At 67.8% G+C, this 57671-nt stretch carries 45 protein-coding genes and 1 tRNA gene (1 of these 46 running past the window's edge); 3 read left to right on the top strand and 43 right to left on the bottom strand.

The window, feature by feature from the left end:
- Positions 1-550: 550 nt before the first annotated feature.
- The 21 genes from QME70_11355 to QME70_11455 all read right to left on the bottom strand — a co-directional run bounded on the left by QME70_11355 (position 551) and on the right by QME70_11455 (position 24241).
- Entirely contained in the window at positions 551-1507 is a 957-nt protein-coding gene (locus QME70_11355) for an ABC transporter permease (protein MDI6895172.1), read from the bottom strand.
- Entirely contained in the window at positions 1498-2424 is a 927-nt protein-coding gene (locus tag QME70_11360; protein ID MDI6895173.1) for an ABC transporter permease, read from the bottom strand. The genes QME70_11355 and QME70_11360 overlap by 10 nt, the downstream gene beginning before the upstream one ends.
- Positions 2417-3523, bottom strand: a complete 1107-nt coding sequence (locus tag QME70_11365) for an ABC transporter ATP-binding protein (GenBank protein MDI6895174.1) — start codon at positions 3521-3523, stop codon at positions 2417-2419. Before QME70_11365 ends, QME70_11360 begins: the two co-directional genes overlap by 8 nt.
- Before the next feature lie 299 nt (positions 3524-3822).
- Positions 3823-4452: a hypothetical protein gene (locus QME70_11370; protein ID MDI6895175.1), complete on the bottom strand. Its 630-nt coding sequence runs from the start codon at positions 4450-4452 to the stop codon at positions 3823-3825.
- Entirely contained in the window at positions 4449-4976 is a 528-nt protein-coding gene (locus tag QME70_11375) for a PilN domain-containing protein (GenBank protein MDI6895176.1), read from the bottom strand. The genes QME70_11370 and QME70_11375 overlap by 4 nt, the downstream gene beginning before the upstream one ends.
- Positions 4973-6430, bottom strand: coding sequence for a type IV pilus assembly protein PilM (pilM, locus tag QME70_11380; GenBank protein MDI6895177.1), 1458 nt, complete (start codon positions 6428-6430; stop codon positions 4973-4975). Before pilM ends, QME70_11375 begins: the two co-directional genes overlap by 4 nt.
- 417 nt (positions 6431-6847) lie before the next feature.
- A complete protein-coding gene (locus QME70_11385) occupies positions 6848-7354 on the bottom strand; it encodes a prepilin-type N-terminal cleavage/methylation domain-containing protein (protein MDI6895178.1) in 507 nt (168 codons plus the stop codon).
- Positions 7355-7356: 2 nt separating this feature from the next.
- Positions 7357-7803, bottom strand: coding sequence for a prepilin-type N-terminal cleavage/methylation domain-containing protein (locus tag QME70_11390; protein ID MDI6895179.1), 447 nt, complete (start codon positions 7801-7803; stop codon positions 7357-7359).
- The gene (locus QME70_11395; protein ID MDI6895180.1) at positions 7767-9008 is read right to left on the bottom strand and encodes a hypothetical protein; all 1242 of its coding nucleotides are present in this window, start codon (positions 9006-9008) and stop codon (positions 7767-7769) included. Before QME70_11395 ends, QME70_11390 begins: the two co-directional genes overlap by 37 nt.
- Before the next feature lie 53 nt (positions 9009-9061).
- Positions 9062-9463, bottom strand: coding sequence for a prepilin-type N-terminal cleavage/methylation domain-containing protein (locus QME70_11400; GenBank protein MDI6895181.1), 402 nt, complete (start codon positions 9461-9463; stop codon positions 9062-9064).
- 108 nt (positions 9464-9571) lie between these two features.
- Entirely contained in the window at positions 9572-11506 is a 1935-nt protein-coding gene (locus QME70_11405) for an O-antigen ligase family protein (GenBank protein ID MDI6895182.1), read from the bottom strand.
- A gap of 44 nt (positions 11507-11550) precedes the next feature.
- On the bottom strand, positions 11551-12768 hold the full coding sequence (locus QME70_11410) for a type II secretion system F family protein (GenBank protein MDI6895183.1): 1218 nt from the start codon (positions 12766-12768) through the stop codon (positions 11551-11553).
- Positions 12749-13804: a type IV pilus twitching motility protein PilT gene (locus QME70_11415; GenBank protein MDI6895184.1), complete on the bottom strand. Its 1056-nt coding sequence runs from the start codon at positions 13802-13804 to the stop codon at positions 12749-12751. Before QME70_11415 ends, QME70_11410 begins: the two co-directional genes overlap by 20 nt.
- A gap of 18 nt (positions 13805-13822) precedes the next feature.
- Complete coding sequence (locus QME70_11420; protein ID MDI6895185.1) at positions 13823-15358, bottom strand: GspE/PulE family protein; 1536 nt, start codon at positions 15356-15358, stop codon at positions 13823-13825.
- 172 nt (positions 15359-15530) lie between these two features.
- A complete protein-coding gene (gene coaE, locus QME70_11425; GenBank protein ID MDI6895186.1) occupies positions 15531-16127 on the bottom strand; it encodes a dephospho-CoA kinase in 597 nt (198 codons plus the stop codon).
- A gap of 54 nt (positions 16128-16181) precedes the next feature.
- A complete protein-coding gene (locus QME70_11430) occupies positions 16182-17801 on the bottom strand; it encodes a peptide ABC transporter substrate-binding protein (protein MDI6895187.1) in 1620 nt (539 codons plus the stop codon).
- A gap of 16 nt (positions 17802-17817) precedes the next feature.
- Positions 17818-18633 (bottom strand): bifunctional DNA-formamidopyrimidine glycosylase/DNA-(apurinic or apyrimidinic site) lyase, encoded by an 816-nt coding sequence (mutM, locus tag QME70_11435; GenBank protein MDI6895188.1) that lies wholly within the window; start codon positions 18631-18633, stop codon positions 17818-17820.
- Between the two features lie 4 nt (positions 18634-18637).
- Positions 18638-21499 carry a DNA polymerase I gene (polA, locus tag QME70_11440; protein ID MDI6895189.1) on the bottom strand — a complete coding sequence of 954 codons (2862 nt, stop codon included), beginning with the start codon at positions 21497-21499 and terminating at the stop codon, positions 18638-18640.
- A 135-nt stretch (positions 21500-21634) separates the two neighbouring features.
- A complete protein-coding gene (locus QME70_11445) occupies positions 21635-22897 on the bottom strand; it encodes a DUF4349 domain-containing protein (GenBank protein MDI6895190.1) in 1263 nt (420 codons plus the stop codon).
- Positions 22894-23529, bottom strand: coding sequence for a sigma-70 family RNA polymerase sigma factor (locus QME70_11450; protein MDI6895191.1), 636 nt, complete (start codon positions 23527-23529; stop codon positions 22894-22896). Before QME70_11450 ends, QME70_11445 begins: the two co-directional genes overlap by 4 nt.
- A gap of 16 nt (positions 23530-23545) precedes the next feature.
- Complete coding sequence (locus tag QME70_11455; GenBank protein ID MDI6895192.1) at positions 23546-24241, bottom strand: L,D-transpeptidase; 696 nt, start codon at positions 24239-24241, stop codon at positions 23546-23548.
- 268 nt (positions 24242-24509) lie between these two features.
- Here QME70_11455 and QME70_11460 point away from each other — a divergent pair.
- Positions 24510-24597 (top strand) — tRNA-Leu (locus tag QME70_11460).
- A gap of 465 nt (positions 24598-25062) precedes the next feature.
- On the opposite strand, the gene pyk is transcribed toward QME70_11460, so the two are convergent.
- The 9 genes from pyk to QME70_11505 form a co-directional block, all read right to left on the bottom strand.
- Entirely contained in the window at positions 25063-26871 is a 1809-nt protein-coding gene (pyk, locus tag QME70_11465) for a pyruvate kinase (protein MDI6895193.1), read from the bottom strand.
- Between the two features lie 86 nt (positions 26872-26957).
- On the bottom strand, positions 26958-27917 hold the full coding sequence (pfkA, locus tag QME70_11470) for a 6-phosphofructokinase (GenBank protein MDI6895194.1): 960 nt from the start codon (positions 27915-27917) through the stop codon (positions 26958-26960).
- A 56-nt stretch (positions 27918-27973) separates the two neighbouring features.
- Entirely contained in the window at positions 27974-28219 is a 246-nt protein-coding gene (locus QME70_11475) for a glutamate decarboxylase (protein MDI6895195.1), read from the bottom strand.
- Between the two features lie 73 nt (positions 28220-28292).
- Positions 28293-31727, bottom strand: coding sequence for a DNA polymerase III subunit alpha (locus QME70_11480; GenBank protein ID MDI6895196.1), 3435 nt, complete (start codon positions 31725-31727; stop codon positions 28293-28295).
- A 173-nt stretch (positions 31728-31900) separates the two neighbouring features.
- The gene (nth, locus tag QME70_11485; protein ID MDI6895197.1) at positions 31901-32650 is read right to left on the bottom strand and encodes an endonuclease III; all 750 of its coding nucleotides are present in this window, start codon (positions 32648-32650) and stop codon (positions 31901-31903) included.
- Positions 32647-34089: a UDP-N-acetylmuramoyl-L-alanine--D-glutamate ligase gene (murD, locus tag QME70_11490; protein ID MDI6895198.1), complete on the bottom strand. Its 1443-nt coding sequence runs from the start codon at positions 34087-34089 to the stop codon at positions 32647-32649. Before murD ends, nth begins: the two co-directional genes overlap by 4 nt.
- Positions 34090-34093: 4 nt before the next feature.
- Positions 34094-36088: a tetratricopeptide repeat protein gene (locus QME70_11495; GenBank protein ID MDI6895199.1), complete on the bottom strand. Its 1995-nt coding sequence runs from the start codon at positions 36086-36088 to the stop codon at positions 34094-34096.
- A gap of 209 nt (positions 36089-36297) precedes the next feature.
- Positions 36298-37038 (bottom strand): MBL fold metallo-hydrolase, encoded by a 741-nt coding sequence (locus QME70_11500; protein ID MDI6895200.1) that lies wholly within the window; start codon positions 37036-37038, stop codon positions 36298-36300.
- A gap of 52 nt (positions 37039-37090) precedes the next feature.
- The gene (locus tag QME70_11505) at positions 37091-39070 is read right to left on the bottom strand and encodes an arginine--tRNA ligase (GenBank protein ID MDI6895201.1); all 1980 of its coding nucleotides are present in this window, start codon (positions 39068-39070) and stop codon (positions 37091-37093) included.
- Positions 39071-39446: 376 nt separating this feature from the next.
- Between QME70_11505 and QME70_11510 the strand changes: the two genes are divergently transcribed.
- On the top strand, positions 39447-40463 hold the full coding sequence (locus QME70_11510; GenBank protein ID MDI6895202.1) for a DUF1646 family protein: 1017 nt from the start codon (positions 39447-39449) through the stop codon (positions 40461-40463).
- A 418-nt stretch (positions 40464-40881) separates the two neighbouring features.
- On the opposite strand, the gene QME70_11515 is transcribed toward QME70_11510, so the two are convergent.
- From QME70_11515 to QME70_11570, 12 genes are all read right to left on the bottom strand, one after another.
- Positions 40882-42678 (bottom strand): ABC transporter ATP-binding protein, encoded by a 1797-nt coding sequence (locus tag QME70_11515; GenBank protein MDI6895203.1) that lies wholly within the window; start codon positions 42676-42678, stop codon positions 40882-40884.
- Complete coding sequence (locus QME70_11520; protein ID MDI6895204.1) at positions 42659-44419, bottom strand: ABC transporter ATP-binding protein; 1761 nt, start codon at positions 44417-44419, stop codon at positions 42659-42661. Before QME70_11520 ends, QME70_11515 begins: the two co-directional genes overlap by 20 nt.
- Positions 44416-44754 carry an AbrB/MazE/SpoVT family DNA-binding domain-containing protein gene (locus QME70_11525; GenBank protein ID MDI6895205.1) on the bottom strand — a complete coding sequence of 113 codons (339 nt, stop codon included), beginning with the start codon at positions 44752-44754 and terminating at the stop codon, positions 44416-44418. Before QME70_11525 ends, QME70_11520 begins: the two co-directional genes overlap by 4 nt.
- Before the next feature lie 157 nt (positions 44755-44911).
- Positions 44912-46294 (bottom strand): hypothetical protein, encoded by a 1383-nt coding sequence (locus QME70_11530; GenBank protein ID MDI6895206.1) that lies wholly within the window; start codon positions 46292-46294, stop codon positions 44912-44914.
- 74 nt (positions 46295-46368) lie between these two features.
- Positions 46369-46944, bottom strand: a complete 576-nt coding sequence (locus QME70_11535; protein ID MDI6895207.1) for a sigma-70 family RNA polymerase sigma factor — start codon at positions 46942-46944, stop codon at positions 46369-46371.
- 276 nt (positions 46945-47220) lie between these two features.
- A complete protein-coding gene (locus QME70_11540; GenBank protein MDI6895208.1) occupies positions 47221-48651 on the bottom strand; it encodes a radical SAM protein in 1431 nt (476 codons plus the stop codon).
- Positions 48652-48784: 133 nt separating this feature from the next.
- Positions 48785-51529 carry a vitamin B12-dependent ribonucleotide reductase gene (locus QME70_11545; GenBank protein ID MDI6895209.1) on the bottom strand — a complete coding sequence of 915 codons (2745 nt, stop codon included), beginning with the start codon at positions 51527-51529 and terminating at the stop codon, positions 48785-48787.
- Between the two features lie 15 nt (positions 51530-51544).
- Positions 51545-52039 carry a transcriptional regulator NrdR gene (gene nrdR, locus QME70_11550; GenBank protein MDI6895210.1) on the bottom strand — a complete coding sequence of 165 codons (495 nt, stop codon included), beginning with the start codon at positions 52037-52039 and terminating at the stop codon, positions 51545-51547.
- Between the two features lie 216 nt (positions 52040-52255).
- Positions 52256-52564 (bottom strand): DUF6504 family protein, encoded by a 309-nt coding sequence (locus QME70_11555; GenBank protein MDI6895211.1) that lies wholly within the window; start codon positions 52562-52564, stop codon positions 52256-52258.
- A gap of 78 nt (positions 52565-52642) precedes the next feature.
- Positions 52643-53395 (bottom strand): hypothetical protein, encoded by a 753-nt coding sequence (locus QME70_11560; GenBank protein MDI6895212.1) that lies wholly within the window; start codon positions 53393-53395, stop codon positions 52643-52645.
- A gap of 398 nt (positions 53396-53793) precedes the next feature.
- Entirely contained in the window at positions 53794-54228 is a 435-nt protein-coding gene (locus tag QME70_11565) for a hypothetical protein (protein ID MDI6895213.1), read from the bottom strand.
- Between the two features lie 45 nt (positions 54229-54273).
- The gene (locus tag QME70_11570) at positions 54274-54867 is read right to left on the bottom strand and encodes a flavin reductase family protein (protein ID MDI6895214.1); all 594 of its coding nucleotides are present in this window, start codon (positions 54865-54867) and stop codon (positions 54274-54276) included.
- A 110-nt stretch (positions 54868-54977) separates the two neighbouring features.
- Between QME70_11570 and QME70_11575 the strand changes: the two genes are divergently transcribed.
- Positions 54978-57368, top strand: a complete 2391-nt coding sequence (locus QME70_11575) for a BadF/BadG/BcrA/BcrD ATPase family protein (GenBank protein MDI6895215.1) — start codon at positions 54978-54980, stop codon at positions 57366-57368.
- 59 nt (positions 57369-57427) lie between these two features.
- Here the strand turns inward: QME70_11575 and QME70_11580 are convergent, their stop codons facing one another.
- Positions 57428-57671: the final stretch of an aldehyde ferredoxin oxidoreductase family protein gene (locus tag QME70_11580; GenBank protein MDI6895216.1), read on the bottom strand. Its footprint extends 1592 nt past the window's final position; only the last 244 of its 1836 coding nucleotides appear in the window; the start codon falls outside the window, past its right edge; the stop codon is at positions 57428-57430.

Genomic DNA, 57671 nt, shown 5'->3' on the forward strand with positions numbered 1-57671 from the left:
CCCTCAGCTAATCACAACATCCATGCCTATCCTGGCAACTTTCAATTTCTCTGACGCCGGCACAGCGCTGACGCACGGACTTGGCCAGGGCCGCCGGCAAGCCAACAGCACGGCCGCTGACAGCGCCGCAAGCGGCGACCCGCAGGCGGAGTGCAGCGTTCACACCTTTCATGATCGGGGGCGTCCATCACCTTTCATGAGGGGGGGCGTCCATCATTTTTCGTCGGACGGCGTCCGTGGTTTTTTGAAGGACGGTCATCCGCGGAGGCACCGCGGCGCCCTTCATCGGGCCGCGGCCATGCAGGTGGCGGGCAATTGACGATCTACTACCTGCAGTTACCAGCATTAGATAGTTAATTGCTCAGCCAAGCCAGCCGTATTCAGAGCTCATATGCCGGTTACGCCTCGCTGGGCTTTCGCGCTGCCCCCGTACCTCAGTTTTTGCGGTACGTCGTACCGTGATTTTTGTACGACTCCCCATTCCGGCGGCGGTGCACCCGGGTGGGGTCAGGTGGCCACGTCCAGGAGACGGCGGCGCACCCGCGCGGGATCAGTGGAAGGTGGCCACGTCCAGGAGGCCACGCTGCCTGGCCACCCTCTCACAACCCACCAGGACGGCCAGGCACACCAGCACCAGCAGCACGGCCGTGCCCAGCAGTATTGCCAGGATCATGCCATCTGACGCCCAGGCCAGGGAAGCCGCCATGCCGTGGCCCAGGCAGGCCCGCCGCAGGCCCTCGACCCACCAGGTGAGCGGAAGCACACGGGAGACAGGCTGCACCCATGCGGGCAGGATGTCTATGGGATAGACCACGCCCGCCAGGACGTAGAACAGTCCCGCCACCGCCTCCGAGTACGCCCCACCGTGCCGGGCGCTGATCAGGTATACGCCGGCCAGGGCCATCCCCATGGCCGCGCACGCCACCACCCCCAGCAGCAGCACGGGCAGGAAATACGGCCAGTTGACCCGGGCCAGGTGCAGGGGCAGCCCCAGGAACAGGCGGCCGAAGACGAGCAGGATCACCACGGAGAGCGCGCCGATGGCGGCGCCCGCCGCCGCGCGGCCCGTGATGTACCACTGCAGGCGTCCGGGCAGGATGTAGATGTAGCGGAAGGTGCGGAAGAACTCCCGGTCCTCCAGGATACACCAGCTCACCCCCATCATGACCTGCCCCACGAAGGCGAAGAAGGCGTTGCCCAGGTACACGTGGGCGAACATGGGCGATGAAAGGGCGTCCCGGGAGATCACCAGGTACATGAAGACCAGGATCAGCCCCTGTGCCACCGGCCGGAAGATGGAATACACTGCGAACAGGAAGGGGTCGGTCCAGTTGGAGCCGATCTGCCAGCCCAGCCAGGCCCCCGTGCGCAGCACGTGCCACCCTCCCGCCTGGCGCAGCACGTGCCACCCTCCCGCCCCGCGCAGCAGGTGGCTGTCCGACGCGCGCCGGCCGTCCCGGCTGCCCGCCCCGGAGGAGGGGGAGCTGCCGGTCGTCTTCACTGCCATCGCATGGTCAGCCTCCCTTCTCGCTTGGCGATCCGCTCCATGTGGGCCAGGGCCAGCGCGGCACCCACCAGGTACAGCACGGCCAGCCCGGCGTTGATGGCCACCTCCACCCCCGCCGGCAGGAGCCCCATGCCGGCATCGGCAAAGGCCAGCTGGCGGAGGGCGTCCAGCCCCAGGGTCAGGGGGACGACGCCCGCCAATGCCGCCGCCCAGAAGCCCAGGGCCCTGACCGGGAAGTAGAACCCGCACAGGAGGAATATGGGTTCCTGGAGGAGGTTGGACAGGTGCCAGGCCTCCCGCCCGTGCAGCAGGAAGAGAGAGGCAAACACCATCCCAAGTCCGTACAGGGCAATGAGGGTAACGAGGAACCCCACCACCAGGAGGCCCAAGGCATCCGTACGGTACTTTACCCCGAAGGCGAGGCTGCCCAGTATCAGGGCCCCGGCCGCCCGCACCGTGGTCTGCACCATGCCTCCGAAGGCCATGCCCCCCAGAATGGCCATCCGGGAGATGGGAGCGACGAAGAACAGCTCCAGTTGCCCGCTCTGCTTGTCAAAGTAGAAGGTCGACCCCATCCCCCACAGCACGTGCAGCCAGTAGGCCGAGATGGCACCCCCCAGGATGACGTAGCCGACGAACACCTCGGGAGCCTTTATGGAGCGGTAGATGTACACGTAGGCGACCACACCCAGTACGGGCAGGACGGTGTCGAAGAACAACCAGGAGAGCTCCCGGTTCGTCCCTACCACGCGGACGTAGGCACGTCCCCACAGTGCCCGTAGGTTGTCAACCAGGTACGAGCCCGCCGAGTGCCCTCCCCCGCGGCGCATGGAGTGTGCTGCGGTCCCGCCCGGCGCCGCCCCGGTGGGGTACGCCTCGGCACTCTCGGGAATCCCGCGGGGAGACGATTCAGGCATGGTTGTCACCTGCGCCTTCCTCCAGCCCCCTGCCCACCAGGGACACGAAGACGTCCTCCAGGGTGGGTTCCTCCTTGCGGAAGGCCTTCACGCGGATGCCCGCCTCATCCATGCGTCCCATCACGGGGACGATGGCCGCCTCCTCGTGCAGGATCAGGCTCAGCTCGCACGCGCCGCTGCCGGGCACCACCCGCCGGCTCGAGGACTTCACCCCCGGCCAGCCTCCCACGGTGCCGGCCAAGCGCTCGTCCGCCGCCGCCCCGCCGTCGACCTCCAGGCGGATCACCACCTCCCGGCCCAGCGACCGCTTGAGGGCTGAAGGCGCACCGCAGGCCAGGATGCGCCCCCGGTCGATGATGGCCACCCGGTCGCACAGCTCGTCGGCCTCGGCCATGTAGTGCGTGGTCAGGAGCACGGTGCGGCCGGCCCGCTCGCCGATCCACTCCCGGATGAAGCCGCGGATGGCGCGGGCGGCATTCACGTCAAGGCCCACCGTGGGTTCGTCCAGGAATATCACGGCCGGGTCGGAGATGAAACCGCGGGCGAAGTTCATCTTCTGCTTCTGGCCGGTGGACAGCCGGTTGATGCGGGAGTTGGCCTTCTCCCCCAGGCCCAGCCTCTCGATGAGACCGTCGACGCGCCGCATGGCCTCGCGCGAGGGGATGCCGTAGAACTGGGCGAACATCCACAGGTTCTCCCGCACGGTGAGGATGTCGTATCCCACCGATTCCCCGCCGGAAACCATGTTGATGATGCGCTTCACCGCCATGGGATCCTTCACCACGTCGTGGCCCCCCACCAGGGCCCGGCCCGACGTGGGGTAAAGGAGCGTGGCCAGGATCTTGATGAGGGTGGTCTTGCCTGCCCCGTTGGGGCCCAGCAGGCCGAACAGCTCCCCTTCCCGCACCTCCATGTCCACCCCACCCAGGGCGGTTACCTGCCGCACCACCCGGTCCCGCCGCCGCCGCAGCCAGCCCCCGCGCCCACCGCCCACGCCGGCATCTGGCTGCTCCGGGCCGGCGGCGGACCGCCCCCTGTTCTTCTTCTCACCACGGACGGAGAAGGTACGGGTGAGCTTCTCCACCTCTATCGCCAGCATCTGAATCCTCCCATCAAAAGAGAGCCGGGTTGCCCCGGCTCTCCCGCAGAAAAACGAAGACCCACCGGCTGGAGCCAGGGCAAGAAAGCCCTTGCCGCTCCGGCCAGGGGCCCGGACAGCCTCACCTGGACCGGGCGGTTTCAGGTTGCGCCGCTTACCTCACGGATGCGCACCACCGCACCTCCTCCCATCTCGACCCACGCGAGAATACCACACGCCTGCCACGCATGTCAATAACAGCCAACCGGACCGGGCGCCGGTGGCACTGCGGGGCCGGCGGCGACGAGCCGGCTGCTCCATCAGCGGACGGGGCCAAACGGGTTCTCCCGTCCTTCCGATGGCGGTGGCAGCGGGGGAACCTGCAGCCTTACGGTCGGCCGAGGGGCAGTGGGACCCGTGACCGGAACAACCGGATTCAACTGGAAACCGATCTCCAGGTCAAACCGCACTGCCGCTCCCGCGGGCCGCAGCGACGCCAGGCTGATGCTGGCGGTATGCGGGAACCACCGCAGGGCCTGCAGGAACTCGGAAACCGGGCCGTATCCTCCTGTCCCACTTACGCGGACCGTGAACAGGCCCTTGTCGCCAGCGCCGAAGGTCAGCTGCTCCCAGGACAATCCCCAGATGTCCTGAGCAGCTTGCAGGAGCATGAGCACTTCCGAAGGACCAAAGGGAGCGCTCACATCCCGCCCCTCACGGGTAACTGCTTCACGCAACTCCTGCAGTCGATCGTCGAGAGCGGCCTCCTGGCCCTCCAGGTCACGCAGGCGGGATACCAGCTGCTCACCCTCGGTCACTTCCACCTTCAGCGCCCACAGGTGGCTCAGGGCGGGTAAGAGCATAGCGGCGGTCAAACCGCCGAGGACGAGGAGGCTCGCTGCCGCCGCCATGAGTAGCTTTTCTCTCTGCGTGAGCCCCCTCAGCTTCATCTGCTCCCCTTCCAGGCGGCGGTGACGGTAAACACCAGAAGACCTTTCTGCTCGCCCCGCGTCACCTGGGCCAGAGCAACCCGGTCGAGGTAGGGGCACCCTTCGAGAGCCCGTACCAGGGCGGCAGTTGCCACCAGGTCAGCAGCCTGACCCGACAGATGCAGCGTCGTACCGTCCCAGCGCAACTCCCGCAATACGACCTGCGGAGGGGTGACACTCGCCAGAAACCAGAGGAGCTCGCCCCAGGGAGGAATCACGGCTCCGGTCGGAGTCCTCGCCTGGCCCAGCAACTGCTCCAGGCGGGCGACTTCCGCCTTCTTCTCGGCCACCCGGTCCAGCCGTGCCCTTTCGGCCTCCACCCGAGCCAATCTACCTTCCCATGCTTCCACCTGGTGGATCAATTCCATCCGTGCCCCTACCAGGCCGGCTATCAGCACGCCGGCAACCATGGCCAGGACCAACCGCACCCGGCGCCTGCGGGTGCGCTCTTTGATCTCTCGCGGCAGCAGGTCAATGGTGGTCACCTCGTGTTCCCCCGCAATGACAACCCCAGGGCGAGGAAGTGCTCCGGCCCGAAGGCCAGTGGGTCACAGGCCCATCTGACCCGGTCCTCGGGAAGTCGGGCGAGCCCGATCCACCGGGGACCGACGGGAAGCCGACCCCACCGGGCCAGGGCCTGCTCCAACCACGAGGCCAGCACCTCGCAGAAACCTTGCAGCCTGGCCCCTCCCCCCGTCAGGAGAATTCGGGGCGCGACACCACGCTCACTCTGGTCCAGGTAGTACTCCACCGTCTTGCTGATCTCACCGGCCAGACGGTCCGCCAAAGGCCTCAGTTCGGAGATCTCCAGTCCGCGTTCCCTCTTGTAGGCCTCGGCAGCATCCTCCCCCACGCCGAGCTCCCGCTCGAGGACCTCCGTGAAGTGTTGTCCCCCCACCGGCAGTACCCGCGCGAGCAAGGGAGCGCCCTGCCGGCCGGCGAAAACCAGCGTCCCCATGGCCCCCGCATGCACACCTATGGTCAATACCGGCTGGGGATCCGGGCCCCGGTCCATGCTCCCCGCCAGCTCGAGCGCCCGCGCCAGTGCCACGCTATCGGTTTCCAGGGCAAGGGGTACCAGACCTCCCATTTCCACGACCTGTGCCAGTCCCCGCACCGTCCCAGAATGAGCAGCCACAAGCAATACCTTCATCTGACGCTCGCTCCGGCCGAGGACGGTAAAGTCCATCTCGGCCTCACTCCAGGGGAGAGGCAGGTAATGCTCCCCTTGCAGCCTGAACATGGCTTCCAACTCACGTCGCCCCATGGGGGGCAACTCTACCTGCCTGGTGATGACCCTCTGTCCGTCAACGGCGCTCACACAATGGCGACCCCGGAAGATGTTTCTCGCCTCCCTCAGGAGAGAGGCAACCCGGGCGAGATCCTGGATCTGTCCTCCCACAACCGCCCCCTCCGGCACCGGCCAGGTCCCGTAGCGCCAGATGGTGAGCATACCTCCGGACATTTCGGCCTGCACCACTTTCAGCCACCGGGAACCAATGTCGACGCCCAGGATTCCCCTTGCCCGGCCTGTCCCGGGCGCGAGGCCGGAAGACACATCCCGCCCGGCTGCAATACTCTCCGTGGCCTCTGCGGGTTCCTCCAGCTCCGCGGCTACCGCAGCCTCCTCGACCTCCCCGACCTCCGCCACCTCACAGATCATCTCGTCGCCGACTCTGCCCTCGACGGATCCCGCAGTTCCTGCGCTCTCGTCGTCGACTCCGGCCTCCACGGGTCCCGCGGCCCCCGCGCTCTCGCCGGGGACGCCGCCCTCCACCGACCCTGCTGCCACCGTGCCGGCGTCGTCGACGCGGCTCCCCGCGGCAACGGCCTCCCGGCCGGCATCGGGGGGTACCACCGCCTGTGCCCCGCCAGGCGGCGATGTCGCCTCAGGCGAGCCTCCCACGGCCGGGGGCGTCTCTGCGGGAGCAGCACCCACCGGGAGAGTCCTCCCGGACAAATCCTCATCTGCCGCGGGCGTGACAATGGGGGGGACGGCGTCGTCAACTGGTGCAGTGCAGGGCGAACGTCCGTGAGCGCGCCATCCGGGGCGGGAAAAGAGAGAGACAGCAGCACGCAGGGGAGATCGTCCGCCATCCCGCGGGGCGTTGCGCCCTATGGTCCCGTCGATGGACAGCCGGGCGGGGAGAGGCGCGTATCGGGTCGGAGAAAGCGCAGGGAGCGGCCAGGCCTTACCGCTGGGCCGCTTCACCGCCGGCCCTGGCGCGAGCGGCAGAGGTCCCATCAAGCCCCGTACCTCAGGTTCCGTGATGCCATCAGCGACAACGGGGTGACGCGTTTTCCCCGGTCGCTCTCTCTTTACGGACATGGCCCTCTCCCGCCCGGGCACACCCGGTCAGCGCGGCGCATTGCGCGCCTGGACACCGGTTACCAGAGCTATGCCGGGCTCCCCCTGCAAACTTAGTGTTATGCGGTACAGACCACCGCTCTCCGAGTTGATCGAAAAAGCAGATACTCCCGTTAAGGCAACCGATCCGCCCGTCCACTCCGGCCACCCGTCGTACCAGTCCCGGGCGGACCGGTACACCTCCGACCCGACCAGGTAGTATTCCACGACTCTCCGCTCCCCACCTGCCCTTCTCACCGCGTAAGCGATACCATCGCCGCCGGATGCCGTGCGGACCTCGCATGCTGCCCTGAGCCCCGGTTCGTCGCCGGCCCCGTCCACCAGTTCCCTCAATACGGCCACGGCCCGCTCCTGACGGTACGCCTGTTCCGTCGTGCGTCCGTAACCAGCGGCGAACAGCACCCAGGCCTGGTCGATCGCCAGCACCGCGATCCCGAGCACGGCCACGGTCACCACTACCTCCACCAGAGTAAGACCCTTGTGCCCGTGGCGCAAGCTCACACCTCCGGGCGGTACCAGCGGTACCACAGGAATACAGCTTCGACTACGTTACGATCGCCCAATGCCAGCGACAAGCGCACGCGCACCATTCGCTCGGTCCCATGCCCCACAGGCTCGAGGGTCCGCGTGAGAACAAACTCAGTTCCGCCGTAATGCTCAAACGTCTGGGTGACGGGCGCAGACGGCTCCCCGATGGTCCCTCCTTCCAGGCCGGTCCTGGTTTCCTCGGCGGCGAGCACCAGCAACTCCAGCGCCTCCAGGCGGTAGCGGCTCAAGCTGACGCCGCGGGAGGCCGTAGCCAGACACGAAAGAAAGGGAAGCAGGGCTACGACCAGGATCGCGAGCCCCACCACCAGTTCGAGAAGGCTTACCCCCCTCTGTTCTCTTCGCCAGCGGCCCAGCCTCCTCATGGTGCGCACCACGTACCCGCGGTAACCTGCCACCAACCCGCCAGCGGTTCCCACGGGAGGCCACCCCCGAGTTCTGCGATGGCTGGATTCCACTCACAGGCAGCCTGCTTCTCCTGAGTGAGAGAATGACAGACCAGCGCCCCTTGAAGATGGGAATCCTTACCCATGGTCACATCCACATCAGGGGCGTACACCATAGCGACACACGCGGTTTTGTCCCCCAGCTCAAGGACCTCGGTGCTGTTGCCGGGCGCAAGTACCACCAGCACACGGGGCGCCTGGTCGTCAGCCGGCTGTGAACCCAGGACCGCTTTCCGATCAGCTACCAACCTGCCTCTGATATTGAGAGTCACAGGGGCGTCCGCCGACTCCTGGGTCCACAGGGCATCCTTGCCCAGCAGGGTGGGCCCGTCAATGGTCCACGCGGACGGCCCCTCACTGTGCACCTTTCCGACCTTCCCCACGGACAACACCCAACCGTCCGAATCCGCCGGATCACCGTATACGTAGAACCGCACCTGCCCCGGCCCCACACACTGCAAGGTGGCCTTCTCGCCGAGGCGCACGTACCCCTTGACGTATACCCCCACCGGACCGTCCGCCTGGATTAGCAGGCTCTCGTTGTTTTTCACATCGATGCGATCGAAGACATGGGTTCCGGCCGACAGGGACGTCCGGTAATCCCACTGGGACACAGGTGAGGGCAAAGCCGGCATCTCGAAGTCGATGGGTGGAGGAGAGAAATCGGGGCCGTAACGCGGATCTGCCGGATCGGTAGCGATAACACCATCCCGCTTGGGACCCGCCGAGAAGACGGAGCCAGGAACCAGCGGCTGCTGGCCTGCCTCCACGGTGACGAGCCGGGCAGCAACTCCGGCCCGCCCCGTGGCACGCACGAGCAGCCGCCGAGCCTCGTCGTTCCCCGCACGGGAGACCACAACCTGGTAGGAACCCAGCGCCCAATCCAGCGATGCCCCGGAGGAGAACTCCTTTTCACCTCCCGGGGCCGGAACATCCAGCGTACCCGAGTTCAGCTGATGCAGTGCGTCGGAAACTCCCGACTCCGCCAGATAGAGGGCCTGGGCACGGGCGATTTCCACCGCCGCCCGCCTGGACCCACTGGCCGCCCATCCCAACAGCGACAGGCTTAGCACCGACAGGGCCGCAACGAACACCACCGCCAGCAACAGCACCGACCCTGCCTCAGCCGGCCGATCCTCGCCCCGGATGCTGCTCACCAGCGCAGCCCCCGTACAGCCCTGTCTCCCGGGGTCAGTCTGCCTTCCCGTGCTCAGGGCCCGATAATGTCATCCTGGTATATTGTGATGGAGCTGGTGTCGCTGTCCCTGGCTTTGATCAGCGCGTAGAACCCGTGCGTAGCGTCAGTGGCGTAGCTCTGGAACGTGAAATTTGCCCTGCTCTCCTCGGCCGGCAGAGAGACATAGTCCAATATGCACGTGCGCAGCGCATCGTAACCGGCAATGCCACTCGGATATGCATTGTTTTCCGACCTGTACATGAGCAGGGCGGTCTGGATGTTCTTGGCGTCGGCCTTGGCGGCCTTCTTCTTGGCGTTGTCCACGTACCCGCCGACGGACGGAATGGCCACGGCCGCGAGCACACCCAGGATGGTGATGACTACGACCAGCTCGATGAGAGTGAAGCCCCGACGGTCCCTCCTCAGACCCTTCATGATTCCATCCGCTCCCTTCGCTACCGGGCATCCCGCCCGTTAACTGAGGACATGTTCGCCATTTGTGGTAAAAATCCTCCCGACTACCACATTATCGGTAAATGCTGGTCAAGGCCCATATCCACCGGGTGGGCCGGTCAGCGATACCAGGAGCCGGGTCGCCTCCCGGAATACCGCCTCCAGTTCCGCCGCCGGGGCGCCCACAGCCTTCTGGAATTCAGAACGGTGAGAAAGCATTAAGGCCAGCTCTTCCACCGCCCGTCGTTTCTGCCCGGCAGCCTCATATGCCAGGGCCAGGTGCAAGCGGATGCGCGGCTCCCAGCGGAAGAGGGTGACCGCCCGTTCCAGGTGCGCCAGGGCAGCAGGTACGTTTCCGGCTTCCACGTACAGGCTGCCAGCGAGGTCCTGGAGGTAAGGATCGTAAGGGTTGATCCGGGCACCCGCCAGAGCGGCATCAACGGCCCGCGCCCGCCAGTATGTGCGATCCCGCGCACCGCTCTCGCGGGCCTCCATCTCCCGGAGGATGTGGGCCAGCAACATGGCGGTACGGGGATGCCCGGGCATGACGGCCCGGGCCACCTCGGCCCGGCGCAGAGCAAGGGGCAGGCTTCCCTCCTCCAGGGCATCCTGGGCCCGCTGGCGGGCTACCAGGGCGCCATATGGTCTCACTCCCAGAACCACCGCCACCAGGAGCAGGAGGGGCAGAAGCGTGGGTAGGGCGCGCGGCAACCATCTTCTCAGTGCGGTTGGAACAGAAACCCGATAGACAACCGCCGCCGATGGTGCCACCCTTACCATCACCCCCAGAAGGGTGAACAGGAGCAGCACGACGGCCGGAAACTGCAGGTCCAGATCAACCAGGCTGTGGGCCAGGATAGCGGAGACTCCCGCCGCGCTACCCGCGCCCACCCCGGCGCAAGTCATGACAGGATTGACGCCACGCCCGGTCCCGGTGGCGTCCTCCCCAGGGGGAGCTACGCGGGCACGAGCCCGGTGGCCCAACCGGCGCGCCCCCTGGACAGTGCCCGCCAGGGCGGCCACCACCGCTCCACCCCCCACCAAACCTAGCTCCGCCAGGAACTGCAGATAATCACTATGCAGGTAGCTGGCAAACAATTCCGGGGTGAGCTGGTAGGCCGTGGCTACCTGATGATACGATCTCGCTCCCAGGCCTACCCAGGGACTGGCCAGGAAGGCCCGCACACCGGAGCGCCAGAACTCCAGCCGCCCGGCCCAGGAAGCACTACCCCCCACCGTTATCACCCGCTCCCCCGCCAGGCTGAGGCTCCGGGCATGAGCCGAAACGGGCAGGCCCCGGCCGGCAGGTTGGAGCAGGAGGAGGGCCACGAAGATGAGGGCACCGCCCAGCACCGACAGGACCAGGCACCGGGCAGCGCGCCGGCGGTCGGGAGCCAGCCACAGGAACACGGCCAGCGCCAGGGGAACGGTCAGCAACGCTCCCCGGGAACCGGTGTACACAATGGAGGCGACCAGTGACGACGCGCACACGAGCCCGAGCGCGTACCACCTGCCCGCCGCCCCCGCAGCCAGCCCCAGGGTGACGGAGGCCAGTGCCAGCAGGTAGGCACCATAGCTGTTGGGATATGTGAAGGGACCGCTCATCCTGGCTGCGGGAAAGGATGAGGGGAAGTTCCAGTACTCATAAAGGGTGTATGTTGCCAGGGCGCCCCCGAGCAAGGTGAGCACACGGACCAGGCGAACCACGACCCCGTCATCCATCAGGCGAGAGATGCACACGTACAGCAGGGCGGCAGCGGACCAAAAGAGGGCCTGCTCGTAAGAATCCGAAGGAGCCACCGACCAGGACAGGCTCAGCGCCATGACCAGAGGCAGGGCAACCCACAAGTCCGGACCGTAAAAGTCCAGCCGGGCGGCAGCAGACTCGATACCGGGACGCAGCAGGAGGTACGCGGCGAACACCACCAAAAGGTAGATGAGAGTGCGGGGGCCCGTGTACCACGAACCCAGCGGCCACGGCGAGACCAGAAGCGCTATTATCACCAGCCGGGCCGCCCAGGTCATACGCCCCACCTTCGCCCCGAGCGAAACGGTCCCCGCAGAGTTCCTCAGCCCACGTAGCGCAGGACGGAGAACATGGGGAGGAAGAGGGAAATCATGATGCCACCCACCACCACTCCCAGCAGGACGATGACCACTGGCTCAATCAAAGCTGTCATGCGGGCCGACAGTCGCTCGGCTTCCGTCTCGAAGGCCTCTGCCACCCTTACGAACATGCGGTCCAGGTTGCCGCTTTCCTCGCCCACCGCCACCATCTGACTCACCATGGGAGGGACGAAGGGCCCGGGAACCAGACCACCGGAGAGGCCCCTTCCCTGCTGCACACTGGTCTCAGTCCGTTCCAGGACGTCGCGCAATACCAGGTTGGCTGCGGCCCGGCGCGCCACGGCCAGGGCGACGGGGAGGGGAACCCCGGCGTCCAGCATGGCGGCCAGGGTGCGGGCGGTACGTGACCACGCTTGATCCACCAGCAGATCGCCCATCATGGGCAGCCGGAGCAGGAACCGCTCGTACCCCTCTCTCATTCCCCGCCGCCCCCGCAAAAGATGCCAGACAACCACCAGGGTGGCGATGCCGAGTGCCACCACGTACCAGAAGCGCCGCAAGAAGAAGCTCAGCCAGGCCAGCACCCGCGTGGGCAGCGGAAGCGGCGCCCCCAGCGTTTCGAACAGGGAAAGGAACCTGGGGACCACGAAGAACATCAGGAAAAGCACCGCCGCACAGGCCACGACCAGCACGAGGGCAGGGTAAGTGAGGGAGGATTTGACTTTGGCCATAGCGGCGTCCTCGCGCTGAAAGTGATCGGCCAGTCGATTCAGCACATCTTCCAGGTTGCCCCCCACCTCACCCGCGGCCACCATGTTGGAAATGACTTCCGGAAACACCCGCCCCTGGGCGTACAGGGAAGCGCTGAAGGTATCGCCCGCCTCCAGCCTGGCGATGACCCGCCCCAGCACGGCGCCCAGGCGGGTCCCCCGATTCTGGCGCTGGAGCACGCGCAGAGAGGTGACGAGGGAGATGCCGGCCGCCAGCATAGTGGCAAGCTGGCGGCACAAGCGAGCGAGCTCGGTTCGGCTCAACGGCCGACCGGGGACCGTCAGTTCTCGCCGGACAGCCCGGGCTACATCCCGGTCTACCTCCAGGTTTGTCACGAGCAGGCCCCGAGACCTCAACTGGGCCAGGGCGGCCTGGCGGTCAGGCGCCTCCAGGCGTCCCCGGGCCACGCGCCCGTCCTGGTCTCGTGCCCTATACAGCCAGGCCGGCATACCCCGCCCCCCCGCCCGCCAGCTTCACCCGCCGGACGCATTCCTCTTCGGAAATCAGCCCGGTATCGCGAAGGCGCTGGAGGGACTGGCGCATGGTGACCATACCGAGCGCGCTCCCCGTCTCCAGCACCGTTCCTAACTGGTGGAGCTTGCCTTCGCGGATCAGATTGGCGGCAGCCGGAGTGCACAGCAGCAGCTCGAACGCCGCCACCCGTCCCTGCCCGTCCGCCCGCGGGATCAACTGCTGCGCCGCCACCGCCACCAGCGCCCCGGCGAGCTGAACGCGCACCTGGTTCTGCTGGCCGGCCGGAAAGGCGTCCACGATGCGCGCCACCGTCTGCGCGGCATCGATGGTGTGCAGCGTGGCCATGACCAGGTGTCCCGTTTCCGCCGCTGTGATGGCAGTGGCCATGGTCTCCAGGTCGCGCATTTCCCCGATCATAACCACATCCGGGTCCTGGCGCAAAGCCGACCGCAGCCCGGCGGCGAAGCTGGAGGTATCGGTACCCACCTCCCGCTGGTGGACCACGCTGCGCCGGTGGCGATGGAGGTATTCAATGGGGTCTTCCAGGGTAATGATGTGCCGCTCCGAATTGCGGTTGACGGTGTCTATGAGAGCTGCCAGGGTGGTCGACTTGCCGCTCCCCGCCGGACCGGTCACCAGAACCAGGCCCTTGGGGGCAAACGCCGCCACCACCAGGGCCGGGGGAATCCCCAGTTCGTCTAGGGAAGGTACCTCGGTCGGGATGACCCTGGCCGCGAAAGCTATGGTCCCCCGCTGGCGGAACACGCTGATGCGGAACCGGCCCAGGCCCGCCACCCCGTACGAGAAGTCGACCTGGCCGTCTCTCTCCAAATCCCCGCGTTGATCGGGGGTGGTCACCTCGTGAAGGAACTCGTTCATCTGGTCGGCACTCACTGCCGGCAGGGGGGTGCGTTCCAGTCGCCCGTCTACCCGGAGCACGGGAGGAAGACCCACACCCAGATGCAGGTCAGAGGCACCCCGGTGCACAGCATTCCCGAGCAAATCGCGCATGGTGACGGACAGATTCGCTCACTCTCCTCCGAACGCAACCCGCCTGGCTTCTTCCAGCGAGATCTGGCCCAATAACGCCTTTTCGATGGCATCCTGTTCCAGGGTACGCATGCCTGCCCCCACCGCGTATTCGTGGATAGCCACCGCCGGCTGCCGGGCCAGGATGAGGTCGCGCACCCCCTGATCGACGCGCAGCAGTTCGAATATGCCCACGCGCCCCTGAAAACCCAGCCCCTCACAGCGGGGGCAACCGGAAGTCCGCTTCAACTCCAGCGGGCCGGGGGGCAGCGCTAGGGCAGCCCGTTCGGGAGCATCCTCCGGGAGCACGTGGGTCTGGGCACAATGGGGACACAGGCGCCTGGCCAGCCGTTGCGCCAGGACGGCCCGCAACGACGAAGCCACCAGGAACGGTTCCAGGCCCATCTCCAGCAATCGGCTCACGCTTTGGGCGGCCCTGCCGGTATGAAGGGTGCTGAGGACGAGGTGCCCGGTCAAGGCGGCCCGTATGGCAATCTCTGCCGTCTCGGGATCGCGTATCTCACCCACCATGATGATGTCCGGGTCCTGCCGCAGGATGGCACGCAGGGCCACTGCAAAGGTGAGGCCGGCCTTCTCGTTGATCTGCACCTGGCTGACCCCGGGGATGTGGTACTCCACGGGGTCCTCGACGGTTACCAGGTTCAGCCCGGGATCGTTCAGCCAGACCAGGGAGGCGTGAAGGGTGGTGGTCTTGCCCGAACCGGTGGGCCCGGTGACCAGTACCATGCCCCGGGCCTGGCGCAGGATTTCCCGGTAGGCATCTTGAACGTCGGGCAGAAATCCCAGATCCTCCAGGCGGGTGATGGCCTGAGCCCGGTCCAGCACCCTGATGCTCACTTTCTCGCCGTGCGCGGTAGGCAATGTGGCCACGCGCAGGTCCACCGACCGGCCCTGGTACTCAGCCCGAAAAGCCCCGTCTTGCGGCAACCGCCTTACCGAGATATCCATGCCCGCCATCAGCTTGACCCGGGAAATGGCGGGGGCCTGGGCCCCCCGGGGCACATCCAGCGCCTCCCGCAGGATGCCGTCCACCCGGAACCTCACCCGAGCTCCGCGTTCGTGCGGTTCGATGTGGATGTCGGATGCCCGCGCGGAAAGAGCCTGCTCGATGATACCGGTCACCAGCCTGACGACAGGGGCCTGCTCCACGAGCTCTCGCAGCCTGAAGATCTCGATCTCCTGAGGTTCCTCGGGGGCCAGGGTTTCCTCCAGGAGTCCCATCTGGTACACGCGCCGGAGGGCATCCTCCAGCGCCCGACCGGGCACCACCACCGGCTGTACGGTGAGCCCCGTGAGCAGGCCCACGTCCTCCTGAGCAAGTAAGTCCAGGGGGTTGGCCATGGCCAGTTCCAGGACCTTTCCTCGCCGGGCCAGAGGAAGCACCCGGTGCCGCCTGGCCACCTGCTCGGGGACGAGCTTCACTACCTCGCGCTCCGGGTTGACCGTGGAAGAAAAGCGGAATCCCAACTGCTCGGCGAGGGACCTGGCCAGCTCCTCCTCGCTGATCACCCCCATTTTGACCAGTGTTTCCCCCAGTTTCGTTCCCGACTGCCGGGCCTGTTCGAGGGCCTGTTCGAGCTGGGGAGCACTTATGCATCCTGATTCAACCAGGATCTCCCCCAGGCGCCTGGGTGGAATGCCAACCGCCCCCTTTACAGGTTTCGACTTCTCGTTCGCTCTGCAAGCGCTAAATCCTGCTCCGGTTGAGTTCCTGCCAGAGACGCCTGACGCGGGCACGCAGGTCGTCCGGAGAGCCTTCGTTGGGGATGACGCGGTCGGCCAGGCGGGCCTTTTCCGCGAGGGGCATTTGCGCCCGCACGCGCTCCTCCGCTTCCCGCGGGGACATACCGGTGCGCCGGCAAAGGCGCTCAACTTGCTGCCTGGGGGTGCAGGTCACCACCCACACCTCGTCCACCATGCCCGGCATGCCAGCTTCCAGCAGCAACGGTGCGTCTATCACCAGAACCCGCACACCCTGGCGCCGGGCCTGCTCAATGGACCCGCGAATGATCTCGATGATGGGGGGATGGGTGATGGCGTTCAGGTCGGCGAGAGCCTCCGGGTCATTGAAGACGACGTCCGCCAGGCGCTTGCGGTCGAGCGACCCGTCCGCACGCATGATCTCACGCCCGAACCGCTCTGCCACCCGCGCGAGCACCGGGCTCCCCGGCGCCAGCACCTCCCGCGCTACCTCGTCGGCGTCCACCACCCGGGCACCCAGATCGCGCAGGATGGCCGCCACCGTGCTCTTGCCGCAGGCAATCCCGCCCGTCAGCCCTATCACCAGCAACGCCGCACTCCCTCCATCCCACGATCGGCGCGCACCAGCAGGCGCCGGTTAGGGGGATTGCCACCACCAGTCGTGGACGTTCCAGCACCAGCCGTAGGGCGACGCCACCGGACCCGTCAGCCCCGGTCTCACGGCCAGGAACACCCTCTCCGTCCACAAAGGCAAGAGGGGCACCTCCCGGCACACCAGGTCCGTCACCTGCTGGACCAGGGATTTCCTCGTGGCGGGGTCCAGCTCCTGCCGCAGCCGGTCGAGGAGCGCATCCAGGGCGGGCTGGCGGTAGGTGAACACGTTCCCACCCCTCCCTCCCGCGGGAATCTGCCCCGAATGCAGGAGGGGGGTAAGGTCTGGATTGGCGGGGAAGGGTTCGGGGATCAGTGCCAGGTCGTATTCGAAGGGCGGAAGCAGCCGGGCCACGAAAGCGTCCGGGTCTTCCTCCCGCACCGTGGCGCGTACGCCCACCGTCCCCATATACGCAGAGACGAGCCGGGCGGCCCGAGCCCGCAGGGGATCGTCTCGTGGCACCATCAGGTCGAGAGAAGGGGGTTCCCCCAGCTTCTGGACCAGCCTGCCGGCCGCACCCGGGTCGTACGTCCCCCACGCCACCTCGGGGGGATATGCCCAGGAGATGAGCGGCAGGGGGTGGGGGACCTCACGCACGCCCAGGGTTGACGCGAGCGTAGGGCGGTCGATGGCGTGGACAATAGCCCGGCGCAGGTCGGCCGGGACGCGCTGGCAGTTGAAAGCCAGGGCTATGTAGAAAGACTGATGGGTCTCGATCACCCGCCATCCCGCGGCCCGCGCTCGCTCCGCATCGCCGGGGAGCACGGGCCCGAAATCGACTTCTCCGCGCAGGACAGCGCGGCTGGCCTCCGCCAGGGAGGGATAGATGCGCACCACCAGACCGTCGAGATGAGGCCGCCCCCGGTGATACCGGAGGTGGGGGAGCAAGGCTATCTCCCGCGGCTCCCCGCCTGGCGACGCCGTCCCCCCTTGCCCTGGCTCCAGGCGGAAGGGACCCGTTCCCACCGGCTGGTGGGCTGCACCCGCCCCGTCGGTCAGCAGGTGGGCAGGCAGGATGGGCACCGTAGCCAGCCAGTAAGGGAAGCCGGCGTCGGGATGGCTCAGGAAGAATCGCACCGTGCGGCTGTCCACCCTCTGCCAGGTGAGCCCGGGAAGGGGATCCCGATGAGAACGGAGGGTGAACAGCACGTCATCGGACGTCACCTGTTGCCCATCGTGCCACACGGCATCGGGGCGAATCCGCACCGTCCAGTAGGCGCCGCCCCGTCCTCCCGCCCAGCCCACCGCCAGATCGGGGAACACCTCCCCCCGGCCGTCCACGCCCGCCAGGGCAGAGAAGAGCAACCCCGCCATGATTCGCTCCGCCGGGGTGCGCGCCTCCCGGGGATCCAGGGATGCCACTTCGCCCGGCAGGGCCACCCGCACTGTTCCTCCCTGCCGCACCTGGGTGGTGGGCACGCTGGCGCGCGGTTGCCGCCGGCATCCCCCCGCCCCCACTCCCGGGAGCACGAGCAGCAGCGCGAGCAGCACCACGTACAATGACACTGCGGCCCGGCCGCCGGCGCCCGCCGGCGCCAGCATCCCCTGCCGGCCTCCCCCGCCGCCGGGCGGTCCCGGGCGGGCTTGAGGATCGAACCTCTCCACGTGATTCCTCCCGGCCCTATCTTTGGCAGCGGGGGCAAAAGCATGTGCTGCGACCGCCCAGCCGCTGCCTGGCCACCGGTGCGCCGCAGCGCGGGCAGGGCTCCCCTTCCCTCCCGTACACCCGCAGCCGGAACACGAATTCACCGGGCTGGCCATCGCCGTCCCGGTAGTCGGAAAAGGTGGTTCCCCGGGCGCTGATGGCCTCCGCGAGTACCTCTTGCAGGGCATCCCTCAGGGCCCCCACCTCGGCCCGGCTCAGTTCCCCGGCCGGGCGCAGGGGATGCACCCCGGCGCGGTGCAGGGCCTCATCCGCGTATATATTCCCGACCCCGGCCAGTATGTGCTGGTCGAGCAACACCGCCTTCACCGGGGCCCTGCGCCCGGAAAGCATGCCGGCGAGCACCGTGGCCGTGAAATCCCCGTCCAGCGGCTCCGGCCCCAACCGCAACCGGGGATGGGCATCCACGGCATCGGCCGCCAGCAGCTCCAGGTAACCGAAGCGGCGCTGATCCTGGTAGTACAGGTCCCCCCGGTCCAGGGAGAACACGGCGTGGACGTGCCGGCCAGGGCCCGGTTCCCCGGGCGGCACGAAGATGAGCCGGCCCGTCATCCCCAGGTGCGTGTGCAGCACCATCGGCCGCGCGTCGCCCAGGAAGATCAAGAGATGCTTGCCGCGCCTGTCCAGGGCGGTGATGCGCTGGCCGGCCGCGGCGCCGGGCTCCTCACCCCGCCACACCGAAGGAGTGAGCAGATCCACCCGCCCCACCACCTGCCCGAGCAGGTGGGGCTCGAGGGTGCGCCGGATGGTTTCCACCTCGGGCAACTCCGGCATGGCGTCACAGGGGCGAGAGGTCGTACCAGGTGGGACCCGCGCTCAGATCCACCACCAGAGGCACGGCCAGATCCATCACCTTTTCCATACACGACCGCACCAGGCGGGCAGCATCGTCCAGCTCCTGCCGGGGAGCCTCCAGGATGAGCTCGTCGTGGACCTGCAGGATGATGCGCGCGCGCATGCCCCGCCTGCTGAGTTCCCGGTGCAGGTTGACCATGGCCAGCTTGATGATGTCGGCCGCGCTCCCCTGCAGGGGGGTATTGATGGCGGTACGCTCGGCGAACCCCCGCTCCTGGGGATTGCGACTCAGTATGGTGGGCAGCTGCCGCCGCCGTCCCATCAGGGTGGTGACGAATCCCTGCGTGCGCGCCGTCCCGAGCACCTCGTCGATCCACCTGCGCACCCCGGGGTAGCGCAGGAAGTAGCTGGTGATGTACTCCCGTGCTTCCCCGCGACCGATGCCCAGCTGCTGGGCCAGGCCAAAGTCACTGATCCCGTATACGATCCCGAAGTTGACCGCCTTCGCCCGGGACCGCATCTCGGCGGTGACTCCGTCCAGAGGGACCCCGAAAACCTCCGAGGCGGTACGCCGGTGGATGTCCTCCCCGTTCCGGAACGCCTCCACCAGGCCGGGGTCACCGGACACGTGGGCGAGGAGCCGCAGCTCGATCTGGGAGTAGTCGCCCGAAAGGAGAAGCCAGCCCTCCTCGGGGACGAACACCTGGCGGATGCGGCGGCCCAGCTCGTCCCGCACCGGGATGTTCTGCAGGTTGGGATCGTTGGAGGAAAGCCGGCCAGTGGCCGTGACCACCTGGTTGAAGGTGGTGTGGACCCGTCCCGTGGCCGGGTTCACCAAAGCGGGCATGCCGTCGAGGTAAGTCCCCTTGAGCTTCACCATGGTGCGGTGCTCCAGGATCTTCTCCACCACGGGGTGGACAGCGCGCAGCTCCTCCAGGGCCTCCGCGCTGGTGGAATACCCGGTCTTGGTACGGTGTTTGGCCGGCAACCCCAGTTTGTCGAAGAGGACCTCCTGCAACTGCTGGGTGGAGTTGATGTTGAACGTGCACCCCGCCAGGCGATGGACCTCCCGGGCCACGGCCTCGATGCGGCGCCCGAAGTCGTTGGCCAGCTCGCGCACGCGTTCGAGGTCCAGCCGCACACCCACCCGCTCCATCTCAGCCAGCACAGGGAGCAGGGGCATCTCCACCTCGTCCATCAGGCGGCCGAGGCCGGCTGCTTCCAGCTCAGCTCGCAGGGGAGTGATAACGTCCCGGCAGCAGGCAGCCTTTCCACCCAGAAGAGAGGCGGCAGTACGCACGTCCAGGGACCGGAATGAGGCTGCCTGTTTGCCCTTGCCCAGCACGTCCTCCCGCGACGGCACCTTCCGGCCCAGGAACTGGTGGGCAAGCTGCGTGACGGGGTACGCCGATCGCGTGGGATCGAGCAGGTAGGCGGCCAGCGCGGTGTCGAAGGTCATGCCCCGTGGACGGACGCCCTTCCCCAGCAACCAGACCAGGAGCGACTTCAGGTCGTGCCCGCTCTTGGGTACGGATTCGTCTGCCAGCAGCCCGGTCAACTGCCCCCTGATCTCGTCCCAGGACAGCCCCTGCCCGCCGGTCGCGAGGGGCACATACAGCACCCGGCCGGGCGCCGCCAGCGCCAGTCCCACCAGGCTGGCACGCACCGCCGGTGATCCCTCAAGGTGGGCGGCGACCCCCAGGGTCCCCCGCCTGCACGCCTCCAGGAAAGACGGCCAGACCTCTTCCAGTTCCCTGGCGGAGGCCACCGCCTCCGCCTCCGGCAGACCCTCGCCCATGGCGCCAACCACCGCTTCCCGCCCGCGGGAAAGGTCCTGTTCCGGCTCAACACCTCCCTGTCCGCCGGGCGCCGGCACGGCGCCTCCCGTCCCGGCGGGGACCGAGACAGTTCCTCCCCCCCCGGCGGGGATCGAGACAGTACCTCCCGCCCCGGCCGGCGAACCTTCCCGGTCCAGCACCTCGAGCAGTTTCTGCCAGACGCTGCGCAACTCGAGCCTCTGGAACAGCTCCTCCGCGCGCTCCAGGTCGGCCGGCCGCCAGCGGCAGGCCTCCAGGTCGACTTCCAGTGGCACATCCGCATCGATGGTGGCCAGCTTCCGCGAGAGCAGGGCCTGCTCCCGATGAGTGAGCAATGCCTCCCTCACCCGCCGGTTCTCCTCCACCTCGCCGGCGTGTTCCAGAACCGCATCCAGGCTGCCCCAGCGCCGGATGAGGCGATACGCGATCTTCTCGCCGATCCCTGGCACTCCGGGGATGTTGTCCGAGGCATCCCCCATCAGGCCCTTGACGTCGGGCACCTGGGCTGGGGTAATACCGAATTCCCGCTCCATGGCTTCCCGGTCATACCGTACCAGGTCGGTGATGCCGCGGCGGGTAAGAACCACGTGCACGTCTTCATCGACCAGCTGGAGGGCGTCGCGATCGCCGGTGACGATGAGCACCCCCAGCCCGGCGCGGCTACCCTCGCGGGCCAGCTTCCCCAGGATGTCGTCCGCTTCGTAACCCTCTTTCTCGAAGACGGGCACTCCCAGAGACAGGAGCACTTCTTTGAGGACGGGCACCTGCATCCGGAACTCCTCCGGACTCCCGGCCCGCTGGGCCTTGTACCCCTCGTACTCGACATGACGGAAGGTGGGTTCGGCCCGGTCGAAGGCCACCGCCAGGTAGCCAGGCCGCTCCCCCTGGACCAGGCGCAGCATCATGGCCAGGAAGCCGTGGATGGCACTGGTGGGCACGCCGCCGGACGTCTTCAGGTCGGGCAGCGCCCAGAAGGCCCGGTGGGCCAGGCTGTTACCATCAATGAGGATCACGCGGTCCCGCGCCACCGCTCCCGCCCCCCATGCACAGTAATAACCGCCACATCTCCCACCCCCGATGTGCACCACGTACGCCCCTTACACTATACCACCAAATAGAAAAGGCCGGGTGCGATACACCCGGCCCCGCATATGCCGGAAATGTTAACGGTGCCAGCGTCCGTGCCCGAAGCGGGCATACACCAGCCAGGCCAGGCCGCCCAGCAACAGCACCGGGAATGCCTGGGCTACGTATACGATTGCCTCCTGTCCCAGCCTCTCCATCGCCTGCACCGTCCCCACGAAGGCCACCTGCGCCCTCTGCCAGGGACCCAGGGTGGCCACCATACCTGCCTCGCGGAGGACCACCTGCAAGGCGGCCATGTTCTGGTCCTCCTGCAGATACTTCATCCGCGACTCCAGCGATTCAATGTCGGCCTGCAACCGGTATACCTCGTACTGGATGCGCAGCACCTCGTCGATGTTGCGCGCGTTGGCCAGCAGGTCATTGAGGGCCTTCTCCTGCACCCGCATGATGCGCAGGCGGGCCTCTGCGTCCACCCAATCCTGGGTGAGGCTGCGGGTGGTCACCTTCTCTCCCAGCACCCGGCCCAGATCGCGGGCCTTGGCCATGACCCCGCTCAGGGAGCCACCCGGGACCCGCACCACCACCACGGCCTGGCGCCTGCCGTCCTGCGACGTCACCGTGGAGTCCTGCAGGTAGCCGGCCGCCTCCTCGGCCAGGGAGGTGAGGCGTGACACGGCCTGGTCGATGTCCACCACCTGCAGATCCATCTCGCCCTGCAGGGCGGCCTGCATCCCCTGTACCTGGCCGGCCGCCACCCAGGCACCGCCTCCCGCGGACTGGGGCCGCACATCGGGAGCCACGGCCGGACCGGTGACCTGGCTCAGCCCGGCGCTGCGATCGCTACTGGCCACCTCGGTCCCGGTGAGGACGCGATCCTGCGCTCCTTGATCCCATTGGGGGGAAGACGCACGGCCGAGGTCACCAGACAACAGCGAGGGCGCCAGGAAGGGGTTGGCCGCCGGCATCCACCAGCCCCGACCCAGGCCGGCCAGCGTCACCAGGCTGGACCCCAGGAACACCACCAGACATGCCACTGCCAGGGCACGCGCCCAGGCGGGAGGGAAGGAAACCGGACCGGGCAAAAGGCGCCCCAGTCTGGGTGCCAGCACCAGCCGCCACGACCGTCGCGTCAAGCTGTCGTGCAGGCTCTCCCCGAATCCCGCGGGAAGGGGCTCTTCGGGCAACGCTCCCAGGGCGTCCACCAGCGCCTGCAGCTCTGCAAGTTCGCACCGGCATTCCTCGCACTGGTCCAGGTGCTCCTCGAGATCTGCCCGCTCCGCCGCCGGGAGTTCCCCATCTACGCACAGGGACAGGAGTTCACGCGCCTGCTGGCAGTTCAACGACCGGGCCTCCCTCTGTCACTTCTGACGTTCGGGCCCGAAAAAAGTTCCTGGGAGGCAAACCTTGCCTTCAGGGCGCTGCGGGCCCGGTTCAGGCGCGATTTGACCGTGCCCAGAGATATGTCCAGCGCTTCGGCGATCTCTTCGTAAGCGAGACCCTCGATATCCCGCAACACCAGCACGGCGCGGAACTCCGGGCTGAGGGACCGTATCCCCTCCCAGATGACCTCACGCACTTCCCGGCCTTCCGCCTCTTCCACAGGATCGCCCGCCGTGGAAACGAGTTGCCGCGGGGTCTTCTCCCCTTCCGCCGAGGCCAGGGGTTCGTCGAGAGACACGGCCGGATGGCGGCGACGGCGCCTGGCCTCGTCGCGGCACACATTGAAGGTGATGCGATACAGCCATGTGGAGAAGGCACACTCCCCGCGGAAATCCCGCAGGCTGACGAATGCGCGCAGCAGCGCCTCCTGGGCCAGGTCACTGGCGTCTTCGGGATTGCGGCTGAGGCGGAGGGCAAGGTTGTAGACCTTCTGCATGTATGGCGCGATTAACTCTTCGAAGGCCTCCACGTTGCCGCGCCTGCACCGCTCAAGGAGGCCTTCGGCATAGCTGTCCAGAGGGACCCCCTCCATTCAAAGGGCCAGAAACCTAGTTCGACACCTCATGCCCAACTCCTTTCCCTCCCAGCCAGGAACCTTCGTCCAGCAGGCGCACAACCGGTTCCTCGCGGGCCGGGGCGGCCGCCCATACGAGAACCGGACCTTCTTCCACCCAGGCGAAGGCATCCTCACCCAGGGGCAGCGCCTCTTCGGGCCAGGGGCAGAGGCTCGCCACCCGCTGGGGAGCCGGCCTCATGCGGCCATACGGGTCCGGCCACACCATCAGCGCCGTCCCCCAGCTGGCAGGATCGGCCACCAACCTCTCATACACTATTCGCACCGGCACTCCCTGATATGCCCACCGCCAGAGCAGGGCCACGTCGCTCTCTGACAGCCTGATACATCCGCGGGAAACCGCGTGACCGATGGACGCCGGCGCGTTGGTGCCGTGGAGGCCGTAACCGGGCAGGCTCAGGGCCAGGAAGCGCGAGCCCAGGGGGTTATCCGGTCCGGGCGGTACCGGAGGACCCCCCTCGGGAGGATACCAGGTGGGACGCATGCGCCTGGCCACCACCCGATAGATGCCCGTGGGAGTGGGCTGCGATGGCTTCCCTATCGCCACCTGGTAGCAACCGCGCAGCAGCCCGTCCCTCCACACCTGGAGGCGCATGGCGGGCAGATTCAGCATGAGGAAGTCACGAGGGAACTCCCCCACCCCCCCAGGGTGCGGCATCGTACCCGCCACCGCCTGCGCCTCCTCGCACGCAACCGCGGTGCCACCACCAGAGCCGCACACGCCAGCCAGCAGTACTCCAAGCAGGGTCAGGACGACCCGACGTAGCCACACGAGTGCCAGGGAGGATCACATCCCGCCCTAGCACTCTATGCGCGCTAACGCCGCCTCTTCTCCTCCGGCGGACGCCGTGCCCGGCACTTGCTCAACTGGCGTCGCACAAAACGCACCGTTACAATGGAGTTGCAGGGGCACGAACGGTTTGCTAAGATAGGCTTGGGCCGGAGTGCTGGAACAGGCAGACGGGTCCGCCTCAAAAGCGGATGGGGTTAATCCCCGTGTGGGTTCGATTCCCACCTCCGGCACCAGTACTCCCCTTCCGGGACATCGACATTGCGGTCTGGATTGACCCGCCTGTGGGCCCACATGCGCCAGTTCCTGCACGGCATCTTGCACGCCTGATCACATGTTGCAGGCCTGTGCATCACTTAAGTACCGGTCACCCTTCCGTATGACCGGAGGCCCACACCGTCACCCAGTTGACAGTATCGGCCCCCACACGGTCAGCTGAGTGACACTGATGCCCCCCGGCACCTCGCCAAGGGGGAATGCTGGTCACATAACTGGCAAGTGACCGCACTTATGGTAACGGTCCGGAGCGACCGGACCCGGGCGAGGTCGAGGACTGGCGGGGGAGAACTCCACACGGTCAGCTCACTGACAGTGAAAGGCCCCGCACGGTCAACTGGCTGACGGTGTGGAACCGAGCGTTAGGGGGCCGGAGATCAGGGGGAGTCAGGGGACGCGGGGGGGTCGTGCGCCAAGGGGAGGAGTCAGGGGACGCGGGCGCGGCCGCGGTAGACAAGGCCGCGGCGGGCGTCCACGGTGACCACGGCGCCGGTCTCAAGCCTGCGGGTGGCATCTTCGGCGCCGATCACGGCGGGAAGATCCAACTCCAGGGCACAGATGGCGGCGTGGGAACTGAGGCCACCCTCCTCGACCACCAGGGCTGACGCCCGGCGCAGCAGGGGGACGTAGCCCGCGTCGGTGGCAGGCGCCACCAGCACATCGCCGGGCTGGAAGCGGCTCTGGATCTGCTCCAGGGAACGGCCGGCGCACACGCGGCCGGAGCCCGCCCGGAAGCCGACGCCGCGGCCCTGCAGGAGGATTTCCCCCACGGTGTGGACGCGCAGCAGGTTGGTGGTGCCAGGCACCCCCACGGGAATGCCGGCCGTGATCACCACCAGGTCGCCCTGGGATATGTATCCGGCCGCCAGGCAGGTGGCGATGGCCTCGGAGAACATCTCCTCGGGGTCTGCGGTCTGGGAGGCGGGCAGGGGCTGGACGCCCCATACCAGGGCCAGGCGCCGCCGCACGCGCTCGTGAGGGCTCAAGGCCAGCACCGGGCAGGCCGGCCGGTATTTGGCCACCATGCGGGCCGTGTATCCCGACTGGGTGGGGGTGATGATGGCGGCGGCCCCGAGGTCGCGGGCGGCTCGGCAACTGGCGTGGCTGATGGCGTCGGTCACCGCCTCCAGGGGAGCACCCTCCCGGGCGGCCAGGATGCGGTCGTAGGGGAGAGCTTCTTCGGTGCGGGCGGCGATGCGGGCCATGAACGCCACCGCCTCCACCGGGTACTTGCCGGTAGCCGTTTCCGCCGACAGCATCACGGCGTCCGTGCCGTCCAGGATGGCGTTGGCCACATCCGACGCCTCGGCCCGGGTGGCGACGGGTCGCTCCACCATTGACTCCAGCATCTGGGTGGCGGTGATGACCGGTTTGCCCAGCCGGTTGCAGCGGGCGATGAGGTCCTTCTGCACCAGGGGAACCTCCTCTGCCGGCATCTCCACTCCCAGGTCGCCCCGGGCCACCATGAGCCCATCGGAGATCTTCAGGATGGCATCCAGATCCTGCAGGGCCTGGCGCGTTTCGATCTTGGCCACGATTTCCTGGTCGCCGCCCAGTTCCTCCGCCACCCGGCGAACCTCCACCACGTCGCCAGCGCTGCGCACGAAGGAGCAGGCGAAGAAATCCACCTCCTGGCGGACTCCCCAGGCGATGGCCTCCCGGTCCGCATCGGAGACGGCGGGCAACCGGAGCAGGCCGCCCGGCACCACCACCTTCTTCCCCTGGGCCAGGATGCCCCCGCGCTCCACCCGGCAGCGCACCTCGTCGCCGGCCACCCCTTCCACGACGAGAGCTATGTTGCCATCGTCCAGGAGCAGGAGCTGGCCGGGAGAGACGTCGCCGGCGAACCCTCGATAGTTGACAGCCGCCCGCCCGACAGGGGTGTCCCCACCCCGGTGGCCCCCCGGGAGGTCTTCGACCGTGCCCGCGGACGTCGAGGCCGTGGTGAGGGAGAACCTGGCGCCCCTGTCCAGCAGCACCGAGCCTCCGAGGATGGGACCCACGCGCACCTCGGGGCCGCGCAGGTCGACCAGGACACCCAGGGTGGCCTTCTCCTCGCGGCACACCCGGCGCAGGGTCTCCAGCCGGGCCTGGTGCTCCTCCAGCCGCCCGTGGGACATGTTCAGGCGGGCCACATTCAGGCCGGCCCGCACCATGGCCCGCAGCACCTCGCCGTCCGAAGACGACGGCCCCAGGGTGGCCACCACCTTGGTGCGGCGCCATCTCCCGCTCATGGTCGTCCTTCACCTCTCATCTCTCCTCGTCCTCGGTCCACCCCGAACCCCGAGGCCTGGCGTCGGCGGGGCCTGGGGGGAACAGGTCAGATGGCGAGGACGTGGGTAAGCTCCCACAGCTGGCGGTCGAGGGCCCTCCGCCCCGAAAGCACCTGGGGGAAGGGCGTGAACCTGACCTCACCACCCTCGATTCCCGCCATGACCCCGCTCATCCCCTGCCGCAAGGCTTCGGCTGCCGCCGCGCCCAGGCGGCTGGCCAGCGTGCGGTCATACGCGGTGGGCGATCCCCCCCGCTGGATGTGTCCGAGCACGGTGACCCGGGTCTCCATGCCAGTACGGGACTGTACTTCGCGGGCCACGTCGTAGGCGCTGCCCGCCCCTTCCGCCACCACGATGAGATCGTGCTTCTTGCCGCGGTTGCGGCCGCGGAGCACGCGGGCGCATATCTCCTCGATGGGCTCGGGGAACTCGGGCACCACCACCGATTCCGCCCCCGCCGCCAGGCCCACCGCCAGGGCGAGATGGCCCGTATCCCGGCCCATCACCTCGATGAGGAAGATGCGCTCGTGGGAGGTGGCGGTATCGCGGATGCGGTCGATGGCCCAGACCGCGGTGTTGACCGCGGTGTCGAACCCGATGGCATGCTCGGTAAAGGGGATGTCGTCGTCGATGGTGGCGGGAACCCCCACCACGGGGAAACCCAGCTCGTGCAGCGCCTGGGCTCCCCGGAAAGACCCGTCCCCCCCTATCACCACCAGCCCGTCGATCCCGGCTGCCCGGAGATGCGCGATGGCCTTCTCCTGAGCCGGGCGCTGCTTGAACTCCTCGCATCTGGCCGTGAAAAGCACGGTGCCGCCCCGGTGCAGGATCCCTCCCACCGCCCCCAGGGGCAGGGGCCGGAACCCGCCCGAAAGCAAACCCGCGAACCCATGCTCGATGCCGGTTGCCTCGCTCCCGGAAGCTACCGCCTGCCGGACCACTGCCCGCAGGGCCGCATTCATCCCCGGAGCGTCGCCACCGCTGGTCAGGACGCCGACTCTACCCACTGCCGCAACCTCACCAGGCCTCGACCCATGCCCACATTGCCGCCGCCTGCGCAACCTCACCAGGCGTCGTCACAGCCATAGATTCTGCCCAGGACCACCTGCAAAATCCGCGTGGCCTCGACGGCCTCGCTCCTGGGCACCAGGACCTCAATGGGCGAGGGTCCCGCCACCGCCTGCACGGGGCGGAGCAGGACGTAGAATCCCTCCCGAACCAGCGCCTCCCGGGCAGCCTCTGCCACCGAATGGTGGGGAGCGACATACACCACCTTCCAGACCCCGGTCGCCGTCTTGCTCCCGCCCATGATACCTCCCGGCTCTCCGGCCCGTACCGCTGCGGTAACGGGCCCCTGGGTTCTCTGAACAGGCCCTGGCGGGCTAGCCCACCTCTCCCGCCGCGTAAACGGCGCCATCCCCAAGCAGATCCTGCAACTCCCATCGCAACTCGTTGGTATCCTCCACCCACAGGCCCGGATCGACCAGGATCGCCTTCTTCCGCCCTGCGAAATCAACCCGTACCGGCATGCTGCCCGGATATCGCGCCAGGATGCCCTTCAACTCGCGCAGGGCTTTTTCCTCCTGCTCCGCCGTGCGGAGCGCCACCACCAGCGACCCCGGGCAGGCCAGGGGGACCACCTCCTCGGCCATCACCTTAGCCACGCGCTGCCCTTCTTCGCCCTCGGATCGCTGCAGGGTCCCCTTCACCAGGACCACCGCGTCCTTCACCAGGCACCCCCGGAAGCGCTCGAAAACCCGCGGAAACACCACCACCTCGACGTGCCCCGACATATCTTCCAGTTCCACGAATCCCATCGGTTCCCCTGCCCTGGTGGTAATGCGCTTGATGCCCAGCACCACACCCCCCACCGTAACCGCGCTTCCGTCGGGCGCATCGGCCAGGGCCCCGCAGCGGCAGGTGGCCCCCCTCTCCAGGTGCTGGCGGTAGGAGTCGAGAGGGTGACCGGAAAGGTACAGGCCGAGCACTTCCTTTTCCATGGCCAGCAGGGCCTGCGGGGGGAATTCGGGCACGCCCGGCAGCTGATCCTGAGCGGCGAAGGCCTCCGCCCCCAGGTCGAAGAATGACAGCTGCCCGGCCCCGCGGGAGTCTCCCTGACCCCGCTCCAGGGCCTGATCGAGGATGGCCATGAGTTGGGCCCGCCGGGCCCCCAGGGTATCGAAGGCCCCTGCCTTGATGAGGCTTTCCGCTGCCCTGCGGTTGAGGAGGCGGGTGTCCACCCGTTCGCAGAAGTCGTGGAGAGAACGGAAGGGCCCCTGCTGGCGCGCCCGCACGATGGATTCGATGGCCGCCCGGCCCAGGTTCTTCACGGCCCCCAGGCCGAAACGGATGGCATCGCGCCCGTCCTCGTCCCTTTCGATGCTGAATGCCAGCTCCCCCCGGTTGATGTCGGGGGGCAGCAGGGTCACCCCCAGGCGACGGCACTCGTCTATGTACAGGGCCACGTCGTCACTGGAGTCCATCACCGAGGTGAGGAGGGCCACCATGTATGGCAGGGGATAGTGGGCTTTGAGGTACGCCGTGCGGTAGGCCAGCAGGGCGTAGGCAGCCGCATGACTGCGGTTGAAGGCGTAACCGGCAAACCGCTCGATGGCCGCGAACACCTGCTCCGCCACCTGGCGATCCACTCCCCGGCTCACCGCACCTTCGATGAAACGAACCCTTTGCGCCGCCACCAGTTCCGGCTTCTTCTTGGCCATCCCCCGGCGCAAGAGGTCGGCCTGGGCCAGGGTAAATCCGGCCAGGCGCGACACCACCTGCATGACCTGCTCCTGGTAGATCATCACGCCGTAGGTGTCCTTCAGGATGGGCTCCAGGCTGGGATGCAGGTACCGGGCCCCGCTCTGCTTGGCACGCTGGTACTCGGGTATCTGCTCCATGGGACCGGGGCGCACCAGGGCCACGATGGCCACGATGTCCTCGAAGGTGGCGGGGCGCAGCTGGCGCAGGAGGTCCTGAACCCAGCCGGCTTCCAGCTGGAATATCCCCAGGGTCTCCCCCCGCCCGAGGAGCGCATACACCGCCGGGTCGTCCAGCGCTATCGTGTTCCAATCCACCCGCTGCCCCATCTTCTCGATCAGCTTCACCGCGTGGTCGATGACGGTGAGGTTGCGCAGCCCCAGGAAGTCCATCTTGAGGAGGCCCAGTTCCTCCAGCACTTCCATGGGGAACTGGGTGACCACGGCGCCGTCAGGCGTCTTCTGCAAGGGCACCAGGCCCACCAGGGGTTCGGGGGCAATGACCACGCCGGCGGCATGTACGGAAGCGTGCCGGGGCATTCCCTCCATGCGGCGGGCCAGATCGATGAGTTCCCGTACCTCCTCCCGGCCCCGATATGCCTGGGCCAGGTCGGGACTGGTGGCCAGGGCCTGCTCCAGGGTGATGCCCAGCACGGCGGGGACCATCTTGGCGATGCGATCCACTTCCCCGTACGGGAGACCCAGGGCGCGGCCCACGTCGCGGATGGCGGCCCGGGCCTTCATGGTACCGAAGGTGACGATCTGGGCCACGCAGTCCTGGCCGTATTTCTCCACCACGTAACGGATCACTTCGTCGCGCCGTTCAAAACAGAAGTCGATGTCCATGTCCGGCATGGTGACCCGATCGGGGTTGAGGAAGCGCTCGAAGAGAAGCCCGTGACGGAGGGGATCGACGTCGGTGATCCCCAGCACGTAGGCGACCAGGCTCCCGGCGGCCGATCCCCGTCCTGGCCCTACCGGGATGCCGTTCTGCCGCGCGAATTCCACGAAGTCCCAAACGATCAGGAAGTAGCCCGGGTATCCCATGCGCTCGATCATGGTCAGTTCGTACTCCAGGCGCTCCCTCACCTCGGGGGGCGGGTCGGCGTAGCGCCCGGGCAGCCGCTGGTAGCAGAGATGGCGCAGGTGGGAGGCCTCGCTGTGTCCCTCGGGGACGGGGAACTGGGGAAGGTGAAGCCGGCCGGACGGGAGCTCCACCTGGCAGCTCTCGGCGATGTCCAGGGTGGCTTCCAGAGCCTGGGGCAATTCCCGGAAGAGGCCGGCCATCTCCTCGGGCGAGCGCAGGTAGAACTGGTCCGAGCCAAACCGCAGGCGCCCGGGGTCGTCCACGGTGGTCTGGGTCTGGATGCACAGGAGGACGTCGTGCATACGGGCGTCCGCCTGCTCCAGGTAATGCACGTCGTTGGTGGCCACCAGGCCCACTCCCATTTCCCGGGCCAGGCGCACCATCTCCCGGTTGACCTGGCGCTGGGGGGCCAGGCCGTTCTCCTGCACCTCCAGATAGAAGGAATCCCGGCCGAACAGCTCCCGGTACCTGGCCACCACCTCCCGGGCGCGCCGACCGTCGTCTCCCGCCTGCTCGCCCTCCAGGATGGCGCGCGGGACCTCCCCGGCCAGACAGGCACTCAGGGCAACCAGCCCCCCATGGTACCGCTCGAGCAACTCCCAGTCCACCCGTGGTCGGTAGTAGAATCCCTCCAGGTGAGCCAGGGAGACCAGGCGCACCAGGTTGCGATAACCCTCCTGGTCGCGGGCCAGCAGGACCAGGTGATGGGGGTCCTCATCCACCTTGGGCTGACGGTCGTGCCGGGTACGCCGCGCCACGTACACCTCGCACCCCAGGACGGGCTTGATGCCGTGCTGCCGGCAGGACTGGTAGAAGGGCACCACCCCGTACATGACCCCGTGGTCCGTGACCGCCAGGGCCGTGCATCCCATGGCCGCCGCCCGGGAAACCGCCTGTTCCACGCGGGCGGCGCCGTCCAGCAGGCTGAATTCGGTGTGCAGATGGAGGTGATTGAATCGGGCCGAACCCATCACGCCCACCTCCCCTTTGACGATGAATACCATAGGTGATAATCTTTGGAGGAATAGAAGGGGGGAATCTCCCGTGCCCTGGAAAAGGTGCCCCAACTGCCACAGGCTCTCCTATTCGGCGGCCACCACCCCCATACGCTGGATATGCCCGCACTGCGAGCACGACCTGACCCTCATTCCCGACATCGTTCCCGACCGGGCGGAAATCGAAGCGGAGTTTGCGCATGTTGAGGGTTGGGAGGAGTGGAAGCGGCAGTACAAAGGGCCGCCAAGGGACACTCGGAGCACCGGGGGCGCCGGGCCCGGCACACTTGCCGACCATGGACGATGAGGTTGACGTGCAGGCGAAAGTAGCGCTCCGGGTCCAGGCTCTCCTGTAAGATCTTTTGCGTCCGCACCCGGTCCACCTTCTCGGGCACGAGACCCAGCCTGCGCGCCACCCGGTACACGTGGGTATCCACCGGAAACGCCGCCCGCCCCAGCCCGAAGAGCAGGACGCAGGCAGCCGTCTTGGGACCCACTCCGGGCAACCCTTCGAGAAACCGACGCGCCTCCTCCGCGGGCATCCCGCGCAGGAAGTCCAGGGAAACCCCGCCGCCGCGGACCTGGAGTGCTTTGAGGATATCCAGGATGCGCAGGGCCTTCTGGCGCCCCAGGCCGGCGGGAGCAATGAGCTTTTCCAGTTGAGCAGTCGAGGCTCCGAGCAGCATCTCCCAGCGGGGGAAACGTTCCTTCAGGCGGCGGAACGCCGCCAGGCTGGCCCGATCGGTGGTAGCCTGGGACAGCACCGTGGCCACCAGCACGTCTACCGGGTTGGAGTCCACCTGTCCCAGTAACAGGGCGGACCGGTCACCGCCATATCGCTCCTGCAACAGGCGGTCCACCGCCGCCACCAGATCCTGATCGATGGGGCCCCAGCTCATGATGCACCCTCCCCCGCCATACGCCGCACCAGCTCTGCGAATATCGTCCCCCTCTCTTCGTAGTTCCGGAACATATCGAAAGAAGCGCAGGCGGGAGAGAGCAGCACGGTGTCCCCGGACCGGGCCAGAGAGCGGGCCAGCTCCACCGCCTCGGCCATGCCGCCCACCTCATGCAGTACCGGTGCGGGCAGATCGGGCCCGGGCAGCTGCTCCACGGCCGCGCGGATGCGGGGGGCGGTGGCACCCATCAGTATCAGGTGACGCACCCGGCCCGGCAGGGCGCGGGCAAAGCTGGTGAAGTCCAGCTTCTTGTCGTACCCCCCGGCGATCAGGATAAGGGGTCCGGGCAGGGCGGCCAGCGCGGCCCGGGCCCGGTCGGGGGTGGTGGCGATGGAGTCGTCGACGTACAGCACCCCGTCCACCTCCGCCACCCGCTCCAGGCGATGGGAAACTCCGGCAAAGTCGCCCAGCACCTCCGCCATGGCGGCCCGCCCGGCCCCCATCAGCCCGGCGGCGGTCACGGCGGCCAGGGCGTTGAGCAGGTTGTGACGTCCCACCAGACGCAGGCTGCCCACCGCGCACACCGGGCGGGCTTCCTCCCCCGGCAGACGCAACACCACCTGCCGGGCTGCGCCCCCCCCCTCCACCCATGCCCCCTGCGGGAAAGGCCCGCGTTCCCCGAAGAAGAGGACCTTCCCGGGTGCCTCCTCTGCCAGGGGCGCCACCAGCTCGTCCTCTCCGTTGAGGACGGCGCAGTCCCGCGGCCCCTGAAACAGGAAAACCCGGCGTTTGGCCGCCACATACTCGTCCCAGGAGGAGTGGACGTCCATGTGGTCGGGGAGGAGGTTCAGCAGCACTCCCACGTGGGGGCTGCGCCCGGTGAGCTCCAGCTGAAATGACGAAAGCTCCAGGACCACGCGGGCGTCGGACGGAATACGATCCACCCGGTCGATGAGGGGTAGCCCGATGTTACCCCCCAGGTACACCTGATAGCCCGATGCCTCCAGCATGCGGGCCACCAGCGTGGAGGTGGTGGTCTTACCCGCACTGCCGGTGATTCCCACCACGGGGGCCGGACACAGCTCCAGGAAGAGGGGGATCTCCCCGGAAACCACGGCGCCCCGGCGGCGGGCCTCCTCCACCTGGGGAAGGCGCTTGGGCATCCCCGGCGTGAGGAAGATGACGTCGAATCCTTCATCCAGGGCGTCCAGGTAGCCGGGACCGAGCACGGCACGCACGGGGGACGCCCGCTCCCTTGCGCCCGGCCCACCCGGGCCCGCCTGGGCCTGGCGTACTTCTTCCAGGCGACCGGCCAGTTCCTCGGCTGGCTTCCGGTCCAGGACGGTCACCCGCGCCCCCTGGAGCAGGAGAAACCGTACCAGGCCCAGGTTGGAGACGCCCAGGCCGACCACTGCCACCTTCTTGCCCTTGAGGTGCAACAGTTCACCCCCGGGTATAGCTTCCCTCGCTGAGAAGGCCCATCATTTCAGCTTTGAATGCCCGGTCGTAGCGGCCCCGGCGGAGAGCTGTCAGCAGCCGGGGGAGTGCCCCGTCATCCCCGAAGTCCAGGGTGGGCCAGGTGGCCAGGAAAGCATCGCGCCCGTGCTTCCACGCCGCCTTGAAGTAGCGCAGGCCATCCCTGGGATCACCCGCCCGCAGAGCGCACGCACCCAGCAGGGCAAGGGCCACGGGGTGATACCGCTCGCGAGCCATCACCCGACGGCAAACCGCCTCGCACGTCACCAGGTCCCCCTGCCGCAGGCAAACCTGGCCGTACGCCACCTGGGCAGCGGTGTCCTCGGGAACCGCCCCCAGGTAGCGCTCCCAGGCTTCTCGGGCTTTGTCGGCCCTGCCCGTCCGCTGGTAGGCGAAGGCCAGCCGGCGCAGGTATCCCATGTCTTCGGGGTCCAGACGGCAGGCGTCCTCCCACCAGCGCATCGCTTCCTCCCAGTCTCCCCGCCGGGCCTGCAGCTCCCCCAGGTCGCACGCCGTGCGGGGGTCATTGCGGTTGAGAGCGTAGCCGCGCTCCAGGACCTCGCGGGCCTCCTCGAGCTCGCCCCTCTCCATGTGCCATACGCCCAGCACACGGTAGACCCCCGGGTCAGCCGGCTGCAGCCGCCGGGCGCGCTCGGCGTACTCGCGCGCCAGGGCGAAGCTCCTTCCCCCGGTGTGCACCAGGGAGGCGGCCAGGAGGATGGCCGGGTCACTGGGGTATCGGCGCACGGCCGCATCCACCGTCCGGGAAGCCAGATCGTAGACGGGGCAATGGGCGTACGCTTCCAGGAGCAGATCGTGGAGTTGCTCGTCCAGATCAGGCGGCAACTCCAGGGTCAGGGCTTCCTCCAGTACCTCCCACGCCTCCTCCCAGCGGTCGAGGGAGGCATAGAGGTCGGCCAGAAAGACCCGCGCGTATCCTTCCTGTCTGTCCTGGCGACGGACCTCTTCCCACAGGCGGGAGGCCCCGTAGTAATCGCCCACGGCGGCATTGGCCAGCCCCAGCTTCACCTTGGCCTCAGCGTCGTCAGGATAGGCGAAAAGGAGGCGCTCCAGGTATCCCCGCGCCGCCTGGTAATCCTCCTGCTCGAGGGCCACGTTGGCCAGGGTATGCAGGGAGGGACCGTAGGCGTTCAGCCCGGAAACCGTCTTCTGCCACTCCCGCACCGCCTGCTCAACGTCACCATTCAGGTAATACACCATCCCCAGGAGGTGGCGGGCCATGGGGTACTGGGGATCGGCAAGCAAAGCCTGCCGGGCCATCAAGGAGGCGCGGTGCAGGTTCCCCAGGTGGTAGAGGTACAGCTCGCCCAGGCGGCAGTACGCCTCGGTGCAGGAGGGTTCCACCTCTACGGCCTGACGGAGGTGGGCGATGGCCTCGTTGTGACGTCCCTCCCGGATCTCCACCAGCGCCGCCCCCACCATGGCGGAGGCATCGCGCGTATAGAGCCCGAGGGCCTGCCGGAAATGATCGCCCGCCAGATCGACCCTGCCCGCCTGCAGATAAATGCGCCCGAGCAGGTTGTGGGCTTCGGCGTCCTCCCGCCCGGTGGCCAGGATACGGTGCAAAGCCCGGGCCGCCTCGTCGTAGCGGCGGAAGCGGGCATAGATGCGACCCAGCAGCTTGAGGCTCGCCGGGTCGCCGTTTCCCTTCAGCAGGGGGCGGAGGGGATCAATCACTGCGGTCATGCGCTGCTCCGTCCACTCCCGCCCCAGAGCCCCTCCCACCATCCAGTCCTCACAGGAATCCAGCAGGACCTCCGCCAGCTGGCGACGGATGTCCGGGTTGTGGGGATCTTCATCCATCGCCTGGTATAGAGCCCGGGCGGCGTAACGGTGGTTGCCGCGGGCCAGGTGACCGGCCGCGCGGGAGAGCAGGCGGGCCACTCTCCTCTTCGTGGTTTCTCCAGTGCGTGCCTCCCGGACGCTTTCCTTCTTCTCCAACGGTGCGTAAGCCCCCCGATAGTTTCTCCCTGCTCATTCGACGCCGACAGGCGTATCCCTCTCGGGACGGGGTCCTACCGCGGCGCCACCATACCGGATCGGTGCCGCGTCTTCCGCGGCGCCACCATCCCGGATCCGTGCGGCGTCCCGCCGCGGGTCCATCGTCCCGGTTTCAGTGTACTGCGATATCCCGCCCCTTCGTGTCATCGTCATACCTGGTAGCGGCTGCCCTCGCCCGCCAGCTCCACCGGCAGTCCCGCTTCGCCCAGCGCCGCCTGGGCCTCTTCCAGCACCCTGGCCCAGTCGGCGGTCGGCCAGAGGTGGGTAAGGAGCAGCCGCCTGGCCCGGGCCCGCCGCCCCAGCCCTCCGGCCTCCCTGCCTGTCAGGTGACCGGGTGACCTGCTGCCGTCCTCGAGCAGTGTGGCCTCGCAGAGCAGGAGATCTGCCTCGGCGGCGAATCCCACCAGGGGATCGTGCCAGCCCGTGTCCCCCGTGTACACCAGCTTCCTTCCCCCGTGCTCGATGGCCATGGCGTACGTAAGGACGGGATGGGGCACGGCCAGGAACCGAAACACCATCCCCCCCAGCTCAAGCTTCTCGTCGGGGTCGATGGGCCGGAGTTCGAGCACCTGCTTGTAACGCAGGCGCTCGAACTCCTCTTCGGGCAAGGGGGGAGCATAAACGGCCAGGGGCCGCGCCCGCGTCCCCTCGGCGAGGGCTCGCTGCACAGCGTACCGCAATACCAGGAGATCGGACATGTGGTCTCCGTGCAGGTGAGAAAGAACCACCGCATCCAGGCCCCGGAAGTCCGCGTGCCGTCCCAGGTTGGACATCACCCCACTGCCACAGTCCACCAGGATCGAGGCGGGACCCGCCTGTACCAGGTATCCCGAGCAGGCTCTTCCCGCCGCCGGATACCCGCCGCAAACCCCCAGTACGGTCAGCTGCATGCTTCGAACCTCCGTTTCAGCCGGTCCGGGGCGCTTCCCTGGCACCGGCGCTTCACATCACACTGGGGGCTGGAATGCCCAGGATACCCAGGCTGCCGGCCATCACCCGGCGGAAGGCGTCCACCAGTGCCAGACGAAATCGCCGTTTCTCCGCTTCCGCCCCCAGCACGGGGGTGGTCTCGTAGAACCCGGTGAAGGCCTGGGCCAGCGCGTAGGCGTAATCGGCGAAGAGGGAGGGCAGGTTCAGGTCGCACGCCTTGGCCAGCACCACCGGCATCTCCATCATCTTCATCACCAGAGCCTTCTCCGCCGGTCCCGGCTCCGGCTCAGACCCGCCCGCTGCCCCAGGCGGCTCCGGCTCGGGCCCGTCGAACCCGGCTTCGGAGAGCAGCCCCCGCTCCTCGGCCCGGGCCAGGATGCTGCAGGCCCGGGCGTGGGCGTACTGCAGGTAGGGTCCGCTGTTCCCCTGCATGCTGAGGGCCTCGTGGAAGTCGAATGCCACCAGGGTATTGGGATGAAACCTGACCATGTAATACCGGACCGCCCCGCAGGCAATGGAGCGGGCGATTTCCTCCCCCCGGGCCGGCTCCAGGTCGGGGTGGCGGGCCTCCACTTCCCCGAGGGCCAGGCGGGCGGCAGCCGCCAGCAGATCCTTGGCCTTCACCCCCACCCCCTTCCGCCCGGACATGGCCACCGCTCCGGCGTCCTCTTCCACCTCGACGCCCAGCTCCCGGGCCGCCTGGGGCGAGAGAGCAACCACCTCGTAGGCGAAGTGGATGGAGTTGCGCGCCGCCTCCTCGAAACCCAGCCGGCGCAGGGAGTACCGCAGCACGTCCTGCAGGTACTTCTGCCTCACGTCGATGACGTTGATCACCCGCCAGGCCCGGCCAAAATCGCCCTCCTGACCGCCCGACGTGATGGATGTCCACAGGGTGCTGCCGTCCGGCTGTTCCACATAGGGCCGGTAGCGGAAGTCCTTCCCCAGCAGCCCGAACTTCCACAGCTGGTACGCTATGTCCTTCGCCGTATAGGTGGCAGTGCCGTCAGAGCGCACCAGGATCTTGTCGGGATTCTCCAGGTCGGCGAACTCGGGCAGATCGGAAAGCCTGACCACCCAGCATCCTGCGTTGGGGCCGGTCTCTTCCCTCACCAGCGTGCCCTGCACCCGTAGCTTCTCGAAGGCATGGCGGAAGAAGCCGGCCCGCAAGATGTCCGACTCCCAGGTGAGGAGGTCGTAGTAGATCCCCAGGGGCCACATGGTGTGAAGGTGCTCCCTCACGATGCCCTCCGCCACCTCCCGGGCGGTGCGCGCCACCTCATTGTCCCCTTCTTCGATGAGGGAGAGCACCCGGCGCCGGTACTCCCGCGCCTCGGGGTCCCGCTCGTACAGCTCCTGCACCTCGGTGTAGAGGTCCCAGCAGAAATAGTCGAACGGTTCGTCCGGGCGCGGGCGGTGGTTCAGCCGGTGCAGCCCCACCACGATGTCGGCCACCTGCACCCCGGTGTCGTCGATGTAGTTCTGCACCTCCGCCCGGTATCCCCGCGCCCGGTAGAGACGGGCCAGGGTATCTCCCAGGCAGGCGTTGCGCAGGTGGCCGATGTGCGCTGCCTTGTTGGGGTTGATGTTGGTGTGCTCGATCACCACCTTGGGCCCGGTACCGGCCTTGCTCCGTCCGTACCTCTCCCCGCGTTCGGCCACCTGGGCCAGGAACTCCCCGGCCACCTTCGCCGCGTCCAGCCGGAAGTTGACGTATCCGGGGGCGCTGGCCGTCACCTCCCGCACCCAGGGGAGCTCACCCCCGGAGATGCGGGCGCCGATGCTCTCCGCCACCTGCCGGGCCATCTCCACGGGCGGTCGCCGCAGCACCCGGGCCAGGGTCAGGCACACCGGAGAGGACAGATCCCCGAACTCCTCCCGGGGCGGGGTTTCCAGCCCCACCTCCTCCGGCGCCAGTGCGGCTCCCAACCCCTTCACTGCCCCCGCCAGGGCCTCCCGCAACGCCTCCTGTAGACTCGCCAGGTCCAGTTTCACTCACTCCCTTGCCGTCGCCAGACCGACGGGTCGCCGCCCGCCCTCCGGTGCGAACTATTCCTCGGGACCGGAGGACAACCACCGGTATTCTAGCCAAGTTCATCATGGCACTCAAGCACCAGTACAGGGGCGCGGATGGCGCAGGTGCGGAACGGCATGGGCGGGCTGGTGCGGGGCAGGCGCGCTTGACAAGAAGGGTGGAGACCATAATCATGTAGGGGACAAAAGGGGAGTCGGGCAGGCCGGCGCCCCCCGCAGGAGAGGGCAGGCCGGCGCCCCCCGCAGGAGAGGGCAGGCCGGCGCCCTCCCCCAGGAGCGGGCTCCCGAGAGCCCGGCGGACTGCCGCCCACCAAGGTCGCGAGGAGTGAGACAAGAGATGCTGGCGGGTCTGGTCGCCATCCTGGTGCTGGTCCTGGTACTTCCATTTGCCGTACGTCGGGTAGAAGAAAACCTGGAAGCGTTTCTGTTCGTGATGGGGGTGGCGGCCACCCTGGTCTCCCGTACCCTCAGCGTGCACCTGGTCCTGCACGCCCTGCGCGAGCCCCTGATGATCACCACGGCCGTCTTCGTGGCCGGTCTGCTCTTCAAGGTGTTCGAGAAGCAGGTGGGGGCGACGGTGGGGGGATCCGTGAACAGGCTGTCCCTGCCCCTCTTCGCGGCTCTGGTGGTGTTTGTGCTGAGCCTTCTGTCCAGCATCATCACCGCCATCATCGCTTCCCTGGTACTGGTGGAAATCGTCAACCTGCTCCCCATCGACAGGAAGGAGAGAGTATCCTTCACCGTGGTGGCGTGCCTGGCCATCGGCCTGGGAGCCGCCCTCACCCCGGTGGGTGAACCCCTTTCCACCATAGCCACGTCCAAGATGGGACAGGGGTTCTGGTACCTGGCCCGGCTGCTGGTCAAGGACATCTTGCCGGGCATCGCCGTGCTGGCGGCCTTCTCCGCTTTCCTGCTGCGCAGGCGGGTGGTTACCCGGGAGGGAAATCACCGGGAGACCCCGGCAGAAACGTACCGTGACGTCATCGTCAGGGCCGTGAAGGTGTACCTCTTCGTGATGGCCCTGGTTCTCCTGGGCGAAGGGTTCAAGCCGTTCATCGACATGTACGTGCTCCGGCTGAGTCCCCCGCTTCTCTACTGGGTGAACACGATTTCCGCGGTCGTGGACAACGCCACCCTTACGGCAGCCGAGATTACCCACGAGATGACGAATGCTCAGGTGCGGGCCATCCTCATGGGCCTGCTCATCTCAGGGGGCATGCTCATCCCCGGCAACATCCCCAACATCATCTCGGCGAGCAAGCTCGGCATCGGCAGCCGGGAGTGGGCCCGTACCGGCATCCCTCTCTGCCTGGTGCTGCTCGTCGGATACTTCCTGATCCTCTTTGTGCTCTGACCCCGGCCGGGCCGGAGTCGCTGCCGCCGGGGGCGGCTCCCGCGGCGCGGGTGCCCGGGTGCGGTGGTAGAGCAGGCCGCCCAGGCGTCCTGTCTCGGCGGCGCTCAGCCCGCCCCACCCGCGCGCCTGCACTTTCTCCCAGAGTCCCAGCTCCCGGGCGATGGCCTCCTTCAGGGGGGCGAGGGGATCTTCCTTCTTCTTGCTGGCAGGCACCGGCTCCCACCCCCCTTCCCGGCCCTCGCGGGGAAACCCCGCTTGCGGGCGCTGCTTCCGCCCTCCAGTCTCCCCGAGGTATCCCCGGCCCATCCATCACCCGCCCTCCAGCATATGGCCGGCAGCCCGGCCGGAGGCGATCGCCGACGGCAGGACGCCCATCTATGCGGCGGCCGGAGGTGATCGCCGACGACATGGCGCCCGGCTAGACGGCGGCAGGGGGAACGGCGGCGAACTGCATCTGGTAGAGGCGGTGGTACATGCCGCCCCGGGCCAGGAGATCCTGGTGAGTGCCCGTTTCCACTATGCGCCCCCCGTCCAGGACGTAGATGCGGTCGACATCCCGCACCGTGGAGAGGCGGTGGGCGATGACGATGGCAGTGCGCCCCTTGAGCAACCGGCGCAGGGCCTCCTGGATGAGGGCCTCGGTATAAGGGTCCACGCTGGCGGTAGCCTCGTCTAGCACCAGGATGGCCGGATCGGCCAGCAGGGCACGGGCGAAAGCCAGGAGCTGGCGCTGCCCCACGGAAATGCGGGCCCCCCTCTCCCCCACCTCGGTGTCGTACCCCTGGGGAAGCCGGGAGATGAAAGCGTCTGCCCCCACGGCGCGGGCGGCATCCTCCACCTCCCGATCGGAGGCGCCCGGCCGGCCGTAGCGGATGTTTTCGCTGATGGTGCCCGAGAAGGCGAAGTTCTCCTGCAGGACCACTCCCATCTGGCGGCGCAGGGAGGCCAGGGTGACGCGCCGGACGTCGTGGCCGTCCACGGTGATGCGCCCCTGCTCCGGGTCATAGAAGCGCGCCAGCAGGCTGATCACCGTGGTCTTGCCCGCCCCGGTGGGCCCCACCAGGGCGATGGTTTCCCCCGGCCGCGCCTGCAGGTTGATGCGGTGCAGTACCTCCTGACCGGGCTCGTAGGAGAAGCTCACGTCCTCGAAGCTGACGTGCCCCCGCACCGGGGGTAATTCCAGGGCATCAGGGGCGTCCTTCACCTGGGGCTCCGTGGCCAGGATCTCCAGGATGCGCTCCATGGACACACCGGCCGAAAGGAACACGCTGTAGATCTGGGTTATCTCCCTGATGGGCATGAAAAACCGGGTGAGATAGTTCAGGAACGCCACCACCGTGCCCAGGGGGATTTGCCCCAGGAAGATGAGGTGGCCACCGTACCAGACCAGCACCGCCGAGCCCACCGCCCCCACCAGCTCCACCGCCGGGTAGAATGCCGACTCCAGGGCGGCGGCCTGCACGTTGGCCCGGAAGTTACGGGCATTGATGTCGTCAAACCGCTCCGCATTGACATCTTCCCGGGAGAAGGCCTGGGTTACCCGCACGCCCGAGATGGACTCCTGCAGGTTGGCGTTTACGTCGGCTATGCGCCGTCTCACCCGGTGGAAGGCCTGCACCAGCCTGCCCTGGAATCCCCAGGTGAGCAACAGGAGGAGGGGGAGAACCGTGAACGAAGCCAGCGCCAGGGGGGCGTCGATGCGCAGCATGACATAGATGATGCCCGCTATGCTCGTGAGGTCCCCCAGCGTGCTCACAAGACCGGAGGTGATGAGCTGGCTCAGGGCATCTACGTCGTTGGTGACCCGGGACATCACCCGGCCCACCTGGGTGCGGTCCCAGAAGTCGGGGCCCAGGCGGAGAAGGTGGGCGAAGAGACGCTGGCGCACGTCGAAGACGATAGTCTGTCCCACCCGCGACATGATGTACACCTGGGCGTACAGGGCCAGCCACTGGAGGAGGTAGGCGGCGAGGTAGAGCGCACCGGCACCCAGCACCCCGTGCAGGTTCCGGGCCGGGATGTACCGGTCGATGACCAGCTTGATCAGGTACGGCCCGGGCAAGCCCAGGGCGGCCACCAGGAGCACCAGGGCGGTGGCCAGCGAGAGCGGGCCCAGGTGAGGTCGCAGCCAGCGGGCCAGCTCCCGGTAGGTGCGGCGGCTCACCTGGGAGAGGCGGGCATCGGCGTCCAGGGCGTCATGAGGTCCGAACCACATGGCCGGCCTCCTCCCGCGTACCACCCAGCTGCGTCTCGTATATCTTCCGGTAGAGCGCGCTGGACCGCACCAGCTCCTCGTGGGTGCCCCTGCCCACAATGCGTCCCTGGTCCAGGACCACTATCAGGTCGGCTGTCCGGACGGTGGAGAGTCTCTGGGCGATGATGAACGAAGTGCGATCCCGCAGGAGCCGGACGAACTCCTGCTGGATGCGGTACTCCGTCTCGGCGTCGACGCTGGAGGTTGATTCGTCGAACAGCAGGATGCGGGCGTCCATGAGGAGGGCCCGGGCTATGGCCACCCGCTGCTTCTGACCTCCGGAGAGCCCCACCCCCCGCTCCCCGATCACGGTGTCGTACCCCTGGGGCAGGGACGCGATGAAGTCGTGGATGTGAGCGGCCTGCGCGGCCCTGGCCACCTCTTCCAGGGTGGCCTCGGGGCGCCCGTAGGCGATGTTCTCCCGGATGGAAGCCGAAAAGAGGAAGGTCTCCTGGGTCACCACCCCCACCTGCCGGCGCAGGCTGTCCAGGGTCATGTCGCGCACGTCCACCCCGTCGATGAGCACCTGCCCCTGTTCCACGTCGTAGAAGCGGGGGATGAGGTGGATCAGGCTGCTCTTTCCCGACCCGGTGGGGCCCAGGATAACCACCGTCTGCCCGGGGAGCACCTCCAGGTCGATGTTCTCCAGGGCCCGGAATCCAGAACGGTAGCGGAAGGAGACCTTCTCAAAGCGGACCTGACCGCGGAAGGGGGGCATGGCGACCGCCCCCGGCTTCTCCTGCACTTCCGCGGGGGTGTCCAGGAGCTCAAACAGGCGCCCGGCCGCCGCCGTCCCCCGCGAGGTAAGGTTGACCAGGAACCCCAGCTGGCGGATGGGCATCATGAGCTGCCCCAGGTAGGACGTGAACGCCACCAGACCGCCCACGGTAAGGCGGCCCAGCATCACCTCCCGCCCCCCGTACCCCAGCACCAGGGCCGTACCCGCCGCCCCCAGGAAATTCATGTAGGGACCCCAGAAAGCCGCTCCCCGCAGGGCCTTCATGGTCATGTCCATATACAGCCGGTTCTGGACCGTGAACTTCGCCCTTTCCAGGTCCTCGCGTGCGAAGGACTGCACCACCCTGATACCGGCCAGGCTCTCCTGCAGGTAGGCGGTCAGCACGGCCATCTGCTGGTGGATCTGTCGCCACAGGGGGCGCACCCGGCGACCGAACTCCACCACCGCATGGACCAGCGGGGGGAGCACGACCATGGACACCAGGGTCAGCCTCCAGTTGAGCCGCAAGAGCACCGCCACGGTGATGAGCACCTGCAGCAGGCTGTTTCCCATGCCCATGATGCCCATGGCCATGAACCGGTTGACCGTCTCCACGTCTATGGTGAGCCGCGACATGATCTGCCCGGTCTGGGCCTGATCGTAGAAGCCGAAGGAGAGCTGCTGCAGATGACCGAAAAGCCGGTTGCGCAGGTCATATGTAACCCGCTGGGCCACGTACTGCATGGAGTACCGCTGCAGGAAGCGGGATATCCCCTGCATCGCCGCCACCGCCACCAGGGCCAGGGCGCCCCAGGGCAGCAGCCCCCAGCGGCCCTGCTGCAGGATGGAGTCCACCACCCACATGAGCACCCAGGGGGAAAGGGCAGCCAGCACGGGCACCACCAGGATCATGAGGATGCCTCCGGCCAGCCGGCCCCGGTAAGGTCGCAGAAACGGCCCCAGCCGGCGCAGGACCCCCATCATGCTCCCTCGCCACCCACCGGTTCGCCCCTGCTCCCGGTCGGCTGTTCCCCGCCGGGCCGCCGACCAGCGCGCTCTTCGTCGCGGTCGGCATCCTCGAGGCGCAGGCCCACCGCCCGCAACAGGTCCTGCAGGTACTCGGTGACGAGGTCGGCCTTGAGCATGATCAATCCATTGCCGTGGTGATTGCCGAACACCATGACCTTATCGCCGATCTCCAGGCCCAGCTCCTTGCGCGCCTCCACCGGGATGACCACCTGGCCGCGCTCCCCCACGGTCGAGGAGCCGTAGAACCTGCCTCCCGGCAGATGCCCCACATGGCCCACCTTCTTGCCCAACGCACCCACCACCGGATATGAAAAGTACGATGGGTATCACCCATCGTACATATTATATCGCCTCTCGAAAGACTGCGGAAGGGGGCCACACCGGTGCCGTCACACGGCCCGCCGGCCTGCCGGCTACCGCCGCGACACCAGGCTGATGGCCTGCCGGCTACCGCCGCGACACCAGGCTAGCGTCCACGTAGCCGACCGTACCCGCTTCTCCCACCAGCAGCAGGCCTTCCTGCCCGGTGCCATCGGAATCAAAGAAGTGCACCGACCGCAACGCCTCGCCCATCTCCGGGAAGGCCAGCCGGCGCACCCGGTACAGGCCCGGTCGGAACCAGGCGGCCATGCCCCCCCGGGGAACCCACTCCAGGACCGCCACCTCTCCCGCCGGATCTACTCCCGCCAGGATTGCCCCCGACGATACCGCCGTCCCAGGGCGGAAGAGGGGAGCCGCCAGCTTGCGCCAGCGCAAACGCCCATCCCGTCCCTCACCCAGATACGACACTTGTTCCTGGCCCGCCCTCACCGTCAGGTACACCGTGAGCCCTCTCTCCCCCTGGAACCCCGCCAGGTCGACGAGGTCGGGGTCGACGGACGCCCGGTATGGCGGCCCAGCCAGCTCCTCGGTATCAAGACCGCTGTGCTGCCAGGCCAGCAACCACAACCTGGCCTGGTATCCCTCCTGCTGCCGCATGGTTCCCGCGGCCAGGACTGTGCTCACGCCCGAGCCTCCCGGCAACGCCGCGAGGCGACGTATGGGGCCGGGCAGGCTGACGGCGGCCGGTTGCCCGTTCAGCCGCAGGGCACCGGTGCCATCGACCCACAGGGCCTGCGGGGTCTCGTCGCCTGGGAGCAGCACGAGAGAACCCGATCCTCCGGCTGCCGGGAGGAGGTTCTCCCCGCCCACCAGCGACCCTTCCACATAGCGCCAAACCCTGCCCGTGCCCGTCACCACCACGGCCTGCCCCGAGACCGCACCCGCATAAGCCAGCGGCTCGGCCAGCCGTACCTCCTGCACGTCGGGTGCCGCCGCCAGGCCGGCGGGGCGGGCCAACCCCCCCATCTGGACGGTGCCCGCGGCCGCATTCTCCTGGGCGGTGGTTGAGCCCAGCACGGGCACGCGGCGCACCCGGGCGGGAGCGGCCTTGGCGCTGTACCACCCTCCCTCGGGCGTACGGTCCGACGCCGTCACCTGACCCGCTCCCCCGGGCGTCGGGGCGGAGCCCGCCCCGGGCACCGCGGCCGGGCGGGAGGCGCCTCCCGCCTGAACTTCACTACCCTCTCCGGGAGCGCGCGCAGACATGAGCAGGCCCCGTGCCCCGGGGACCTCCTCGACCACTGGAGGCACCTGCGCGCGCAGGTCGATCACCACGCCCCCCATCATGATGAGCACCATCGCCGCCACCGCCGCCAGGCGGAGGGCGTACACCACCCGACGCCGGCTCTCCCGGGCCAGGACCTGGGGCACCCGGGCCAGCACTCGCCGTCGCATGCTGACGTCGAACACCAGGTCCGGCGGGATCAGCCCCTCGGCCCACGCCGGCATGGTTCGGAGCAGTTGCTCACAGGAACCAGTGTCCGGACTCTTAACTCTACCCGGTCTTCGGCCCCGCTCCCTGGTCATGAGGTCCAGCCCTCTTTCTCTAACAGGGTCTTCAGCATGAGCCTGGCCCGGTGTAACCTGGATCTCACCGTAGCGGGCACCACGCCCGTGGCCCGCGCGATCTCTATCGTGTCGTAACCGCTCCAGTAGTGCAGCATCACCACGTCCCTGTACACCGGCGGCAATCTCCTCACCATGGAGAGCATCCTCTGCTCCTCTACCCGCCGCCACCCTCCCTCCCCATCGTCCCCCGGCGTGGCCGGAAGGGGATCGGCCACCAGCATGGTACGACCGGCGGCTCGTTGCCGGTCCCGGCACAGGTTAAGGCAGATGCGCCCCAACCATACGCCCAGCTGACACTCTCCCCGGAACTGGCTCCCCTTCGCCAGAGCCCGCAGGAAGGTTTCCTGAGCCACGTCCTCCGACTCGTGGCGATCTCCCAGGGTGAGGTAGGCGAGGCGGAGGATGTAGTCACCGTACTTCTGCATGGCCTGCTCCAGGGCCCGGCCCGGGTCGGAACGGTAGACCCGGAGCCACTCTGCGGCTTCGGGCACCACACCTCGACCCGATGCCGGTATGTCGGTTCCACTCATATGACGCCCCACGTCCCGCTTGCGTTGCAAGCCCGATGTCGACCGAATCCGCCAGCCTAAGCAATTCTGCTCCGACGGTCGTGTTTCCTCTGCAACGTTTGCCGGGCCTGACCCGTCTGTAGAGCGGGTGGCAGGCAGGCCGGCTACCGGGAAGCAGTCCGCCCCGCACGCCCGAGTCTGGAGGGTCGGGACCTGACGCCCGCAAGAGAGGCGCGGCCGCACCGGAGGAAATACCAGCGCCCCGCCATCCTTCCGGTGCGATTCGCGCCTTCTTGCTCAGGACTTGCCCGGCGAACCGGCCAGGTGCCCTCGCAGGTAGAAGCGAGGGTTCAAGCTGCACCTGACGCCGCGGGCGATCCGCCACACGTGGGAGAGGGACACTCGCCCCGCCGCCAGATTCCGGAAGAGGATCATGACGTTGGGGACCAGGTACCAGCCCGAACGCACCGCCGTCCGGTAGAGGGACGTAAACTCCCGGTAGAACTCCTCCAGCTTGAGACGGGTGGGAACCACGCTGTGGAACAGGTCATAGAGCTCGTAGTTGCTGGTGGTGAGCCGGTCCCTCCATTTGCGGTACAGATCCGTCCCCGGCAACGGGGTGAGCACGGCGATGGAGGGTGCTGAAATCCGGTATCTGCGCAGGAAAGAGCGCAGCTTCTCGAACTGGCGCCTGGTGTACTCGGGATCCACGATGAACGACGGCGTGACCGCTATGCCCAGCCGCCGCAGCAAGTCCAGGGCCCGCACGTTGTTCTCCACCGTGTTCCCCTTGTTGAGCGCCTGCAACTCCTCGTCATCCACCTTCTCGATCCCGATGAACACGCGGTACAGGCCCACTTCCTTCCACAGGCGCAAGAGGTCCGGGTGCTTGACCACGGTGTCGCTGCGGGCCTGAATGGTGTAACGATGGCGGATGCGGTTCTGGCGCAGCTCCCGGGCGATGGCCTCCGCCCGCGGCACGCTGAGAAGGAAGTTGTCGTCGGTGATAAGGACGTACTCCTCCCGCACTCCGTCGAGCTCCTCTGCCACCCGCACCGGGCTCTTCACCCGTACCGTCCCCCCATAGAACTTCCACACCGAACAGAAGGTGCACCGGTGGGGACACCCGCGGGCGGTTTCCACGGAGGCCATGGGAGCTTGCAGCCCCAGGTAGTACTGACGGCGGTACCGGGCGGCCAGGTGCCGGGCAACCGGAGGCAGCTCGTCCAGGGCCGCGGGCGTCCGGGCACCCGTTGCCACCTGCCCCGACCGGGTGTTGAGCACCAGGCCGGGCACATCCCGCAGGCAGCCGCCCCCGGCCACCGTGTCAACCAGCTCCCGTGCGGTAATCTCACCCTCCCCCACCACCACCGCATCCACCTCGGGAACGGCGAAATCCTCCGGGGACAGGGAGGCGTGATGGCCGCCGACGAAAACAAAGCATTCCGGCCGTCGTTCCTTGACCCGCCGCGCCAGCGCGCGGGTGCGGTAGACGTCCATCGTGAACCCGCAGCCTATCCCGCACATCCCGGGCTCGAATTCGGCCAGCGCGTGCTCGAGGTCGCGCGGCACCAGAAGATCGAGAAGCATCACCTCGTGAGGAGGACCGGGCCGCGGGTCGAGCAGCGCGCCCCCCACCGCTTCCAGGCCCAGGGGCTCCACCACGGCAGTGCCGCCGAAGCCCACGCCTCCTTTGGGGCGGGGCTGAACCAACAGAACTCTCGCCACCTGCACCACCCCTCCCATATCTTGCGCCCCAAAGCCAGCCCACCCGACCGTCCCCGCTGCCGGGATCGTCCTCGGTGGCCAGGATCGTCCTCAATGCCGGGGTCGTCCCCGGCGGCTGCCAGCGCCGCACCAGCTAGCCGCAACGGGAGTACCCGCAGAAGTGGCACACCAGGCAGCCGCTTTCGTGGGTGAGATGGCCGCCGCACTCGGGACAGGCACCCATGTGGTTGTCCACAGGATCCAGGGTCACTGCCACCGCGTCGCTCGGGCCCGGATTGCCGCCTCCCACCCCGCCGGGCACGTCCTCGGCGGCGGCGTCCTCACGGGCGCCATCCTCCCGGGCGGAAGCTTCGCCACCGGCACTTGCACGGGCGGCAGCCTCGCGGCCGGCGGCCTTCCGCTTCAAATAGCGTTCCAGGACGATGCCGATGGCATCCGGGCAGGAGAGCACCATCCCCCCGCCTTCCAGCCAGGCGGGAGACGGGCAACGGATTCCTCGCAGTTCCTTCACGATGGACTCGGGCCGCACCCCCGACCGCAGGGCCAGCGAAATGAGCCGGGCCACCGCCTCGGACTGGGACGCCGCACACCCGCCCGACTTGCCCATCGAGGCAAACACCTCGCACAGGCCGTAGTCGTCCTCGTTGATGGTCACATAGAGGTTCCCGCAACCCGTCTTGATGCGCTCAGTCGCGCCCCGAGTCACCGCCGGTCGCGCCCGCGGCGTGATGCCGTTCGGGCCGCCCGCGGTGGCCGCGGCCGCCACCCGCGGGCCGGCTCCCCCGCCCTCAGCCACCGGCGGCTCGCCCGCACCCGCGGATGCGGACTCACCCACACTCGGGCCGCCACCTGCGCTGCCCGCGGGTCCCGCGACCCCCTCGCGGCGCCCCTCCTCCCCGGCAGGGCCTGGTACTGCCCTTTTCTTCAACGCCCCCACGTTCAGCACCTGCTCCTCCCGGCTGCGATCGCGATAGATGGTCACACCCTTGCACCCCAGCTCATAGGCCAGGAAATACACCTTCGCCACATCCTCGCAGGTGGCCTGGTTGGGCATGTTCACCGTCTTGGAGACGGCATTGTCTGTATGGGCCTGGAAAGCGGCCTGCATGCGGATGTGCCACTCCGGGTCGACCTCGAGGGCGGTCACGAAAACCCGCTGCCAGCGCTCGGGGACCTCGGGCAGGCCCCGCACCGACCCGCGCTCCGCCACCACCCGCATCAGCTCCGGGGTGCGGAACCCCTCCCTCTGGGCCACCTCCTCGAAGAGGGGGTTCACCTCCACGAGTTGCCGTCCCTCCAGCACCTTGCGGAAGAAAGCCAGGGCAAAGAGGGGCTCGATGCCCGACGAGCAGCCGGCGATGATGCTGACGGTCCCCGTGGGGGCGATGGTGGTGAGAGTAGCGTTGCGCACCGGGGGCCCGTCCCGGAACACGCTGCGGCCGAAGTTGGGGAATGCCCCCCGCTCCCCGGCCAGCTCCCGGGTCGCCTCCAGGGCCTGCCCGCGGATGAACCCCATCACCTCGTCGGCCAGCCGCAGAGCCTCCTCGGAGTGGTAGGAGATGCCCAGCTTGATGAGCATGTCCGCCCAGCCCATCACCCCCAACCCGATCTTCCGGTTGCCGTGCGCCATAACCTCGATTTCCGGCAGGGGGTACCTGTTGGCGTCTATGATGTTGTCCAGACAACGGACACCCAGACGGCTGAGCCGGGCCAGCTCTTCCCAATCGATGGCTTCCCGGGCGTGCGCCAACCCGGGCCCCGGTCCCCCGCTGGAATCGCAATCAGGCCTTACAACCTGAGAAAGGTTGATAGAACCGAGGCAACACGCCTCGTGCGGTAGCAGGGGCTGTTCGCCGCAGGGATTGGTACTCTCGATTTCACCCAATTCTGGCGTGGGGTTATCCCGGTTCAGGCGATCGAGGAATACGATGCCGGGCTCGCCGTTCCGCCAGGCGCCCTCCACTATGCGGTCGAACACCTGGCGCGCCCGCAGGCGCCCCACCGCCTTACCCGTGCGGGGGTTGATCAGGTCGTACTCGGCATCCTCCTTCACCCCCCGCATGAACTCCTCGGTGATGCCCACGGAGATGTTGAAGTTGGTGATGTCGGCGTTGTCCTGCTTGCTGGTGATGAACTCCAGGATGTCGGGGTGATCCACCCGCAGGATACCCATGTTCGCCCCCCGGCGCGTGCCTCCTTGCTTGATGGCCTCGGTGGCCGCGTTGAACACGCGCATGAAGGAGACCGGTCCGGACGCCACGCCTCCCGTGGTACGCACCACGTCGTTCTTGGGACGCAGGCGCGAGAAGCTCATCCCGGTGCCGCCGCCGGACTGGTGGATGAGGGCGGCGTGCTTGATACTCTCGAAGATGCCCGCCAGGGAGTCCTCCACCGGCAGCACGAAACAGGCGGATAGCTGGCTCAGCTCCCGGCCCGCGTTCATGAGGGTGGGGGAATTGAACATGAACTGCTTCTCCGTCATGGCCTGGTAAAGCTCATCCTGGAAGGACCGGATGCGGGTGCTTTCCCGCTCCATCACCCGGACCAGTTCATCGAAGGATACTCTCATGTGCCCGTGAGCGTCCAGCCATATGTAAGCCCGCTGCAGCATCTCCCAGTCCCAGCGGGTAAGACCCTCGACGGCCCCGACCCGCTCCGGGCGTGCCTGGGCATCGGGGGCCGGCTCGGCGTGGGGTGCCTGGGTCCCCGCGGGATCGTAAGCGTCCGGCAGATAGAGGCCTTCCACCAGGGAGATGTTCCGCGCCACGCGTCGGAACAGTTGCGCGGGTGTCTCCACCACTTTCCCCTGCTCATCTTTGGCCAGATACCTCTTGCGCAGCACCACCAGCGCGTTCTCACTGAACCCCAGCTCGGCCACTCCCTCTCCCCCTCTCTAGCCTGACGTGGTTGCGGCGGGCCCGCCTCTGCGACCTTCCCGCTCGCGCAGCAGGCGCTGTACCTCTTCGGCAAACCGCCTCAGATCGGCGAACTGCCTGTACACCGACGCAAAGCGCACGTAGGCCACCTCATCCAGTTCCCGCAGGTGCTCCATGACCATCTCACCGATGAGGCGCGACTCCACCTCCCGCTCTCCCCGCGAGCGCAGTTCCTTCTCTATCTCCCGCACCACCTGGTGCAGCCGCTCGGAATGCACCGGCCTCTTCTCGCACGCCTTAAGCAGCCCCCCCAGAATCTTGGCGGGGTCGAACTGCTCCCGCCGCCCATCCTTCTTCACCACCACCAGAGGAAGCTCGTCCACCTTCTCATAGGTCGTAAACCGACGCTGGCAACTCTCACACTCGCGTCGCCTGCGGATAACCGCACCGTCCTCCGTTGGACGCGAGTCGAGAACCCTGCTCTCGGGGAACCCGCAATACGGGCACTTCACACCCTCACCCCGCCCTACCACCACCTACCCCCGACGGCTCCGCCGGGCAACAGCCATGCACGACCCCGCCGGGCAGCACGCCCAGGGCGTACTGAAGTTTCACCCACATCTTGGCCTGGCGTCGCTATTATACCACCATATGTGGGGGATGCAAGTCCCTGCAAGCCTAACCTGGGGTCGTCAGCGGGGAGGCAGCCGGTCCACACTCCCTCTTGCTCACCTTGCCTCCCCCGGGCTCGGCGTCGAGATGCACCCCCACAGCACCCAGTGTCTGCGCCCGCCCGCCCGATCCAGATACAGCCGGAATCGCATGCCGTCTTCCGTCTCCACCTCGTAACAGGTGCGGTGTCGCCTCTGGTACCACTTCTTCCGGCTCGGGGCAGCCGTCCCGAAGCCGTAATCGTCCCATCGCGCCACTACCGCCTTCACCCGGTATGTGCGATCCCCCCAGGTGAAGCTCACGGGCCTCTTCCAGCCAGCCTCCTGGACCCAATCTACTTGAACGGTCCTGCCGATGAATTCCATCAAGGCACCGATCCCGTCCCCCGCCCATCCCGCTGACGATCTCTCTGCTCGCCCCATGATATCATGGCGCCGCCCGTATCAGCCACGGCCACTAATCTTCCGCTGATAGGCTGTGCTGAGCCGGGTGAGAAACACAAGCCGGGGGTCATCTCGGGGCACCTCGCGCAGAGGAAGAAGGCCTTCGATCTTGCGGCCGATACCATCGTAGCTCAGGTCTTCGGGGTGGACGATGACCACCTTGATGCCACGCTCCTGGCTCAGGGCTCTCTTGGTGGCGTCCCGCACCATCGCCTGCCTGGCCCTGTCCACATCGGGATACTTCTCCGTGGGGCCGTAGTGCTGGCTCCCGTTGAACTCGAAGGCCACTCCGCAAAAGTACCACCTGTCGAACTCCAGGTTCTCTCCGGACTGCGGGTTCTCGAGGAAACCCGGGCGGACATTGTCGGCGTAATCCTTCGAGGCGACCCGCAGGCTGAGCCACTCCTTCATGAGGGCCTCTCCCTTGAAGTCGGCCGACTCAAGGTGCCTCTTCATTTCGGCCAACTCGGCCTCCATCCGTTCCCGATCCACGTCGTGAAGAACGTACGCTGTTTGCCGGCCGGAACGCACGTACTGGAACTCCAACCAGCCCCGGTCGGCCAGCACCCGCAGGTAGCCACGCATGGTGGTCGGGCTGCGCACCCCCACCGCCTTCATGAGGTCCCGACGTTTGAGCGAACAACGCCCGCTGCCATTCTCGCAGTACGTGGCCAGCACCAGGTACGTCAACTTCACCTCGGCAGGCAGAGAAGGGTCGCGCACAAGGCCCACAGGCACTCGAACACGGATCACGAAGCCACACCTCCCTTCCCACGATTCGGCGCCCGCCGCTGCATTCCTCCCATAATTTGGGTCTGCTCTGCATCGTCCTGTCGGTTCCTGCGGGGCTCCGTGAAGCCGCCAGCCTGGTGACGCGAGCACCCGCAGCACACCATCCGGGCAGCACCGGGGGAGCACCCGCAGCACACCATCCGGGCAGCACCGGGGGAGTGCCCGCAGCACACCGCCGGGGGCAGCACGACGGGGAACACGCGCAGCACACCGTCAGCCGACTGACCGTGATCGCCGTCGCACAGTCAGCCTGCTGACAGTCACCTCCGCAAAGGCCGTTCTCGGTGATCTCCCTCTTAACATAATCCACCGAGAGCGGGCTTATGACTACCATCCGGCCCGGTCCACCAGCCACACTGTCAGCGCACTGACCATGTTAAGCCCCGCACTGTCAGCGTGTTGACACTCCGGATCACCCCGGCAGGCAGTCCCTGCCAGCCACCATCCCGGATCGCTTCCGCCACCAGCAGGGGCGGGAGCCGCGCATCCACACACACCAGGCCCGCCCGCCACTCTACCAGAAGGAGATCTGCTGCCGTGCGGCGGTCGGCCCGCCGGTCCGTGCCGCGGTCCGCACGACCGGCAGAGGCAGCGTGCAACCAGCCGGGCGGCGCCAGCCACACGCGGGTACCTGGTACGAGCAGTTCCCCGAGGCGACGGCTGTTGGGGACGAGGACCGTCACGGCCCCGGCTCCACCGTCAACGAGCGCAGAGAAGCGAGAAACCCTGCTCACGAAAACACCGGGCCGAAGGTCATCCGGAAGCCTAATGCTGTCCACCCGGCGAAGGGTCATGAGGAAGTCTCATGGAGTCCACCCGGCGAAGGGTTGGGCAATGTGTCACGGCGTCAACCGGGGTCGCCGGGTGAAGCCGTACTCGCCCACCTGCCCGCCGAAGGCGTAATACTTCTCGATGGCGTACACCGGAGGAGCAACCCGGGCAGGATCGATGTCGCCCTCAGCCAGCACATCGGGGTCGGCATGGACCGAGAGTACCCGCCCCACGAAGAGCTCGTGGCTCCCCAGGGGAACGCGCTGCTCCACCCGACATTCCAGGTTGACGGGAAACTCGGCCACCAGCGGCACCGTCACCCGCGAGCCGGCCACGGGCGTCAGCCCAAGAGCGGCGAACTTGTCCACATCCCTGCCCGACCTGGTGCCGCAGAAATCCAACAGGTGAACCTGTTCGGCCCGCGGGATGTTTACGGTGAATTCCCCCCGGTCGGCCAGGATGCGATAGGAGTGGCGATCGGGGCGGAGCGATATCCCCACCATGGGAGGCCGCGAGCACAGGGTCCCCACCCAGGCCAGGGTTACCAGGTTGGGCTTCTCCGTGTCGCCCACACACACGACCACCACGGGCAGGGGAAACAGCTGGGTGCCTGGCTCCAACTCCACCTTACCTGCTACCACCAGGAACACTCCTCCCTCCAAGAATAGACTTCCACCTCACACGGACGTACCGGACGGGGCGGGGACCGGCAGGACCGCCGACCAGCGGAGGCGAACTCCGGCATGAACACCGCAGCGCGGAGGTGACGGCGATGCGTCTGGTGCTGGGCGTCGATGCCGGGGCGACCAAGACCCTCGCCGCGGCAGCCGATCCGGCCGGCCGGATCAGGGGATGGGGACGTGCCGGATGCGGCAACTTCCAGGTCAACGGCACGGGGGCCGCCCGGGAGGTCAGCCGGGCCGTGCGCCGGGCCCTGGCCATGGCCGGAGCGGAGCCTTCCCACGTGGCGGCCGCCTACTACGGCATGGCAGGTGCCGATCGGCCCACCGACTTTGCCCATATCCATTCTTTCCTCGAACCGATCAACCCTGCCTCACGGTGGGAAGTGGAAAACGACGCTACCATCGCCCTCATTGCCGCCACCGGCCGCCGGGTGGGGGTGGTGGTGGTATGCGGTACCGGGTTCAACTGCCTGGCCTTCCACCGCGACGGCACCCGCCTGCAGGTGGGTGGCCTGGGTTACGTCTTCGGCGACTTCGCCGGGGCCGCTCAGGTGGGCGCGGAGGTGATCCGGGCCGCCACCCGCGCCCACGACGGACGGGGGCCCGCCACCGCCCTGCTCGACCTGCTCAGGCAGCAGTTAAGCGTGCAGGACCCGTCCGACCTGGCCGCCATGATGTACGAGGGAGCGGCCCGGCCCGTTCACCCGGGCGAACTGGCGCCCCTCGCCTTCCGGGCCGCGGCCGCGGGCGACGCCGTAGCCACGGACATCCTCCATCGCTCTGCCCGGGAAATGGCTCTCGCCGCCAGGGTAGCCATCAAGCGCGCTGGCCTGGATGCCCTCCCCCGCATACCGGTGGTCCTGGCCGGGGCCCTGCTGCAGGGAGACCCCGGCCGGTTCCTGGCACCGGTCATCGCCGCCGACATCGACGAGGCCCACCCCGCGGCAGAAGTCACCGTTCTGGACACGGACCCCGTGCTCGGGGCCGTGATGGCAGCACTGCAACTTGCGGGCAGCGACGTGAACGAGGAGGTCGCCCGCACCGTGCGCTCGTCGTGGGAGGCCATGCGCCGGGACCGCCCGATGGCAGCAGAGACAGAACCGGGGCCGGCGGGCGAGCGCGGGGCGGGCGCCGAGGCAGGGGCAGGGCCGGCGGGCGAGCGCGGCCTCAAGGTGGCGGTGGTGGGCGGGGCAAGCACGTACACGCCCGAACTGATCGCCGGACTGGTGGACGCCAGGGACTACCTCCCCATGCGCGAGCTGGTCCTCATGGATCCCGATTCCCCCCGCCTGGAAGCGGTGGGAGGACTGGCCCGCCGCATGCTGGAGGACGCGGGCCGGGGAGATGCCCTGCGCCTCTCGGGCGAACTGGACGAAGCCCTGCGGGGCGCGGATTTCGTGATCGTGCAGGTCAGGGTGGGCGGGATGGCCGCCAGGCGGCTCGACGAGCGCATCCCCCTGGAACTGGGGTGCATCGGGCAGGAAACGGTGGGGGCCGGAGGGATCTCCTCCGCCCTCAGGACCGTGCCGGTGATACTGGACATCTCCCGCCGGATGGAACGGCTCTGCCCCGGCGCCTGGCTGATCAACTTCACCAACCCCTCCGGGCTGGTCACCGAGGCCCTGTACCGCCATGCGGACGTGCGGGCCGTGGGCCTGTGCAACGTCCCCACCACCATGAAGACGGCCCTGGCCGCGGCCCTGGCGACTACGGTCGGCGGCCGGCAGGATGAGCGTTTCCGCACCGGCGGTGGCGGCAAAGCGCAGATTCAGCTGGACTACCGCGGTCTGAACCACCTGGGGTGGTTCATGGGGGTGCGGGACGCTGAAGGCCGGGAACTCCTGCCGGTGATCCTCACGGGTCACCTCGAGCAGGTGGCAGAACGGGTCAATGTGGACACAGACCTCATCGCGGCCTGGGGAGCCATACCGAATCCCTACCTGCGCTACTACTGCCATCCGGACCGGGTGCTGGCAGAAATGAAGGCATCGGGCCACACCCGGGCGGACGAAGTCATCGACCTGGAAAGGCGGCTGCTCGAGATATACCGGAATCCCGCCGTCCGCCGCCGTCCCCCCGAGCTGGACGGCAGGGGTGGTGCCTTCTATTCCGTGGCGGCCGTCGAGCTGATGCTTGCGCTGGCCGGGATACGGCCGGGAGAGCACGTGGTGTCCGTGCCGCACGAGGGCAGGCTGGCGGACCTGCCCCGGGACACGGTGGCGGAACTGACCTGCCAGGTGGAGCGGGACGAGATCACGCCGGCGGCCGCGGGGCCTCTGCCACCGGGCACGGCCGGACTGGTGCGCACGGTCAAGGAGTGCGAGCTGCTCGCCATAGAGGCGGCGGTCAAAGGCTCCCGCTCCCTGGCGTACCTGGCGCTGGCCTCCCATCCCCTGGTCCCCTCGGCAGAGGTGGCCCGGCAACTCCTGGACCACCTCCTGGCAGCCCACCGCCCGTACCTGCCTTCCGGTCTCCAGTAACGACCGGGAAACGACCGGAGCCGGGCAACAGAGCCAGGCATCAGGTGCGGGCAGGGCGGTCAGGCCAGACCCAGTTCGGCCAGTCTGGCCTCCGTGGGGACGCCGGTGTCGGGGTCCCATCCCATCATGCCGTAATACAGGCGCAGGGCCTGTTCCAACCCCTCCCGGGGAACGCTCACCCCATCCAGGGGTCCGCCGGCGAACGGTTCGTGGAAGCGGGGGTGCAGCACGTCCTCTTCCCGTCTCCAACCCTGCCTGAGGTTGAAGAGGCGGGCCAGCGTGGCCACCCGTTCCCCCACCTTC

Source organism: Bacillota bacterium, assembly GCA_030019365.1.
GTDB lineage: Bacteria > Bacillota > Sulfobacillia > JACIYH01 > JACIYH01 > JACIYH01.

Excerpts from the sequence above, each read along its gene's own strand:
- QME70_11355 (MDI6895172.1), bottom strand. The coding sequence starts at position 1,507 with ATGGCAGTGAAGACGACCGGCAGCTCCCCCTCCTCCGGGGCGGGCAGC.
- QME70_11360 (MDI6895173.1), bottom strand. The coding sequence starts at position 2,424 with ATGCCTGAATCGTCTCCCCGCGGGATTCCCGAGAGTGCCGAGGCGTAC.
- QME70_11365 (MDI6895174.1), bottom strand. The coding sequence starts at position 3,523 with ATGCTGGCGATAGAGGTGGAGAAGCTCACCCGTACCTTCTCCGTCCGT.
- QME70_11370 (MDI6895175.1), bottom strand. The coding sequence starts at position 4,452 with ATGAAGCTGAGGGGGCTCACGCAGAGAGAAAAGCTACTCATGGCGGCG.
- QME70_11400 (MDI6895181.1), bottom strand. The coding sequence starts at position 9,463 with ATGAAGGGTCTGAGGAGGGACCGTCGGGGCTTCACTCTCATCGAGCTG.
- QME70_11405 (MDI6895182.1), bottom strand. The coding sequence starts at position 11,506 with ATGACCTGGGCGGCCCGGCTGGTGATAATAGCGCTTCTGGTCTCGCCG.
- QME70_11410 (MDI6895183.1), bottom strand. The coding sequence starts at position 12,768 with ATGCCGGCCTGGCTGTATAGGGCACGAGACCAGGACGGGCGCGTGGCC.
- QME70_11415 (MDI6895184.1), bottom strand. The coding sequence starts at position 13,804 with ATGCGCGATTTGCTCGGGAATGCTGTGCACCGGGGTGCCTCTGACCTG.
- QME70_11420 (MDI6895185.1), bottom strand. The coding sequence starts at position 15,358 with ATGGGGGTGATCAGCGAGGAGGAGCTGGCCAGGTCCCTCGCCGAGCAG.
- mutM (MDI6895188.1), bottom strand. The coding sequence starts at position 18,633 with ATGCCGGAGTTGCCCGAGGTGGAAACCATCCGGCGCACCCTCGAGCCC.
- QME70_11450 (MDI6895191.1), bottom strand. The coding sequence starts at position 23,529 with ATGGAGGGGGTCCCTCTGGACAGCTATGCCGAAGGCCTCCTTGAGCGG.
- pyk (MDI6895193.1), bottom strand. The coding sequence starts at position 26,871 with ATGAGCGGGAGATGGCGCCGCACCAAGGTGGTGGCCACCCTGGGGCCG.
- QME70_11475 (MDI6895195.1), bottom strand. The coding sequence starts at position 28,219 with ATGGGCGGGAGCAAGACGGCGACCGGGGTCTGGAAGGTGGTGTATGTC.
- QME70_11480 (MDI6895196.1), bottom strand. The coding sequence starts at position 31,727 with ATGGGTTCGGCCCGATTCAATCACCTCCATCTGCACACCGAATTCAGC.
- nth (MDI6895197.1), bottom strand. The coding sequence starts at position 32,650 with ATGAGCTGGGGCCCCATCGATCAGGATCTGGTGGCGGCGGTGGACCGC.
- QME70_11500 (MDI6895200.1), bottom strand. The coding sequence starts at position 37,038 with ATGCAGCTGACCGTACTGGGGGTTTGCGGCGGGTATCCGGCGGCGGGA.
- QME70_11510 (MDI6895202.1), top strand. The coding sequence starts at position 39,447 with ATGCTGGCGGGTCTGGTCGCCATCCTGGTGCTGGTCCTGGTACTTCCA.
- QME70_11515 (MDI6895203.1), bottom strand. The coding sequence starts at position 42,678 with ATGTGGTTCGGACCTCATGACGCCCTGGACGCCGATGCCCGCCTCTCC.
- QME70_11520 (MDI6895204.1), bottom strand. The coding sequence starts at position 44,419 with ATGATGGGGGTCCTGCGCCGGCTGGGGCCGTTTCTGCGACCTTACCGG.
- QME70_11530 (MDI6895206.1), bottom strand. The coding sequence starts at position 46,294 with ATGCCGGCGTGGGCCGAGGGGCTGATCCCGCCGGACCTGGTGTTCGAC.
- QME70_11535 (MDI6895207.1), bottom strand. The coding sequence starts at position 46,944 with ATGAGTGGAACCGACATACCGGCATCGGGTCGAGGTGTGGTGCCCGAA.
- QME70_11555 (MDI6895211.1), bottom strand. The coding sequence starts at position 52,564 with ATGGAATTCATCGGCAGGACCGTTCAAGTAGATTGGGTCCAGGAGGCT.
- QME70_11565 (MDI6895213.1), bottom strand. The coding sequence starts at position 54,228 with ATGACCCTTCGCCGGGTGGACAGCATTAGGCTTCCGGATGACCTTCGG.
- QME70_11575 (MDI6895215.1), top strand. The coding sequence starts at position 54,978 with ATGCGTCTGGTGCTGGGCGTCGATGCCGGGGCGACCAAGACCCTCGCC.